At 56.4% G+C, this 57,498-nt stretch carries 51 protein-coding genes and 1 pseudogene (2 of these 52 only partly in view); 27 read left to right on the top strand and 25 right to left on the bottom strand.

Annotated features, from left to right (window positions below; all coding sequences use genetic code 11):
- Positions 1–240, top strand: partial view of a response regulator gene (locus ACU6HM_RS06660; RefSeq protein ID WP_009455639.1) — the final stretch only. The gene continues 468 nt to the left of window position 1, outside the view; only the last 240 of its 708 coding nucleotides appear in the window; the start codon falls outside the window, past its left edge; its stop codon occupies positions 238–240.
- Positions 241–479: 239 nt separating this feature from the next.
- On the opposite strand, the gene argF is transcribed toward ACU6HM_RS06660, so the two are convergent.
- Positions 480–1,421, bottom strand: coding sequence for an ornithine carbamoyltransferase (argF, locus tag ACU6HM_RS06655; RefSeq protein WP_021446751.1), 942 nt, complete (start codon positions 1,419–1,421; stop codon positions 480–482).
- Positions 1,422–1,673: 252 nt separating this feature from the next.
- Here argF and ACU6HM_RS06650 point away from each other — a divergent pair, with 252 nt between their 5' ends.
- Complete coding sequence (locus tag ACU6HM_RS06650; RefSeq protein WP_009455652.1) at positions 1,674–1,988, top strand: DUF3579 domain-containing protein; 315 nt, start codon at positions 1,674–1,676, stop codon at positions 1,986–1,988.
- 55 nt (positions 1,989–2,043) lie between these two features.
- Here ACU6HM_RS06650 and ACU6HM_RS06645 read toward each other — a convergent pair whose 3' ends face one another.
- From ACU6HM_RS06645 to ACU6HM_RS06600, 10 genes are all read right to left on the bottom strand, one after another.
- On the bottom strand, positions 2,044–2,985 hold the full coding sequence (locus ACU6HM_RS06645) for a 2-hydroxyacid dehydrogenase (RefSeq protein ID WP_060186010.1): 942 nt from the start codon (positions 2,983–2,985) through the stop codon (positions 2,044–2,046).
- A 157-nt stretch (positions 2,986–3,142) separates the two neighbouring features.
- Positions 3,143–3,406 (bottom strand): 30S ribosomal protein S20, encoded by a 264-nt coding sequence (rpsT, locus tag ACU6HM_RS06640; protein WP_009455654.1) that lies wholly within the window; start codon positions 3,404–3,406, stop codon positions 3,143–3,145.
- Positions 3,407–3,462: 56 nt separating this feature from the next.
- Entirely contained in the window at positions 3,463–5,016 is a 1,554-nt protein-coding gene (murJ, locus tag ACU6HM_RS06635; RefSeq protein ID WP_009455656.1) for a murein biosynthesis integral membrane protein MurJ, read from the bottom strand.
- An 18-nt stretch (positions 5,017–5,034) separates the two neighbouring features.
- Positions 5,035–5,799, bottom strand: a complete 765-nt coding sequence (locus ACU6HM_RS06630) for a 3-hydroxyacyl-CoA dehydrogenase (RefSeq protein WP_336972199.1) — start codon at positions 5,797–5,799, stop codon at positions 5,035–5,037.
- A 63-nt stretch (positions 5,800–5,862) separates the two neighbouring features.
- Entirely contained in the window at positions 5,863–6,519 is a 657-nt protein-coding gene (adk, locus tag ACU6HM_RS06625; RefSeq protein WP_009455661.1) for an adenylate kinase, read from the bottom strand.
- 102 nt (positions 6,520–6,621) lie between these two features.
- Entirely contained in the window at positions 6,622–7,386 is a 765-nt protein-coding gene (kdsB, locus tag ACU6HM_RS06620; RefSeq protein WP_083053772.1) for a 3-deoxy-manno-octulosonate cytidylyltransferase, read from the bottom strand.
- A gap of 1 nt (position 7,387) precedes the next feature.
- Positions 7,388–7,573, bottom strand: a complete 186-nt coding sequence (locus tag ACU6HM_RS06615; protein WP_009455665.1) for a Trm112 family protein — start codon at positions 7,571–7,573, stop codon at positions 7,388–7,390.
- Complete coding sequence (lpxK, locus tag ACU6HM_RS06610; protein ID WP_009455667.1) at positions 7,573–8,652, bottom strand: tetraacyldisaccharide 4'-kinase; 1,080 nt, start codon at positions 8,650–8,652, stop codon at positions 7,573–7,575. Before lpxK ends, ACU6HM_RS06615 begins: the two co-directional genes overlap by 1 nt.
- Positions 8,649–9,053 (bottom strand): ExbD/TolR family protein, encoded by a 405-nt coding sequence (locus ACU6HM_RS06605; RefSeq protein ID WP_009455679.1) that lies wholly within the window; start codon positions 9,051–9,053, stop codon positions 8,649–8,651. The genes lpxK and ACU6HM_RS06605 overlap by 4 nt, the downstream gene beginning before the upstream one ends.
- Positions 9,053–9,658 carry a MotA/TolQ/ExbB proton channel family protein gene (locus tag ACU6HM_RS06600; protein WP_009455681.1) on the bottom strand — a complete coding sequence of 202 codons (606 nt, stop codon included), beginning with the start codon at positions 9,656–9,658 and terminating at the stop codon, positions 9,053–9,055. The genes ACU6HM_RS06605 and ACU6HM_RS06600 overlap by 1 nt, the downstream gene beginning before the upstream one ends.
- A gap of 425 nt (positions 9,659–10,083) precedes the next feature.
- Between ACU6HM_RS06600 and xseA the strand changes: the two genes are divergently transcribed.
- Positions 10,084–11,430: an exodeoxyribonuclease VII large subunit gene (gene xseA, locus ACU6HM_RS06595; protein WP_446763540.1), complete on the top strand. Its 1,347-nt coding sequence runs from the start codon at positions 10,084–10,086 to the stop codon at positions 11,428–11,430.
- A 54-nt stretch (positions 11,431–11,484) separates the two neighbouring features.
- A complete protein-coding gene (sodB, locus tag ACU6HM_RS06590; RefSeq protein ID WP_009455685.1) occupies positions 11,485–12,063 on the top strand; it encodes a superoxide dismutase [Fe] in 579 nt (192 codons plus the stop codon).
- A gap of 138 nt (positions 12,064–12,201) precedes the next feature.
- Here the strand turns inward: sodB and bfr are convergent, their stop codons facing one another.
- Positions 12,202–12,666 (bottom strand): bacterioferritin, encoded by a 465-nt coding sequence (bfr, locus tag ACU6HM_RS06585; RefSeq protein WP_035268187.1) that lies wholly within the window; start codon positions 12,664–12,666, stop codon positions 12,202–12,204.
- A 254-nt stretch (positions 12,667–12,920) separates the two neighbouring features.
- Here bfr and ACU6HM_RS06580 point away from each other — a divergent pair, with 254 nt between their 5' ends.
- Both ACU6HM_RS06580 and pcaF read left to right on the top strand, forming a co-directional pair.
- Entirely contained in the window at positions 12,921–13,742 is an 822-nt protein-coding gene (locus tag ACU6HM_RS06580) for an acid phosphatase (protein ID WP_446763539.1), read from the top strand.
- A 383-nt stretch (positions 13,743–14,125) separates the two neighbouring features.
- Positions 14,126–15,331, top strand: a complete 1,206-nt coding sequence (gene pcaF, locus ACU6HM_RS06575) for a 3-oxoadipyl-CoA thiolase (protein WP_042487885.1) — start codon at positions 14,126–14,128, stop codon at positions 15,329–15,331.
- On the opposite strand, the gene ACU6HM_RS06570 is transcribed toward pcaF, so the two are convergent.
- On the bottom strand, positions 15,332–15,802 hold the full coding sequence (locus ACU6HM_RS06570; RefSeq protein ID WP_446763538.1) for a DUF192 domain-containing protein: 471 nt from the start codon (positions 15,800–15,802) through the stop codon (positions 15,332–15,334).
- Positions 15,803–15,848: 46 nt separating this feature from the next.
- The gene (locus tag ACU6HM_RS06565) at positions 15,849–16,094 is read right to left on the bottom strand and encodes a cold-shock protein (protein ID WP_003801483.1); all 246 of its coding nucleotides are present in this window, start codon (positions 16,092–16,094) and stop codon (positions 15,849–15,851) included.
- A 166-nt stretch (positions 16,095–16,260) separates the two neighbouring features.
- Here ACU6HM_RS06565 and clpS point away from each other — a divergent pair, with 166 nt between their 5' ends.
- From clpS to ACU6HM_RS06510, 11 genes are all read left to right on the top strand, one after another.
- Entirely contained in the window at positions 16,261–16,584 is a 324-nt protein-coding gene (gene clpS / locus ACU6HM_RS06560; RefSeq protein WP_026482895.1) for an ATP-dependent Clp protease adapter ClpS, read from the top strand.
- A gap of 93 nt (positions 16,585–16,677) precedes the next feature.
- Entirely contained in the window at positions 16,678–18,999 is a 2,322-nt protein-coding gene (gene clpA / locus ACU6HM_RS06555) for an ATP-dependent Clp protease ATP-binding subunit ClpA (RefSeq protein WP_035268183.1), read from the top strand.
- Between the two features lie 3 nt (positions 19,000–19,002).
- The gene (locus ACU6HM_RS06550) at positions 19,003–20,292 is read left to right on the top strand and encodes a paraquat-inducible protein A (RefSeq protein ID WP_031232230.1); all 1,290 of its coding nucleotides are present in this window, start codon (positions 19,003–19,005) and stop codon (positions 20,290–20,292) included.
- A 10-nt stretch (positions 20,293–20,302) separates the two neighbouring features.
- Positions 20,303–21,955: a PqiB family protein gene (locus tag ACU6HM_RS06545; protein ID WP_009455704.1), complete on the top strand. Its 1,653-nt coding sequence runs from the start codon at positions 20,303–20,305 to the stop codon at positions 21,953–21,955.
- Positions 21,952–22,566, top strand: coding sequence for a PqiC family protein (locus ACU6HM_RS06540; protein WP_009455706.1), 615 nt, complete (start codon positions 21,952–21,954; stop codon positions 22,564–22,566). The genes ACU6HM_RS06545 and ACU6HM_RS06540 overlap by 4 nt, the downstream gene beginning before the upstream one ends.
- A gap of 111 nt (positions 22,567–22,677) precedes the next feature.
- Complete coding sequence (gene putA, locus ACU6HM_RS06535; RefSeq protein ID WP_446763537.1) at positions 22,678–26,451, top strand: trifunctional transcriptional regulator/proline dehydrogenase/L-glutamate gamma-semialdehyde dehydrogenase; 3,774 nt, start codon at positions 22,678–22,680, stop codon at positions 26,449–26,451.
- Between the two features lie 129 nt (positions 26,452–26,580).
- A complete protein-coding gene (locus ACU6HM_RS06530) occupies positions 26,581–27,738 on the top strand; it encodes a branched-chain amino acid ABC transporter substrate-binding protein (RefSeq protein ID WP_063693130.1) in 1,158 nt (385 codons plus the stop codon).
- 128 nt (positions 27,739–27,866) lie between these two features.
- Complete coding sequence (locus tag ACU6HM_RS06525) at positions 27,867–28,799, top strand: branched-chain amino acid ABC transporter permease (protein ID WP_021446749.1); 933 nt, start codon at positions 27,867–27,869, stop codon at positions 28,797–28,799.
- Positions 28,796–29,902 (top strand): ABC transporter permease subunit, encoded by a 1,107-nt coding sequence (locus ACU6HM_RS06520; RefSeq protein WP_021446748.1) that lies wholly within the window; start codon positions 28,796–28,798, stop codon positions 29,900–29,902. The genes ACU6HM_RS06525 and ACU6HM_RS06520 overlap by 4 nt, the downstream gene beginning before the upstream one ends.
- Entirely contained in the window at positions 29,899–30,735 is an 837-nt protein-coding gene (locus tag ACU6HM_RS06515) for an ABC transporter ATP-binding protein (RefSeq protein WP_250757042.1), read from the top strand. Before ACU6HM_RS06520 ends, ACU6HM_RS06515 begins: the two co-directional genes overlap by 4 nt.
- A complete protein-coding gene (locus ACU6HM_RS06510; protein ID WP_021446747.1) occupies positions 30,732–31,469 on the top strand; it encodes an ABC transporter ATP-binding protein in 738 nt (245 codons plus the stop codon). The genes ACU6HM_RS06515 and ACU6HM_RS06510 overlap by 4 nt, the downstream gene beginning before the upstream one ends.
- A 575-nt stretch (positions 31,470–32,044) precedes the next feature.
- On the opposite strand, the gene ACU6HM_RS06505 is transcribed toward ACU6HM_RS06510, so the two are convergent.
- Both ACU6HM_RS06505 and ACU6HM_RS06500 read right to left on the bottom strand, forming a co-directional pair.
- Positions 32,045–32,902 (bottom strand): HNH endonuclease, encoded by an 858-nt coding sequence (locus ACU6HM_RS06505; RefSeq protein ID WP_446763536.1) that lies wholly within the window; start codon positions 32,900–32,902, stop codon positions 32,045–32,047.
- Positions 32,899–34,473 carry an AAA family ATPase gene (locus ACU6HM_RS06500; RefSeq protein WP_446763535.1) on the bottom strand — a complete coding sequence of 525 codons (1,575 nt, stop codon included), beginning with the start codon at positions 34,471–34,473 and terminating at the stop codon, positions 32,899–32,901. The genes ACU6HM_RS06505 and ACU6HM_RS06500 overlap by 4 nt, the downstream gene beginning before the upstream one ends.
- Positions 34,474–35,522: 1,049 nt before the next feature.
- Here ACU6HM_RS06500 and ACU6HM_RS06495 point away from each other — a divergent pair.
- Together ACU6HM_RS06495 and ACU6HM_RS06490 are read left to right on the top strand one after the other, a co-directional pair.
- Positions 35,523–36,199, top strand: a pseudogene (locus tag ACU6HM_RS06495) (SDR family oxidoreductase).
- A 32-nt stretch (positions 36,200–36,231) separates the two neighbouring features.
- Complete coding sequence (locus tag ACU6HM_RS06490) at positions 36,232–36,876, top strand: DJ-1/PfpI family protein (protein ID WP_446763534.1); 645 nt, start codon at positions 36,232–36,234, stop codon at positions 36,874–36,876.
- A 118-nt stretch (positions 36,877–36,994) separates the two neighbouring features.
- On the opposite strand, the gene rlmF is transcribed toward ACU6HM_RS06490, so the two are convergent.
- The 6 genes from rlmF to ACU6HM_RS06460 form a co-directional block, all read right to left on the bottom strand.
- The gene (rlmF, locus tag ACU6HM_RS06485) at positions 36,995–37,990 is read right to left on the bottom strand and encodes a 23S rRNA (adenine(1618)-N(6))-methyltransferase RlmF (RefSeq protein WP_009455715.1); all 996 of its coding nucleotides are present in this window, start codon (positions 37,988–37,990) and stop codon (positions 36,995–36,997) included.
- A gap of 136 nt (positions 37,991–38,126) precedes the next feature.
- Positions 38,127–38,588, bottom strand: a complete 462-nt coding sequence (gene dut, locus ACU6HM_RS06480) for a dUTP diphosphatase (RefSeq protein WP_035268160.1) — start codon at positions 38,586–38,588, stop codon at positions 38,127–38,129.
- A gap of 74 nt (positions 38,589–38,662) precedes the next feature.
- Positions 38,663–39,847, bottom strand: coding sequence for a bifunctional phosphopantothenoylcysteine decarboxylase/phosphopantothenate--cysteine ligase CoaBC (gene coaBC, locus ACU6HM_RS06475; RefSeq protein ID WP_404832005.1), 1,185 nt, complete (start codon positions 39,845–39,847; stop codon positions 38,663–38,665).
- A 20-nt stretch (positions 39,848–39,867) separates the two neighbouring features.
- Positions 39,868–40,401 carry a signal peptidase II gene (lspA, locus tag ACU6HM_RS06470; RefSeq protein WP_373568173.1) on the bottom strand — a complete coding sequence of 178 codons (534 nt, stop codon included), beginning with the start codon at positions 40,399–40,401 and terminating at the stop codon, positions 39,868–39,870.
- A complete protein-coding gene (gene ileS, locus ACU6HM_RS06465; RefSeq protein WP_321386545.1) occupies positions 40,394–43,234 on the bottom strand; it encodes an isoleucine--tRNA ligase in 2,841 nt (946 codons plus the stop codon). Before ileS ends, lspA begins: the two co-directional genes overlap by 8 nt.
- Entirely contained in the window at positions 43,224–44,189 is a 966-nt protein-coding gene (locus ACU6HM_RS06460) for a bifunctional riboflavin kinase/FAD synthetase (protein ID WP_446763533.1), read from the bottom strand. Before ACU6HM_RS06460 ends, ileS begins: the two co-directional genes overlap by 11 nt.
- Positions 44,190–44,238: 49 nt before the next feature.
- Here ACU6HM_RS06460 and purN point away from each other — a divergent pair, with 49 nt between their 5' ends.
- The 6 genes from purN (at position 44,239) to sorU (ending at position 51,928) form a co-directional block, all read left to right on the top strand.
- Complete coding sequence (purN, locus tag ACU6HM_RS06455; protein WP_009455720.1) at positions 44,239–44,895, top strand: phosphoribosylglycinamide formyltransferase; 657 nt, start codon at positions 44,239–44,241, stop codon at positions 44,893–44,895.
- A gap of 173 nt (positions 44,896–45,068) precedes the next feature.
- Positions 45,069–46,334 carry an RsmB/NOP family class I SAM-dependent RNA methyltransferase gene (locus tag ACU6HM_RS06450; RefSeq protein WP_045931823.1) on the top strand — a complete coding sequence of 422 codons (1,266 nt, stop codon included), beginning with the start codon at positions 45,069–45,071 and terminating at the stop codon, positions 46,332–46,334.
- Positions 46,335–46,435: 101 nt separating this feature from the next.
- Positions 46,436–47,662, top strand: coding sequence for a DesA family fatty acid desaturase (locus ACU6HM_RS06445; RefSeq protein ID WP_026482877.1), 1,227 nt, complete (start codon positions 46,436–46,438; stop codon positions 47,660–47,662).
- Complete coding sequence (locus tag ACU6HM_RS06440; RefSeq protein WP_022983186.1) at positions 47,659–49,953, top strand: UvrD-helicase domain-containing protein; 2,295 nt, start codon at positions 47,659–47,661, stop codon at positions 49,951–49,953. Before ACU6HM_RS06445 ends, ACU6HM_RS06440 begins: the two co-directional genes overlap by 4 nt.
- A gap of 392 nt (positions 49,954–50,345) precedes the next feature.
- The gene (gene sorT, locus ACU6HM_RS06435) at positions 50,346–51,566 is read left to right on the top strand and encodes a SorT family sulfite dehydrogenase catalytic subunit (RefSeq protein ID WP_250757049.1); all 1,221 of its coding nucleotides are present in this window, start codon (positions 50,346–50,348) and stop codon (positions 51,564–51,566) included.
- 53 nt (positions 51,567–51,619) lie between these two features.
- Entirely contained in the window at positions 51,620–51,928 is a 309-nt protein-coding gene (sorU, locus tag ACU6HM_RS06430) for a SorU family sulfite dehydrogenase c-type cytochrome subunit (RefSeq protein ID WP_250757050.1), read from the top strand.
- Positions 51,929–51,960: 32 nt separating this feature from the next.
- On the opposite strand, the gene ACU6HM_RS06425 is transcribed toward sorU, so the two are convergent.
- From ACU6HM_RS06425 to ACU6HM_RS06415, 3 genes are all read right to left on the bottom strand, one after another.
- On the bottom strand, positions 51,961–53,853 hold the full coding sequence (locus ACU6HM_RS06425; RefSeq protein ID WP_250757051.1) for an alkaline phosphatase D family protein: 1,893 nt from the start codon (positions 53,851–53,853) through the stop codon (positions 51,961–51,963).
- A gap of 123 nt (positions 53,854–53,976) precedes the next feature.
- Positions 53,977–54,354, bottom strand: coding sequence for a hypothetical protein (locus ACU6HM_RS06420; RefSeq protein WP_446763532.1), 378 nt, complete (start codon positions 54,352–54,354; stop codon positions 53,977–53,979).
- A gap of 23 nt (positions 54,355–54,377) precedes the next feature.
- The gene (locus ACU6HM_RS06415; protein WP_446763531.1) at positions 54,378–55,025 is read right to left on the bottom strand and encodes a TetR/AcrR family transcriptional regulator C-terminal domain-containing protein; all 648 of its coding nucleotides are present in this window, start codon (positions 55,023–55,025) and stop codon (positions 54,378–54,380) included.
- A 98-nt stretch (positions 55,026–55,123) separates the two neighbouring features.
- Between ACU6HM_RS06415 and ACU6HM_RS06410 the strand changes: the two genes are divergently transcribed.
- Positions 55,124–56,266: an HlyD family secretion protein gene (locus ACU6HM_RS06410; protein ID WP_060185989.1), complete on the top strand. Its 1,143-nt coding sequence runs from the start codon at positions 55,124–55,126 to the stop codon at positions 56,264–56,266.
- 2 nt (positions 56,267–56,268) lie between these two features.
- Positions 56,269–57,498 carry the 5' portion of an MFS transporter gene (locus tag ACU6HM_RS06405; protein WP_137430895.1) on the top strand. It continues 297 nt past the right edge of the window, so only the first 1,230 of its 1,527 coding nucleotides appear in the window; its start codon is at positions 56,269–56,271; its stop codon lies beyond the right edge, outside the window.

The raw sequence follows: 57,498 nt of genomic DNA, 5'->3' as shown, positions 1-57,498 counted from the left end.
TTGACACCGATCGAGTTTCGCTTGCTGACGGCCTTGATCCGGGGACATGGCAAGGTGCTGACGCACCAACATTTGCTGCATGAAACTTGGGGAGCGGCGTATTCCGATCGGCCTCATTACCTGCGGGTGTACATGATGCAGCTGCGCCAAAAGCTGGAAGAGGATGCGGCACAACCCAAGTATTTACTGACTGAGTTGCAGGTTGGCTATCGCTTGGCGGGTTTGGAAATCCAGGAGTAAAGCGAATCTGGTGTTGATGTTGGCGGTGTTGCTTGAGATCGCTTATCGCATTGCCTGACGCTTTCAGGACTTGAGTTTGGCGGTTAAAGGATCAGCAGTACGCCAGTTTAGAACGTATATTCAAAGGGATTATTTGAATCCCGTTTGAATAGGCGTGTGAAGCGATCCGGTATTAAAAAGGGGATACGACGTATCCCCTTTTTATGTCATTGAGCAAAGTCTGCTCCGGGTAGAAGCACTCAGGCTTCCAGACGACCCAGAATCAGGAACTCCATCAACGCTTTCTGTACGTGCAAGCGGTTCTCGGCTTCGTCCCAGACCACGCTTTGTGGGCCGTCAATGACTTCGCCGGTTACTTCCTCGCCACGGTGAGCGGGCAGGCAGTGCATGAAGATGGCTTCTGGGTCGGCCACATCCATCATTTCCTGATCCACACACCAGTCAGCAAAGGCTTTGCGACGCTCTTCGTTTTCGTCTTCGTAACCCATGCTGGTCCACACGTCGGTGGTGACCAGGTGCGCGCCCTTGCAGGCTTCCAGTGGGTCGTCGAATTCACGCAGAATGCTGGAATCCGGGTTGCCGGTGCGATCGGATTCCAGGTGGTAGCCGTTAGGGGCCGACACATGCAGGGTGAAGCCCAGGATTTCCGCCGCTTGCAGCCAGGTGTAGGCCATATTGTTGGCGTCACCAATCCAGGCCACGGTCTTGCCCTTGATATCGCCACGGTGTTCGATAAAGGTGAAGATGTCGGCCAGAATCTGGCAAGGATGAAATTCGTTGGTCAGGCCATTGATGACCGGCACACGCGAGTGGGAGGCAAAGCGCTCCAGACGGGTTTGCTCGAAGGTACGAATCATGACGATATCGACCATGCGTGAAACCACGCGGGCGGTATCTTCGATAGGTTCGGAGCGGCCCAGCTGCGAGTCGGTGGTGGTCAGGTGAATGACCGAACCGCCCAACTGATACATACCGGCTTCAAACGAAACACGGGTACGGGTGCTGGCTTTTTCAAAAACCATCGCCAGGGTGCGGTCGTGCAATGTGTGGTGCGGCTGATAGCGTTTGAACTTGTCTTTGATCAGGCGTGCGCGTTCCAGCACATATAAAATTTCGTCGTGAGAAAAGTCGCGAAATTGCAGAAAGTGCCGAAGCGGTCCTGCTTGCACGATGGCATCCATAAAAAAATCCTGCGGATAAAGAAAGCCATCTTAACCTGTCCGGCTATTAAGAGCAAAGCCGGTCTGTGGCGGGGAAGGGGAAACCGTTTGGTTTTGGAATAAAGCGAGAGGGCAAAGTAATGATTAGCAATAAATTGTCAAGCGGCTAATTTATTGAATCCCGGGCTTTGCGTGGCCGCGATCGGATACAATGCGTGGCGAGAAAGGAAAAGGTGCAGCATACCTGAACTGCACGATGAGCGATTAATTGTTATGACAGAGCCAGTGAAGCAACTTGTAATCCATGGTGTGACCCGGCAGGATCAGCGCTTTCGTCCCAGTGATTGGGCAGAACGCTTGGCCGGTGTAATGTCCCAGTTTCGTCCCGCTGGGGCGATGGGTGGTCATCTGACCTATTCGCCCTATGTGGTGCCGCGATTGATTGACGGCGTGCGATGTGTAGTGGTGGATGCTCGCCTGCGAGAGCTTGAACCTTTGGCCTGGAAATTCGTCTGTGGCTTTGCCGATGATAATAATTTAAAAACCAGCGGCATTGACCCCGACAATATGGACCCTGTCGATTCCTGATTCAGACAGCGCATTCAATAAGTCGCCACCGCGAAAACGGTAGGCGACTTGTTTTTTATACGGTAAGCGGCGTGAGCACTTTGCCGGTTTTTTGATACTGCAATACATTTTCCAGCGTCAGCGAGAGCATGGCTTCGCGTGTCTCGTGCGTTGCACTGGCCGTGTGCGGTGCCAGAACGACCTGGTTCAGATCGCGCAAGGCCTGGGGCACCTGGGGTTCATTCTCGAACACATCCAGCCCGGCAGAGCCCAGTCGTCCTTCCTGCAGGGCGGCAATCAGTGCGCTTTCATCGACCACGCTGCCGCGGGCAATATTGACCAGAATCCCTTTGGGACCCAAGGCGTTCAGCACGTCTATATTGATCAGCCCCCGTGTCTCATCGCCACCGACGGCAGCAATCACCATGATGTCTGCCCAATGGGCCAGTTCGATCAGGGAAGGCTCGTAGTGCCAGGGCACATCGTGACGTGGACGGCGGTTGTGATAGCGCAGTTCCATATCAAAGCCACTGGCGCGGCGGGCAATGGTCTGGCCAATGCGTCCCAGGCCCACAATGCCCAGCTTCTTGCCGCTGACCCGCGTCCCCAGCCCGAAACCATTGGGTCTGTCCCACAGACCGGCACGCACGTAGCGATCCGATTCCGTCACACGGCGAGCCGCATCCAGCATCAAGGCCCAGGCCATATCGGCCACGCAATCGTTCAGAACATCAGGAGTGGTACTGACCTGAATACCGCGCTGTTTGGCGGCCTGTACGTCGATGGAGTCGTAGCCTACCCCTACGCTGCAAATCGCTTTCAAAGCGGGCAGGCGGTCCATCAAGGAAGCGGGGGTAGCAGTGACAGCGCTGGTCAGGAGTACCTGTACGCGTTCGATCTGCTGGGCAGAGAGCTGGTTCAGGTCCTGGAGGACAATGCGCTCGAAATGACGGTCGATTTCGTCAAAAGAAGGGTGCTGGGCCAAAGATGCCAGTTGCAGCACGATGGGACGTGTCATGGGGACTCGCTAATGAAAAAGCAAATCCATAACTTAGCATGATTGGCCTGCATGTTCAGGCAATGGTTTTGTGGCTAATAAAAAAGGGGTGCTAAGCACCCCCTTTCTAACTGGTTTTTAGGCCAGAGCCGATTAAACCATTAAAAATCTTCAGCAATCAGGCCAGGGCCTTGATAGCAGCAGACAGGCGGCTCTTGTGGCGGGCAGCCTTGTTCTTGTGAATGATGTTCTTGTCGGCAACGCGATCAATGATGCTGGTCGCTTTGCGGAATACTTCGTTAGCAGCGGTTTTGTCACCGGCTTCGATAGCCTGGCGAACGCGCTTGATAGCGGTACGCAGCATGGAACGGATGCTGGCGTTGTGTTTGTTGCGAGCCACTGCTTGGCGGGCGCGCTTGCGTGCTTGTGCGGAATTAGCCATTTTTAATAAAGCCTAAGTTTTAAAGTTTAATCGGCAAAGACAATTATTCTAGGATACTAAGCCCGCTTTGTAAAGTAAGAGGGGCGAATGCCTACGATAAACAACATGCCGAAATAGGAAATGCCGCTGGCAAGCAACACGCCGCCCAGATACAGCACACGCAGCAGGGGCGTGGCTCCCAGGCTGATCCAGTCGATATAACGGTCAGCCAGCAAGAGGACGGTGGCCAGAGCAGCCAGGGCGGGAATAATCTTCAGGAAAAAACGTAACCAGTCATGATTGGGCTGGTAAATCCCGCGCTTTCGCAGCATGACCAGCAAGGTCAGCGCATTGACGGTGGCACCCAGGCCAATCGACAAGGCCAGCCCGGCATGGGCAAAGGTAGGCACCAGTACCAGGTTAAAGAGCTGGGTAATGATCAGGACGGCAATGGCGATGCGTACGGGAGTGCGGATATCCTGGCGGGCGTAAAAGCCGGGGGCCAGAATCTTGATGGCCAGCAGGCCCACCAGGCCAACCGAATAGGCACCGACTGCCAATTTGGTCTGGGCAACATCAGCGGCAGCAAACGCACCGTAGTGAAACAGGGTGGCGACCAGGCCGTCGGACAGTAAGGCCATGCCCAGGGCGGCAGGCAGGCCCAGCAGCAGGACCAGGCGCAGGCCCCAGTCCAGCAAGCCGCTGTAGTTCTTGTCGTCCTTGCCGGCATGGGCGGCCGACAGCTTGGGCAGCAAGACCGTGCCCAGTGCCACACCTAGCAGGGCAGTGGGGAACTCCATCAGACGGTCGGCAAAGGACAGCCAGGTCACGCTGCCGGACTGCAGCCAAGTGGCGATATTGGTATTGATCAGCAGGGAAATCTGCGCAACAGAAACGCCCAGAATAGCGGGCAGCATCTGTTTAAGAATGCGCTGCACGATAGGGTCGCGGCGCGCTTCACCCAGTCGTAGCGAGAATCGTGGCAACAGGCCCAGACGGGCCAATGCGCTCCATTGCACCAGCAATTGGGCCAGACCGCCCACCATCACCCCAACGGCCAGGGCGTAAATGGGTGTTTCCATATGCTGGGCCAGAAACAGGCTGGCGCCAATCATGGACAGATTCAGCAGGATAGGAGTGAAAGCCGGAACCGCAAAGCGGCTCCAGGTGTTCAGTACCGCAGAGGCAAAAGCCACCAGCGACATGCAGATGATGTAGGGGAACATCATGCGCGTCATGGTGATGGCGGCACCAAATTCGGTTTGTCGCTCGGGGGCGGTCAGGCCACTGGCCATGGCACTGACGACCCAGGGGGCCGCAACAATGCCAATGGCAGTGACCAGCATGACAGCAAAGGTCAGCAGCAGGGCGACGCGGTCCAGCAATTGCTGGACCTTGTCCTGCTCGTGCTCCTTGCGCACCTGCCCCAGGATGGGGACAAAGGCTTGTGAAAACGCTCCTTCTGCAAACAGGCGTCGCAGCAGATTGGGAATGCGAAATGCCACCCAGAAAGCGTCGGTGAGCGGGCCCGCCCCAAAGGCGCGGGCAATCAGAATATCGCGTGCCAGTCCGGTGATACGAGACAGCAGCGTCAGGCCACTAATTGTGGCCGCTGAGCGAAACAAACCCATTGGAGCCGATACAGAAAGTTATTTTGGTGCCATACGAATAGCGCCATCCAGACGGATGGTTTCGCCATTGAGCATTTCATTATTGATGATGCTCTGCACCAGTTGGGAGAAATCTTCAGGGCGACCCAGGCGCGATGGGAAAGGAATGCTGGCCGCCAGGGAGTCCTGAACTTCCTGAGGCATGGCAAACATCATGGGGGTGCCGAAGATGCCGGGAGCAATCGTCATGACACGGATGCCGGTCTGGGCCAGATCGCGGGCCAGAGGCAGGGTCAAACCGACCACACCGGCTTTGGAAGCACCGTAAGCGGCTTGGCCAATCTGGCCATCATAGGCGGCTACCGAAGCGGTGTTGATCAGCACGCCACGCTCGCCCGAGGCTTCTGGGGTATTGCTGCCCATGGCCGCGGCCGCCAGACGACACATATTAAAGGTGCCGACCAGGTTGATCATGACAGTTTTCTGGAACAGGTCCAGCGTGTGCGGGCCATTGCGTCCTACCGTGCGCGAGGCAGGAGCCACGCCGGCACAGTTGATCAGTCCGAAGAGGGGGCGGGCGCTGTCCTGGCAAGCCAGATCCACGACGGCCTGGGCATCTTGTTCGGAAGTAACATCACAGTGCTGATAAAGTTGGCCCAGCTCTTTGGCCAGAGCCTCACCGGCCTCGTCCTGAATATCGGCGATCACCACGCGGGCGCCATTTTCAACCAGCATACGTACGGTGCCTGCGCCCAGACCCGATGCGCCGCCGGTGACAATAAAAGTCTTGTTATTGATTTGCATGAGCTTGTCTCCCTTGGATAATAAACAACCGGCCCTTTTGGGGCCGGCTGAATCTTGACTTACTTAGCTTGCCAGGGCGTCCACAATGCGCTGGCGGATCTCATCGACGCTGCCCACGCCGGAAATCTTGCGATAGGCCGGAGCTTCTGGGTCGCCGGTGGCTGACCATTGCGAGTAGTAATCGACCAGAGGGCGGGTCTGCTCGCGATAGACAGACAAGCGGTGGCGTACGGTTTCCTCGCGGTCATCGTCGCGCTGGAGCAAGGGTTCGCCCGTCACATCGTCCACACCTGGGGTTTTGGGTGGATTGAAGGTGACGTGGTAGCTACGACCGCTGGCAGCGTGGATACGGCGGCCGCTCATGCGTTCGATGATGCTTTCTTCCGGTACGTCGATTTCGATCACGAAGTCCAGTTTGACCTGGGCATCCTTCAAGGCATCAGCCTGGGGAATCGTGCGTGGGAAACCGTCGAACAGGTAGCCGGGCTCACAGTCGGCTGCTTGCAGGCGATCGCGTACCAGGCCGATGATCAGGTCATCCGAAACCAGGCCGCCGGCGTCCATGATTTTTTTGGCTTCTACACCCAGCGGGGTTTGGGCTTTGACAGCGGCACGCAACATATCGCCCGTGGAAATTTGTGGAATACCAAATTTCTCGGTGATGAAAGCAGCTTGAGTGCCTTTGCCGGCACCAGGGGGCCCGAGCAGTATGAGTCGCATGAATTCCTCCAGGAAATGCGTCGATCCGATTCTCGCTTCAGTATGATGCGTTGCAGCATATTTAGCGCATTTTTTATTCGGATAGAGCAGAAAAAAGATCTTTTATAACCGATTTGCGAAGTGAGCGCGTACTCTTTCCAAGTCTTGTTCGGTGTCTACCCCGGCAGCAGGAATCTCCTGGAGGCGGTGAACCATAATCTGGAAGCCGTTTTCCATGGCTCGCAGTTGCTCTAGAGACTCGAAGTGTTCCAGTGGCCCACGAGGTAGCTGGGCGTACTGCTGCAGGAAGCGATTTCGGTAGGCATAAAGGCCAATATGGTGCAATGCGGGAAGCCCGTCGGCCAGTACCTGTTCGCCACCGGCCAGCGCGTCGCGGGCCCAGGGCATGGGAGCGCGGGAAAAGTACAGGGCGCGGCCTTGCAGGTCGCAAACCACTTTGACGGCATTGGGGTTAAAGAGTGTCTCGGCGTTCTTGATGGGCGCGGCCAGCGTGGCAATGTCGGCCTGTTCGCTGCGCGCCAGCAGCTCGGCGGCGGCATTGATGTGTTCGGGCTGAATCAGGGGTTCGTCACCTTGCACATTGACCACGATCTCGTCCTCGGGTAGCTCCAGCAGGCGAGCGGCCTGGGCCAGACGGTCGGTGCCGGTCGGGTGTTCTGCATCGGTCAGCAAGGCATTGAAACCATGTGCCTGGACAGCCTCCAGCACTTGCGGTGAGTCCGTCGCCACCCAGACCTGACGCGCCCCGCTTTGCGCGGCTTGTTGAGCGCAACGCACGATCATGGGTTGGCCTGCAATGTCGGCCAGCGGTTTGTTGGGCAGACGGGTGGAACCCAGGCGGGCAGGGATGATGACGGAAAAAGTCATATCAATTGCTGGAAGGTTCCTGCGCGTCCAGTTGACGTGCTTCGTTGATCAGCATGGTAGGGATGCCGTCCACAATGGGGAAGGCCAGTTTGTCGGCCTTGCAGACCAATTCTTGCTGTTCGCGGTCGTGGCGCAGCGGGCCTTTGCACAAGGGGCAGACCAGCACTTCGAGTAGGCGAGCTTCCATTATTGAACTCCGGGTAATGTGGGTAAGGTTGAGCGCCGTTCGCGCAGCAGGCTATCCAGTTCAGCAATCCAGTCCGGGCGTGAAAACACGGGCTGGACATCCACAACCCACAGGCGTGGGTCGTTCAGGTGCTGGCATTTTACGGCGTCTTTACGGGTAATGAGTACCGGCCCCTCATGCAGGACCTGAAAGTCCTGAGCTTGCAAGGCGGCATGGTCGGGCAGGGGGAAAGTCTGGCTCAGATGCAGACCACAAGCGCGCAGCATCGTGAAAAAACGGGCGGGCTGGCCAATGGCGGCCAGCGCCTGCAGTTCTTGCTGGCCGTATTCCTGATACCAGTCCGACCAGCTCAGGCGACGGCCTGAACTCAGGTGCTCCAGCTGATAAGGACGCAGGCTCATGCTCAGGGCGCGGCCAGGCTCGGCGGGTTGAGGGGTGGAAGGCGGCGTTTGGTCGGCCACAATCTGGCTGATCAGCCAGTCCACGCGACGCAGGCGTTCTGGGCTTTCACGCAATGGTCCCGCTGGCAGCAGCAAGCCATTTCCTACACCGCGAGCATCCTGTACCACGACTTCCATATCGCGTTGCAAGGCCAGATGTTGAAGGCCGTCATCCGAAATAATCAGGTCGACTGCCGGATATTTCTCGAGCAAAGCCTGGGCCGCCAGCGCACGGCGAGGGTGAACGGCGATGGGGGCCCGGGTTTGGGCGGCAATCAGGGCGGGTTCATCGCCAAATTGTTCGGCGGCTAATTGGCCCTGGCCTACGCGCGGGCTGGGGCCGATCTCTACCCCGTAACCTCGGCTGACAATGCCGGGTGTCCATCCCAGGGCGCGCAATTGCTCGGTCAGAGCCAGGACGACGGGGGTTTTGCCTGCGCCACCCACGATGATATTGCCCACCACGATCACCGGCACCGGGCTGCGGTAGGATGCGGCGGGATCTTGCTCGTAGCGTTGCTGCTTGCGCTGTACGAAGAGCGCAGCCAGCGCTGAAAGCGGGCGCATCACAAGGCTGAACCAGCCTTTTTTCTGCCACTGCTGGTGAAGCCAATGAGTCAGGCGGACGCGCGCACTCATGGGGCCTGGGTCGCAAAGTGAATGCGATGAATGCCAACCTGACGGGCGGCCTCCATAGCCTGGACCACCGCAAAGTGGGGGGCTTGGGCATCGGCCAGAATCAGCAGGCTGCTGTTTTCGTCAGTCTTTTCGCTCGACAAGGCGTGGCTAAGGGGAGAACCACTGCTGGCATCCAGCCACATGCCGTTCAAGGCGTAGCGCCCGTCCTGGCTGATGGCCAAAAGCAGTTCCGTGGTCTGGGCGGCCTGGGCCTGAGCCTGGGGCAAGGAAACATCCAACTGGCGATAGCGCACGAAGGTGCTGCTGGCAGCCAGGAAAATCAGCACCACCAGCAAAACATCAATCAAGGGCACCAGATTCAGTTCCAGCGTGTCCTGGTCTTGGGCTCGGCGAAAGCGCATTAGACGGCCCTCTGCGCCAACAGACGATCCAGCGCACCCGCTTCCGTTTCCAGGCAGTGCAGCAGGTAGTCTGCACGGCTGCGAAAGTAGCGGTGAAAGATCATGGCCGGGACAGCAATCAGAATCCCCAGGGCGGTGTTGTACAGGGCCACGGAAATGCCACGGGCAATCAGGCTGGGGTCGCCACCGGCGGGGTCGTAGGCAGCAAAGATGTCGATCATGCCAATAACCGTACCAAACAGGCCCAGCAAAGGGGCTATCACGGCAATGGTGCCCAGTGCCGGAATGTACTTGTTCAATTGGTAGCTGATGTCTTTGCCTTCTGCTTCGACCGCGGACTCACGCACGGCGGAAGCTTGGTGGCGGTTTTTCAGTACGGTAGCTAATACTCGACCCAAAGGGGAGTTATCGTACAGGCGGGGCAGGGACTCGTCCTGAATCCGATTCTGGGCCGTCAGCTCGCTGATCTGGCGTGCCAGTCCGGCCGGTAGAATTCGTTTGCTGCGCAGAGCCAAAAGACGCTCCAGGATCAAACCCAGGGCAAGAATGGAGCAGGCCAGCAGGAACCAGACAGGCCAGCCAGCGGCATGGATCAAAGTAAGCACGAGTCTATTATCCGGTCACGAAATAAATCAGCGCTTATTGTAGAGCCCCTGTCCGCATTGCGGGAATGTTCCGGCGCGAGCGCGGTACACTTTACGGTCTTTTCCCACAAAGCACGGCCAAACCCCTGATGTATTTGAAGTAATAGGTGTAGTGCTAAAACTATCCACAAAAACTGTGGATAATTCTGTGTATAAAACATCCCATAGTGGCTCGGGCGGTGGTTTAGAGGTTCTCTGGCTAATTTTCGACCATCTTGGTGTTTTTATAAATAGTCTTTAATTTCAATGGCTTATCCGGTTTCGGTAAAGTGCTGCATCAGGTGTTCAACGGAAGCCATTGTCTTGGCGTCTATTTGACAAAAGCATGACAGTTGTGGATACGGAGCGGTGGAAAACTAGTTCGGGGCGAGTAAAAAACAAAGAATATGATGCATTATCAAGAATCTAGAGCACCTGCGGTATGGACCGTGGCACAGTTGAATCGCCGTGTCAGCCAGTTGCTGGACGAGCACATGCCCGTCGTTTGGGTTAGCGGTGAAGTGTCCAACTTTACCCAGGCCGCTTCCGGGCATTGGTACTTTTCCATCAAGGATGACAAGGCGGCTGTTCGTGCTGTGATGTTTCGGGGGCGAGCCCAGGCCGTGGGATTTGTGCCGCGTGCGGGCGAGCGCTTCGAGTTTCGTTGCTCGGTTACCTTGTACGAGGCACGCGGAGACTTCCAGGTTCAGGTGGAAGGCATGCGCCGCGCCGGGCTGGGGGATTTGCACGAAGCGTTTCTGCGTCTGAAGGGGCAGTTGCAAAGCGAAGGCCTGTTCGAGCCGGAACGCAAGCGTCCTATTGCCACCTTGCCGCGCAGCATAGGTATTATCACTTCCCTGGCAGCCGCGGCCTTGCGGGATGTCCTGACTGCGATGGAGCGTCGTGCTCCGCACGTGCGCATCATTATTTATCCTGCTCCGGTCCAAGGAGCAGAAGCACCGCCGCGATTGCGGCAAGCTCTGGAAACCGCGATTGAGCGGGCCGAGGTTGATACGCTCTTGCTGGTACGTGGGGGCGGTAGCCTGGAAGATCTCTGGGCTTTTAACGACGAAGGTCTGGCGCGTCTGATCGCGGCCAGTCCTATCCCTATTATTAGTGGGGTGGGGCACGAGACAGACTTCACCATTGCTGATTTTGTAGCTGACTTGCGCGCACCCACGCCAACCGCCGCCGCCGAACTGGCCTGTCTGGGGCGCGATCAGTTACTGGAACAGGTGTTTGCGCGCATGGGCGCGCTGAGCCACGGTGTGCAGCGTCATCTGGATCGGGCCTCTCTGCGTCTGGATCGGACGGTAGCCAAATTGGTCTCTCCGCATCAACGCCTGGCCCAGCAGCAGCAACGTCTGGATCATCTGACCCAAAGGCTGCAACGTGTGGCTCGCAGCGTCCCCGATACTGCTGCGTTGCGCCTGACTACCTTGAGGGCGCGTTTGGAGCGCAGCATTCCTCAGCTGACGTCAAGACAGCAAAATCTGAATATGCTTTTCCAACGGCTGGAAAAAGGTCTGGATCATGCGCTGGTTTTGCGTCGCCAGCGCCTGGCCGCGGCCCAGCAAACGCTGCAAGCCTTGTCCCCGCGCCTTATCATCAATCGTGGATATGCCATAGTCAGGGATAGCGAGGGGAAAGTTGTAAAAAATGCGTTAGACTTAAAGATTGGTGAACGACTCGATGTCGAGTTGAGTCGCGGTCATGTGTCGGTGGATGTGGTGCGCACGCACGATCTGCTCTAGGCTGCGTCGTCCTTGTTGGATACCAAACACGGTTTTTTTTTAGAAGGAATTGAAATGGCATTCACTCTTCCAGCTCTTCCATACGAACTCAACGCCCTTGAGCCACATATCTCCAAGGAAACTTTGGAGTTTCACTACGGTAAGCATCACCAGGCTTACGTCACCAACCTGAACAATCTGGTTGCTGGCACCGAATTTGAAAACGCTTCCCTGGAAGATGTGGTCAAGAAATCCTCCGGTGGCGTGTTCAACAACGCTGCTCAGGTTTGGAACCACACTTTCTACTGGAACAGCCTGTCCCCTAACGGCGGCGGCGCTCCTACCGGCAAAGTGGCTGATGCCATCAACGCCAAATGGGGCAGCTTTGACGCCTTCAAAGAAGCCTTCACCAAGTCTGCCGTTGGCAACTTCGGTTCGGGCTGGACCTGGTTGGTCAAAAAGGCCGACGGTTCCCTGGACATCGTCAACACCAGCAACGCTGGCACGACGCTGACTTCCGACGACGTCGCCCTGATCACCTGTGATGTGTGGGAACACGCCTACTACATCGACTACCGCAATGCCCGTCCCAAGTACCTGGAAATTTTCTGGAACCTGGTGAACTGGGACTTTGCCGCCAAGAACCTGGGTTAATCGTCCTGGTTGAGGGTAGCGCTCATCGGAGGGCTACCCGGCAATAAAAAAACCGCCATGCGCATGCTGGCGGTTTTTTTTGGCTTCAATGAAAACAAGTCATAGGGCGTGTGCTGCCGTGCCTTGTTTTTGAAGACCTTACATCTGGGATTGCTGGTAGTTTTCCAGGCCCACTTTTTCGATCAGGCCCAATTGCTTCTCCAGCCAGTAGGTGTGGTCTTCTTCCGTGTCGCGCAACTGGGCCAGAATGATGTCGCGTGTCACGAAATCGCTGGCGGATTCTGCCAGTGCTATGCCTTTTTGCAGAGCCGCGCGAACTTCATATTCCAGTTCCAGATCCTTGCGCAACATGCCGACCACGTCCTTGCCGGGTTCAAACGCATTGGGGCGCATGTCGGGAATACCGTCGAGCATCAGGATGCGGCGTATCAGGGCGTCAGCGTGCTGTGTTTCTTCTTCCATTTCGTGGTTCATGCGCTCGTAAAGCTGCGTGAAACCCAGATGCTCGTAAAAGCGGGAATGGATAAAGTACTGGTCGCGCGCTGCGAGTTCGCCGCGCAGCAGTTGATTCAGATAGTCGAGGACTTCGGGGTTGCCTTGCATGGTGATGAGCCTGTAGAGGATGTCAACGGGGGAAGTATGCCATGAGCAGGCCATGAGGGTGCTTGATCTGTGGCACCAAATGGCAAGCGCTCTATTCAGTTTGGCGGCTGCAATGGCAAGATCGCGGATTGTCGTCCAATCGTGCCGGGATGCAGCTTCAGTGTTTACCGGTCTCAGCCGGGTCAAGAGCTTCACACGCGGCCGTTGGTGTTTTCCGAAACCGGGGCTTTTTGCTCCTTTAGTCGAGGTCTGCTATGTCTGCTGCTTTGCGTGTTCGTCCTGTCTTGTTGGGCCTGGTGGGCGGTGTCTTGGTTTTGTCGGCGGGTCAGTTGAGCGCTCAGCCTTCTACACATTTGGAAGTCAAGGAAAGTCACTCTTCCGTCAAGCGGGTGGCTGGTTACTTGGACCAAACTGAACTGCCGGATAGTGTGATGCTCCTCGATCCGCCGCCGGCTGCAGATAGTGCGGCCTTTGCCCGGGATGAAGAAGCGCGTCGGGCTGCCGGGCAGCTAAAAGGGTCAGCTCGCTGGGCACTGGCTAAACAAGATGCAGACTTGGTATTTCCACGGCCCGCTCAGAATTATTCGTGCGCATTGGGAGTTCAAATCGACCAAGAGAGCACGCCGGTTATTTATCAGATGATGCGTCGCTTGTTGCCTGATGCGGGTCTATCCACTTACGGAGCCAAAAACAAGTATCAGCGGGTGCGTCCTTTCGATCTTCATAATGAAGATACATGCACACCAGCGGATGAGGAGTTTTTGCGTAATGATGGTTCCTATCCCTCGGGGCATGCGGCTGCTGGCTGGGCATGGGCACTAGTGTTGGCGCAGATCAGCCCCGAACGAAGTAATGAGTTGCTGGCTCGTGGCCTGTCTTTCGGTCAAAGCCGTGTCATTTGCAATGTACATTGGCAAAGTGATGTGGAGGCGGGGCGTGTGATAGGCGCCGCCGCGGTGGCTCGTGTGCAGAGTGAGGAGGCCTTCCAGGCTGACATTCTGGCCGCCCGACTAGAATTGGCACAAGCGAAAGTTGCTTCAAGTGGTCAAGCGCTTAATTGCACCGAACAGTTCTAGTGCTGCTTTGAGTGGGTCGTTCGGCTGGCGATTGTAAAAACGAGCGTCCTCATATTGGTTTGAGTGCAGGAAAGAGGGCTTCCGTCTGCTTTCCTGTGCGAGGGCGCCTTGTTTTCTTAATGCCGTGATTACCTGGCGTTGCGGGTATGAGAATTGAATAAGCTTTTCCTGCTGCGGATTCGGCTTGTCACTGTACCAGGCGCTTTGGCGCATAGACCGCCGGATCGTTCGGGACTGGACGCGCTAAACTGACCGCACTGCGGACATGCTGAATCACCAGAAAAAACCCGGCTGTACTCAAGCGCTACTATCAAAACAGTAGATTTCGAGCGCTCTTCATAGTGCTCTCGCGTGATTTTATTCAAGATATCAGGGTGAATTTCATGAGTCAGGACGCCTTTATTTGTGACGCAATTCGTACGCCTTTCGGACGTTATGGCGGTTCGCTGTCCGCTGTGAGGGCGGATGACCTGGGTGCGGTACCAATCGCAGCGCTGATGAAGCGCAATCCGCAAATCGACTGGAGCAAGCTGGACGACGTGATGTACGGTTGTGCCAACCAGGCGGGTGAAGACAACCGTAACGTGGCACGCATGTCCGCGCTGCTGGCTGGCTTGCCTGTGGATGTTCCGGGCGTGACCTTGAACCGTTTGTGCGGTTCGGGCCTGGACGCGATTGGTTCGGCTGCTCGCGCCATTCGCGCTGGCGATGCCTCCTTCATCCTGGCCGGTGGTGTGGAAAGCATGAGCCGCGCTCCCTTCGTCATGGGCAAGGCTGAAACGGCGTTCTCCCGCAGCGCAGGTATTTATGACACCACGATTGGCTGGCGCTTCATCAACAAAGCCATGAAAGAGCAGTACGGTGTGGATTCCATGCCCGAAACGGCTGAAAACGTGGCTCAGCAGTTCAATGTGTCCCGTGAAGACCAGGACGTGTTTGCCCTGAATAGCCAGCTGCGTGCGGCCGCTGCCCAGGAAGCCGGCATTCTGGCTGAAGAAATTACCCCTGTGATCATTCCCCAGCGCAAGGGCGATCCCATTGTGGTGGATAAGGACGAGCACCCACGTGCCACGACTCTGGAGTCCCTGACTCGCTTGAAGCCTGTCGTGCGTGCCGATGGCACCGTGACCGCGGGCAATGCCTCGGGTGTGAACGATGGTGCTTGCGCGCTGCTGGTTGCCAACAAGGCAACCGTCGAAGCCCAAGGCCTGACTCCGCGCGCTCGTGTGGTGGCCATGGCGTTTGCTGGTGTGGAGCCACGTATCATGGGTATTGGCCCGGCGCCTGCCAGCCAGAAGGTGCTGGCTTTGGCGGGTCTGACTCTGGATCAGATGGATGTGATCGAGCTGAACGAGGCCTTTGCCGCTCAAGGTCTGGCGGTGACTCGCATGCTGGGTCTGGCTGATAACGATCCTCGCGTGAACCCGAACGGGGGCGCGATTGCGCTGGGTCACCCTCTGGGTGCCAGTGGTGCGCGTCTGGCGATTGCGGCTATCAACCAATTGCATCGCACAGGCGGACGCTACGCCCTGTGCACCATGTGTATTGGTGTCGGCCAGGGCGTGGCTTTGATTCTTGAGCGCGTCTAACTAAGGTTGCAGGGCAGGCAGGCCGGTGATTTTCTCACCGGCCTTTTTGTCTGCTTGCTTGAACCAGCCTTGTTCCATCTCCAAGGCATAGCGCACAGGTCGCACCGGGCAGTGGGATTGAAGATCAAAGGGTTGCATGGCCTCGATATTGGTGATCGTGCCTTCTTCAGTAATGAAGGCGATATCCAGCGGCAGAGGCGTATTCTTCATCCAGAAGCAAGGCATTCCGCTTTGCTCGAATACGAATAACATGCCGTGATCGGGGGCCAGGCTTTCTCGATGCATCAAACCTTGTGCACGAGTCTCGTCGCGATCGGCCACTTCCGCCTGGATTTGTTTGGAACCCAGGGATAGTGCCAGGGTGGGAAGAGTCTCATCCGCCTGGACCGGGGCGCTAATACAAAGCGCTGCCAGAAGACAGGCAAAAAAAACAGGGCGCGCAGGCCCCGTAGTCGTAGTGCGATACTGCATGTGTGTTGCGAACCTGCTTTTGTTAGAATCGAGAGCGCAAGAGATCTTAAGGCGAAGTAATATTAAGTGCCTGCTTGCCTTTGGGGCCTTGGGCGACTTCATACAGAACTTTCTGGCCTTCTTTCAAAGTCTTGAACCCGTTCATCTGAATGGATGAAAAATGAGCGAAGAGATCTTCGCCGCCGTTATCGGGTGTAATAAACCCAAAGCCTTTGGCATCATTGAACCACTTAACGGTCCCGGATAGTTTTTGATTGTCTCCAGTGCCTGCGGTGGTGGTAGTTTCCGACATGCTTGCTGCCTCTCAACTTAGTGTATGGTTGATACTTTTTTCGGCCCCTCCCTGGGCCTGTGATCGCGGCACCTCACTTTTTTATTGTGAAGTTGACACGATCAGTCGGATGATGCTGAATTTTGTTCCCCCCAGTCAACCTATGGAAAGCACCTAGTTCTGTATTATGGCCATTGAGATCGATAAGCAAGGCGCCACAACGGTAGAGCGCCAATCCGCGCGGCTTGCCCCACCACCCATGTATCAGGTCATCTTGCTCAATGATGACTACACACCCATGGAGTTCGTGGTGAATATACTGGAGCGGGTATTTGCCAAGACCCCGGAGCAGGCCGAACAGCTTATGCTTAAAGTACATTACGAGGGTCGGGCGGTCTGTGGTGTGTATCCACGCGACATTGCCGCCACCAAGGTGGAAATTGTGCGACAACTGGCGCAGTCGCGACAGCACCCTTTGCAGTGTGTGATGGAGCCGGTGCCTGATGCTTGACCATTTAATGGTTTACCGTATTGTTCAGATCAGGCAAATTAGTCATAGAATAGCTTTAACCCCTAGTTTTACTCTTGCCGTGTAGGAGGAAGCATGATCTCCGAAGAACTTGAAGTCAGTCTACACATGGCCTTTGTCGAGGCTCGTGCCGCGCGCCATGAATTCATCACGGTAGAGCATCTGCTGTTGTCCCTGCTCGATAACGCCTCCACGCTGGAAGTGTTGAAAGCATGTGCTGCCGATATTGATGCACTGCGCCAGAATCTGCGTAAATTCATTAACGAAAATACGCCCACTTTCCCTGGTGAAGGCGAGGTCGATACCCAACCCACGCTGGGCTTTCAGCGTGTGATACAGCGTGCCATCATGCACGTATCGTCCAGCAACTCCGGTAAAAATGTCGTTTCCGGTGCCAATGTGCTGGTGGCGATGTACGGGGAAAAAGACTCGCATGCGGTGTATTACCTGCAGCAACAAGGTGTCTCGCGCCTGGATGTTGTCAATTTCCTCTCGCACGGTATCACCAAGGCCAATCCGGAACCTGCTGCCCCCGAGCCACCCAAGGCCGCCGCTGCTGCGGAAGCCGACACGCGCTCGGACGCCCAGAAGTCCCCATTGGATCTGTACGCTACAGACCTGAATACCGAAGCCAGCCTGGGTCGCATTGATCCCTTGATTGGCCGTGAAAAGGAAGTGGAGCGTGTCATCCAGGTGCTGTGCCGCCGCCGCAAGAACAACCCCTTGCTGGTCGGGGAGGCTGGCGTGGGTAAAACCGCGATTGCCGAAGGCTTGGCGCTGCGCATTCAGCGTGGTGACGTCCCGGATATTCTTAGTGAAGCGCGTGTTTACGCGCTGGATATGGGTGCCTTGCTGGCCGGTACCAAATATCGGGGTGACTTCGAGCAACGTCTGAAGGCGGTGCTCAAGCAGCTCAAGGAAACGGCACAGTCCATTTTGTTTATCGACGAAATCCACACACTGATCGGAGCCGGCTCGGCTTCGGGCGGTACTCTGGATGCGTCCAACCTGCTCAAACCTGCGCTGTCCTCCGGTCAGCTCAAGTGTCTGGGTGCGACCACCTACTCGGAATACCGCGGAATTTTCGAAAAAGACCACGCCTTGTCGCGTCGCTTTCAGAAAATTGATGTGGCTGAGCCGACAGTGGAGCAGACCATCCAGATTCTGCGTGGTTTGAAGTCCAATTTTGAAGAGCACCACGGTGTACGTTACTCGGCGGCGGCCCTGACGGCGGCAGCGGAGTTGTCCGCCCGTTATATCAACGACCGCTTTTTGCCGGACAAGGCCATCGACGTGATCGACGAGGCTGGTGCAGCGCAGCGCTTGCTGCCACGTTCCAAGCAGAAAAAGGTTATCGGCAAGGCCGACATCCAGGCAACGGTTTCGCGTATTGCACGCATTCCGCCCCAGACGGTCTCCAGTGATGATCGCAACAAGCTGGCAACCCTGGCCCGCGATCTGAAATCGGTGGTGTTTGGTCAGGATGTAGCCATTGACGCCTTGGCGGCTGCCATCAAGATGGCGCGCTCTGGCCTGGGTCTGCCTGACAAGCCTATTGGTTCCTTCCTGTTCTCCGGCCCGACCGGCGTGGGTAAAACCGAAGTGGCGCGTCAGTTGGCCTTTGTGCTGGGCGTAGAGCTGCTGCGCTTTGACATGTCCGAATACATGGAGCGTCACACCGTGTCGCGCCTGATCGGTGCTCCTCCTGGTTACGTCGGTTTCGATCAGGGTGGTTTGCTGACCGAAGCCGTTACCAAACAGCCGCACTGCGTGCTGCTGCTGGACGAAATCGAGAAAGCGCACCCGGACGTCTACAACATCCTGCTGCAGGTGATGGATCACGGCACGCTGACGGATAACAACGGTCGCAAGGCCGATTTCCGCAACGTCATCCTGATCATGACTACCAACGCCGGAGCCGAAGCGCTGAACAAGACCAGCATTGGCTTTACCCAGCCCCAGCGCTCGGGTGATGAAATGCAGGATATCAAGCGTCACTTCTCGCCAGAGTTCCGTAACCGTCTGGATGCGATCATTGGCTTCAAGCCTTTGTCGCGCGACATTATCCTGCGCGTGGTGGACAAGTTCCTGATGCAGCTGGAAAACCAGCTGCACGAGAAGCGCGTCGAAGTGTCCTTCTCGGACGCCTTGCGCGAACATCTGGCTGCCAAGGGCTTCGACCCAGCCATGGGTGCCCGCCCCATGCACAGGCTTATTCAGGACACTATTCGCCGTGCCCTGGCCGACGAGCTGCTGTTTGGTCGTCTGGTCGATGGTGGCCAGGTCGAGGTGGATCTGGACGAGAACGGCGAGGTGGTACTGGAATATCCTTCTTCAGGACCTGATGAGCCCGGTAGCAAGGCCTCTTCGCGTCCCGAGCCGGAATTAGTCGACTAAGCCGTGAGGGCATCGCGCCCCTTAATCGTCTGTACGCACTGTGACACCGTACACGAGCGAGTCCCCGTTCAAGGAGCGGGGCTCGCTCGTTGTGTGCGTTGCGATACTGAACTTTACCGCCACAGCCGCTTTTCACCACGTGAATGGCAAGCGCTGGTCTTGGCGGTTTTTATCCTTTTTCTGATTGCCAATCTGTTTCCCGTCGTCTATCTGAGCATGGCGGGTAAAACAGTGTCGCCCACGTTTCCCAAAGCCCTGTTGCTGATCTGGCAGCAGGGGTATTGGGGCTTGTCCGTCATGGCGGGGTTGGTGGGATTCTGGCTGCCGTTGTTTCAACTGATTTTCCAGTTCTGGGCCTTGGGCCTGATTGCCAGGGAAAAGCCCTTGCCGGGCGATTTCGGTATTGGGCTGCGGGCCTTGAGCCATCTGGAGCATTGGTCCATGACGGCTGTGCTGTTCCTGGGCTTGATTGTGGCCATGGTGAAATTTGCCGGGATCGGGCATTTGACGATTGCGCCAGGTCTGTACGCCTTTTTTGCTCTGACCTTCCTGCTGACCGGCTTGAGCCGTATTACGGCGGGGCGCTTGTGGCGCTGGGCAGAGGATCGTGATCTGGTGCCGGTTTCGACCCGGCAGGTCTTGAAAGAGCATCCAACCTGGAGTGCCTGTACCCACTGTGGCTTCGTGCAGTCCAGTCAGAAACCGGACTGTGACCGTTGTGGTGCAACTGTGCATAAACGCAAGCCCAATAGCCGCACACGGGTGGCCGCTCTGGTGTTGACGGCCTGCGTGTTCTATATTCCCGCCAATGTCCTGCCTGTCATGGAGCTGCGCAGCATTTTAGGCAGTAGCGCGCATACGATTCTGGGTGGGGTCATTGAACTCTGGCAACTGGGCTCCTGGGACTTGGCATTGATCGTGTTCATCGCCAGTATTGTGGTCCCCATCACCAAACTGCTGGCTTTGATGATTCTTTTGTTGGGGCGTCGTTGGCATGGCAATGCTGTACAGCGTCAACGCAATCGCATTTACGACATGGTCGAGCTGATTGGGCAATGGTCCATGCTGGACGTATTCGTGGTGGTCCTGATGGCAGCACTGGCCAACTTCCCCGGCTTGTCGCAGATTATTCCTGGGGCGGGGGCCTTGAGCTTTGGCATGGTGGTGGTTTTGACCATGCTGGCCGCGCTTAGCTACGACCCTCGCCAAGGCTGGGACCAGGATACCCACGAAGAACCAATAATAGAACCGCAAACTACGCCGTCTCCGCCTGCCTCACAGGCGACTTCCTGAAGGAAACAAGGTGCACGATCCTACAACTAATCAGCCTGACGGTCAGACCGAGCCCGCACAGCCTAGACTGATTCCTGCCAAGCGATCCCGATTCTCCTGGATCTGGATTTTGCCCATAGCTGCCGCCTTGGTGGGGGCGTCTTTGGTGCTGCGAAACTGGATGTTGACCGGACCGCGTATCACGATCAGCTTTGATTCAGCCGAGGGTTTGGCTGTGGATCAAACCAAGCTACGTTATCGCGAAGTGGATGTGGGTACGATTTCGGACATTCAGGTGTCTCCGGATCGAAAAGGGGTTTTGGTGACGGCGCAGCTCGAGCGTGATGGCTCCGAGTTCATTACCCAAAAAGACACGCGGTTCTGGGTGGTGCGCCCGCGTTTGGGTTTAAGTGGGGTCTCCGGTCTGGGCACCTTGTTGTCGGGTGTTTATATCGGTGTGGACGCGCCTTTTGAAGTGAATAAAAAAGGCGAGCAACTGGACTTTGTGGGCCTGGAAAGTCCGCCGGAAGTAACCAGTGGCCGTGCTGGTAAGCGTTACGTGTTGACTGCGCCCGAATTGGGCTCGCTGGATCTGGGTTCGCCCTTGTATTACAAGGGCATACAGGTTGGGCAAGTCAGCAGTTATGAGCTGAATGAAGAAGGCAATGGCGTGCGTGTGCAGGTGTTTGTCGATGCTCCTAACGACAAATTCGTGACGCAGGGCTCGCGCTTCTGGAACGTCAGCGGCGTCAATATGTCGCTGGATTCCACTGGCTTTAATGTGCGTACGCATTCTTTGGTCTCTGCCTTGGCAGGAGGTCTGGCCTTTGATCAGATGGAAGGCGAGCCTACGGATATTGCTCAGGCTGATTCGCAATACGAACTGTTCCCCACACAAGAGCGCGCGATGGCTGAGCCGGATGGTCCCGCGGTTGAATTGCGCTTCCATTTCCATCAGTCCGTGCGTGGCCTGGTGCCGGGCTCCAAGGTGGAGTTCCGGGGCCTGGAGTTGGGGCAGGTCTACGATGTGGATCTGGAGTTCGATTTTGAGCGTAAGCGCTTCTTTGCCCTGGTGAAGGCACGTATCTATCCGCAGCGTTTTGGCCGCCTGTACGAGCGGGTGGTGGAGGCTAGACCGGACGAGAAAGATCCAATGAGCGCCTTGTTCAAACCGATGGTTGAGCGTGGTCTGCGTGGTCAATTGCGTCCTGCCAGCCTGATTACGGGCCAGCAGTACATTGCCCTGGAGTTCTTCGACAAAGCGCCTGAAGCGGACTTCGATGAAAACGCCAAGCCATTGGTGGTGCCCGTCATTGCGGGCGACTTCGACCGTTTGCAGGAGCAGGTCAGCGATATCGTTACCAAGATTGCTGCTATCCCGTTCGATCAGATCGGCAAGAATCTGCAAAGCGGGCTCACGGAGCTAGGTCAGGTGCTCAAGCAACTGGACAAGACGACGGTGCCGCAGCTCAATGGCGCTCTCAAGTCCATGGATGCCGCTGTTCAGAAACTGGGTGCCATGCTGGATTCGGATTCTTCCTTCAATACTTCTGTGGATCAAACCTTGAGCGAGCTGAAGCGCTCCTTGCGATCCCTGCGTGATTTAAGCGATACCTTGCAAAGCCAGCCCTCGGCGGTCCTGCGAGGTCGTTCCCCTGACGTGCTGCCGGAGCCTGCGCCATGATGTCTCGTTTTCTGATTCCCGTGGCGTTCGCCGGTTTGCTGACGGCTTGCGCTTCGACCACGCCTACTTACTACACCTTGCAAGCGTCCAATGCCGCTCCGGCGGCTGCGGCTCCTTCCACGCAAGTGTGGAAGGGCTTTCAGTTGCGACGCATGGATGTGCCTGCTCAATTGGATCGTCGATCCTTTGTGCTGACGCAGACCGCGGGCGGGCAGGTCAACCTGCTCAACGATAGCCAGTGGGCCTCACCTTTACCTGATGAAATGTCCCTGGCTTTGGCGTCTGGTTTGCAGGATCGCCTGGGCGTTCCCCAGTTGGCCAGCGCTGCTCCGAAAACACCGCTGTGGCAGATCGATGTGCTGGTACAGCGCTTCGAATCTGTCTATGGCGAACGCGCTACCTTGGAGTTGAGCTGGACACTGACGCCAGTTGGCTTTGAGGGGAAGGTCCAGCAATGCCGCTGGCTGGACTCCGAGCCTGCGTCCTCTGTGCCAGAACTGGTGCAGGCGCATCGCCAATTGCAGCAGCGCTGGGCGGATGCACTGGCCGCACAAATGCAAGGTAAACCTGTCCCGGTTAACCTGAGCAAAGCCATGCTCTGCGTTAGTTAACCTTGTTGGTTAACTTTTTTATGTGCGGGTTAACCTGAATACGAATTTGGGTTAACCATCAGTATTATTTCGGCTTATCGCAGTCAACAAAGCGTAACCGGGATAAGAAGCATGGCGAGCACAACCTTAGGGATTAAAGTCGATATAGAACTGCGCGAGCGCCTGCGGCGTGCGGCGGATCAGTTGCAGTGCACCCCTCATTGGCTGCATAAGCAGGCCTTGCTGTCTTATATCGAAGGAATCGAGCGCGGTGTGCTGCCCAGCGAATTGGCGCTGCTAAGCGGGGGGGACTCCGAAGCCGCCGAAGAAGGTGTACTCATGCCTTCCATCCCGTTTTACGGCTTTGCGCAGGATGTGCAACCGCAAAGTGTGTTGCGCGCTGCCATTACCGCCGCCTACCGCCGTCCAGAAACCGACTGTCTGCCCTTGCTGTTAAGTGCAGCGCGTTCTTCTCAAAGTGCGCGTGCCCAGGAGTTGGCCGCTCGTCTGGTTAAAGCCTTGCGCGCCAAGCGCCGTGGCGGTGGCGTAGAAGGCTTGATCCAGGAATTCTCCTTGTCCAGCCAGGAAGGCGTTGCCCTGATGTGTCTGGCAGAGGCCTTGCTGCGTATCCCTGACCGCGCGACACGCGATGCCTTGATTCGCGACAAAATCAGCCACGGCGACTGGCGTGCACACATGGGCGAGTCCCCCTCGTTGTTTGTGAATGCCGCCACCTGGGGCCTGATGCTGACGGGGCGCCTGGTCAGTGTAAATAGTGAAAAGAATTTGTCCTCCGCCTTGACCCGCATGATTGGCAAGGGTGGCGAGCCTTTGATCCGCAAAGGCGTGGACGTTGCCATGCGCATGATGGGCGAGCAGTTTGTGACTGGCCAAACCATTGCTTCAGCACTGGCCAATAGCCGCAAGTTTGAAGAGCAGGGCTTCCGTTATTCCTACGACATGTTGGGTGAGGCCGCGACGACAGCGGAAGACGCGCAACGTTACTACCAGGCTTACGAGCAGGCCATCCACGCGATCGGTCGTGCCAGCCAGGGTCGCGGGATTTACGAAGGCCCCGGCATTTCCATCAAGCTGTCCGCGCTGCACCCACGCTACAGCCGTTCCCAGCGCGATCGCGTCATGCGGGAGTTGTTCCCGCGCTTGTTGTCCTTGGCACAATTGGCGCATCACTACGATGTGGGCTTGAATATTGACGCCGAAGAAGCGGACCGCCTGGAAGTGTCCCTGGATCTGCTGGACAAGCTGTGTTTTGACCCGTCTTTGGCAGGTTGGAACGGCATTGGCTTTGTGGTGCAGGCTTATCAAAAGCGCGCACCCTTTGTCATCGATTACTTGATTGATCTGGCCCGCCGCAGCGGTCACCGCTTGATGTTGCGTCTGGTGAAAGGCGCCTACTGGGATTCGGAGATCAAACGCGCGCAGGTTGATGGTCTGGAAGACTATCCCGTCTACACGCGCAAAGTGCACACGGACGTGTCTTACCTGGCTTGCGCTCGCAAGCTCTTGCAGGCCCCAGAAGCCGTCTACCCGCAGTTTGCGACACACAATGCGCAAACCCTGGCCGCTATTTATGTGATGGCCGGTCAGAACTACTACACCGGTCAATATGAGTTCCAGTGCCTGCACGGCATGGGCGAGGACCTGTACGACGAGGTAGTCGGCCCGATCAAGGACGGCAAGCTGAACCGTCCTTGCCGTATCTATGCACCCGTTGGTTCTCACGAAACCTTGCTGGCGTATCTGGTGCGTCGTCTCCTGGAAAACGGTGCCAACACCTCTTTCGTGAATCAGATTGGCGATGCCGATGTGAACATGGAGCAGCTGATTGCCGACCCCGTGGCTCAGGCCCTGAGCCTGCAACCCTTGGGTCGACCACATGACAAGATTCCGTTGCCGCGCCAGTTGTACTGGGAGGCGGAGCAGCGCTTGAACTCGGCTGGCCTGGATTTAAGCAACGAGCACCGCCTGGGTTCTTTGGCCGCTACCTTGATGCAAACCGCTGCCTTGCCACGTCAGGCTCAGCCTATCCTGGGGCAGGGCAATCCGGTCTGGGACGAGTCCAAGGCAACGATTGTGCGTAATCCAGCCAATCATCAGGACGTAGTGGGGCAGGTCATGTTTGCCACTGCACAGGATGTGGAGCAGGCTTTGGACGCCGCCAGCCACTATGCACCGATCTGGCAGGCCACGCCGGTAGAAGAACGCGCCGCCGCCTTGCAGCAAGCCGCCCAACTGCTGGAAGACAATATGCAGGACTTGATGGGCCTGCTGGTGCGTGAAGCTGGCAAGTCCTATGCGAATGCGATTGCCGAAGTGCGTGAAGCCGTGGACTTCCTGCGTTACTACGCCGGACAGGTTCTGCGCGACTTTGATAATGACGAATATCGTCCCGTCGGTGTGGTGCTGTGCATCAGCCCCTGGAACTTCCCCTTGGCTATTTTCCTGGGTCAGGTCTCGGCGGCTCTGGCTGCAGGCAACGTCGTCCTGGCCAAGCCTGCTGAACAAACCTGCCTGATTGCGGCGGCCGCTGTCGAGCTGCTGCACAAGGCAGGGATTGCTCCCGGTGCCTTGCAGCTCCTGCCTGGTGATGGCCCATCCGTGGGCGCGCCTTTGGCGGCCAGTGAGAAGGTTAATGCTGTGATGTTTACCGGCTCGACCGCCGTTGCCATGGGCTTGAATCGTCAATTGGCTAAACGCCTGACGGCAGACGGTCAGGCCGTCCCGCTGATTGCAGAAACTGGTGGCTTGAATGCCATGGTGGTCGACAGCTCGGCCTTGCCTGAGCAGGTGGTGTTTGATGTGCTGAATTCTGCTTTCGACTCGGCAGGCCAGCGTTGTTCCGCCTTGCGGCTGCTGTGCATCCAGGAAGATGTGGCCGAGCGTGTGCTGAACATGCTCAACGGTGCCATGCAGGAGCTGAGCGTGGGCAATCCCGACCTGCTCAGCACGGATGTAGGTCCGGTGATTGATGAAGAAGCCCGCTCCGGTATCGAAGAGCACATCAGCGCCATGCGCGAGGCTGGTTTCCGTATCACGCAAAGTGAACAAAGCCGCAGCCTGACAGGTACCTTTGTCTTGCCGACCATTATCGAGATCGAGCAGGTCAAGGATCTGGAACGCGAAATTTTCGGTCCCGTTCTGCACGTGATGCGTTTCAAGCGTAGCGAGCTGGACAGCCTGATCAATCAGATCAACGAACGTGGTTACGGACTGACCTTTGGCGTTCACACCCGTCTGGATGAAACCGTGGAGCGTGTCGTTTCGCGCATTCACGCTGGTAACGTCTATGTGAACCGCAATATGGTGGGTGCGGTGGTGGGTGTACAGCCTTTCGGTGGTGAAGGCTTGTCGGGTACCGGCCCCAAAGCAGGCGGCCCCTTGTACTTGCGCCGACTGCTTAGCCGTTGCCCGCAGAACCTGCCTTTGCAAGCTTGGCAGGAGCAGGGCGCGGTCTTGCCTGGTCCGACGGGCGAGTCCAATATTTATCAGTTGCACCCACGAGGTCGCGTTCTGTGCATGCCTGTCAGCGTGCACGGCTGGCAAGCTCAGCGCGAGGCCTGCGCACGCAGCGGCAACCAGGCCATCTTGCTGGACCGTTTGGGTCTGGGTAGCTGGCAGGACGCGCCTGCTGAGCAAATTGCCATGTCCGATTTGGGTGAGGCAGATTATGATGCTGTTTTATTTGAAGGCGACAGCGACGAACTCCGGCAAGTATTGGGACAAGTGGCTGAACGCCGTGGCCCCATTGTTGGGGTTCAAGGGCTGTTGACGCAGGAATTGGAGGGGGGCGCGACTTACCTCGTCGAGCGTTTGTTGCGCGAAGTCTCGGTCAGTACCAATACAGCGGCAGCTGGGGGCAATGCCAGTTTGATGATGGTCGGTTGACGTCAGATGGCACCCATTTCTATGCACACGTTTGGTCGCACATTTCACCTGGAGCGGCGGCCCTGCGTTCATTCTCACGGCACGGGCCGGCATGTAGCGCGGCTATATTAAAAAACGAAGGAGAACAATATGCAGTCCATCACGAGCTTTAAATTGGCCTTGGTTTCGACCGCGGTTTTTGGTGCATTGGCAGCGAGTCCTGCTTTTGCCGCTGACAAGGTAATCAAGCTGGGTTTTTCCGCCCCCTTGACCGGCCCGCAGGCTCACTACGGCGAAGACATGCGCAATGGCCTGGTGCTGGCTCTGGAAGAAGCCAATGCCCAGAAAATTGAAATTGATGGCGCAACCGCCCGTTTTGAACTGGTGGCCAAGGATGACCAGGCTGACCCGCGTACAGCGGTCCAGGTCGCCCAGCAAATTGTGGACGACGGTGTGGATGGCGTATTGGGCCACTTCAACTCGGGCACCACGATTCCTGCTTCGCGTGTCTACAACGACGCGGGCATCCCCCAGATCGCCATGGCAACCTCGCCTGAGTACACCCAGCAAGGTTACGACAACACCTTCCGCATGATGACCAGCGACACCCAGCAAGGTGCCGCTGTGGGTCAGTTCATCGTCAAGGATCTGGCAGCCAAGAAAGTAGCCCTGATCGACGACCGTACCGCTTACGGCCAAGGTCTGACTGACCAGGTTGCCCGTGCGGTAGAAAAAGCCGGTGGTCAGATCGTGGCCCGTGAATACACCACGGACAAAGCCAATGACTTCACCTCCATTCTGACCAATATCAAGTCCAAGGCACCCGATGCCATCTTCTTTGGTGGTCTGGATGCGCAGTCCGGCCCGATGAAGCGTCAAATGCAGACGCTGGACATCAAGGCCCCGCTGGTTTCGGGCGAAATGACGCGCAGCGACACCTTCCTGCGTCTGGCCGGTAATGCTGCCAACGGCACTTACGCGTCCCTGGCTGGTGTGCCGCTGTCCACCATGGCGGCTGGCGAGAAATTCGCCAAGGACTACCAGGCCCGCTTCAAGGCTGAGCCCGGTGTTTACGCTCCGTACGCCTATGACGGCGCCTGGAACATGATCACCGCCATGAAGGAAGCCGGTTCTTCCAAGGCAGAAGACTACCTGCCCAAACTGGCCGCATTGAAACGCAACGGCGCAACCAGCAGCAACATTGCCTACGACCAGAACGGCGATCTGAAAGAAATCGCTGTCACCATCTACGAAGTTAAGGATGGCAAGTGGACGATGGTGAAAACCATGGTCAGCCAGGCTAACTAAGCGTCTCTGATCCTGCAGTTTGAGCCCTTCGGGGCTCATCTTTACCGTGGCCTGTGTTTGGCAGGCCCACGCTCCCTGTTCTATCGCCGTGCGCCGGGGCAGGGAGCAATGACCACGAGTCCCAATCTATGGAAATCCTGATACAACAACTAATAAATGGCCTGACCGTGGGCAGTGTCTACGCCTTGGTGGCGCTGGGCTACACCATGGTGTATGGAATTATTGGCCTGATTAATTTTGCGCATGGTGATGTAGTCATGGTTGGGGCGATGCTGGCCACGACAGTGGTGTTATCGCTGGTCGGCGCGGACCCGGCAGGCCTGTCCGCCTGGTTGATGGTGGGGTTGGCCCTCTTGGCCGCTATCCCCGTCTGCATGGGCATAGGCTGGACTGCCGAGCGTTATGCGTATCGCCCCTTGCGTCGTGCGCCCCGTCTGGCTGCACTGATCACCGCTATTGGTGTGTCTTTTATTGTGCAGAACCTGGCCATGATGATCTGGGGGCGCAATTACCTGAGCTTCCCGCACATTATTGAACCCATGGTGTTCCAGCTGGGTGACGCGCGCATCAGCTTGCTGCAAATTCTGATTATCGGTGGTGCCGCTGCGATCATGTCTGGCCTGATGGTACTGGTGCACCGCACCCGTCTGGGCACCGCCATGCGTGCAACCGCCCAGAACCGCGAAGTAGCTGGCTTGATGGGGGTGAATATTAATACCGTGATCTCCGCTGCCTTTGTGATCGGCTCGGCCCTGGCTGCCGTCGCAGGCGTCATGATCGTGACCTACTACGGTGTCGCTCAATACACGATGGGCTTCATGCTGGGTCTCAAAGCATTTACCGCCGCCGTTCTGGGTGGCATTGGTAATTTGGGTGGCGCCATGCTGGGTGGCTTGCTGCTGGGCTTGATCGAAGCTCTGGGCGCAGGCTACATCGGCGACCTGACCAATGGGGTCTTTGGCAGTAACTATCAGGATGTGTTCTCTTTTATCGTGCTGATCTTGGTGCTGATTTTCCGTCCCTCGGGCCTGTTGGGTGAACGTGTGGGAGATCGCGCATGAGTCTGAATCAAACATTAAGTGGCGCTGGCTCCAAACAGCGCCCCGCAACGCCCGCCAAAGTCTGGGTCGGTGCGCTGCTGATTGGTGTAGTGCTGGCCATTTTGCCCTTCGTGCTGGGCATGGCGGGGCAAAGCTGGATCCGCACCCTTAACTTTGCCTTGCTGTACGTGATGCTGGCCCTGGGCCTGAACATCGTGGTGGGTTTTGCCGGTCTGCTGGACTTGGGCTATATCGCTTTCTATGCCGTAGGGGCGTACGTCTGGGCCATGCTGGCATCGCCGCATTTTGGTCTGCACCTGCCGTTCTGGATGGTGCTGCCAGCCGGTATCGCCTTGGCCGCCGTATTCGGTGTGTTGCTGGGCTTTCCAGTTCTGCGCTTGCGGGGCGACTATCTGGCCATTGTGACCCTGGGTTTCGGTGAAATTATCCGCATCTTCATGAACAACCTGGATGCGCCGGTCAACATCACCAACGGTCCGCAAGGGATCAACCGGGTCGATACCTTCAAGATTGGCGACTTCATCTTTGGCAAGGCGGAAACCCTCTTTGGCATACGGATAACCGGGCCAGAAAAATACTATTACCTGCTCCTGCTGATCACGCTGCTGATTGTGTTCATCTGCGTGCGCTTGCAGCACTCCCGCATTGGCCGCGCCTGGGAAGCCATTCGCGAAGATGAAATCGCCGCCAAGGCCATGGGCATCAATACCCGTAACGTCAAACTGCTGGCCTTTGCCATGGGTGCAACGTTTGGTGGTGTGGCCGGTGGCTTGTTTGCCTCCATGCAAGGCTTCGTTAGCCCGGAGAGTTTCAGCCTGACCGAGTCCATTTCCGTGCTGTGCATGGTGGTGCTGGGTGGTATGGGCCATATCCCCGGCGTGATCGTTGGCGCTTTGCTGCTATCTGTCTTCCCCGAACTGCTGCGCTCCGTCGTCGTACCTCTGCAGCAAAGCGTGTTTGGTGACGTGATTCTGGACCCGGATGGCATCCGTATGCTGTTGTTCGGCTTTGCCCTGGTACTGGTCATGATCTATCGCCCCGAAGGCCTGTGGCCCTCTGCAGTGCGCCGTCGTGAACGCAAAATGAAGCAGGTGCAAGCATGAGTCTGAGCATGAACCAACAAGTAAAAAACGGCGAGGTGCTGTTGCAGGCAGAAGGCTTGTCCAAACGCTTCGGCGGTTTGCAGGCCTTGTCCGAAGTCAGCTTCAGCATTCGCAAGGGCGATATCTACGGTCTGATCGGCCCGAACGGCGCGGGTAAAACCACGCTGTTCAACGTGATGACAGGCTTGTACATCCCCGAGTCGGGCCGCTGCACCTTTGCAGGCCGCAACCTGACTGATTGCAAACCGCATCAAATCGCTGAATCCGGCTTTGCCCGTACCTTCCAGAACATCCGCTTGTTCGGCAGCCTGTCTGCCCTGGAAAACGTCATGATCGGCCGTCACGTCCGCACCCGTGCAGGCGTGTTGGGGGCGGTGTTGCGTAACCGCGCTACCCGTCAGGAAGAAGAACAGATCGAGGCCCGTGCCTACGAGCTGTTGGATTACGTAGGCATTGCCCAGCACGCTAACGAGATTGCGCGCTCATTGTCCTACGGCGACCAGCGCCGCCTGGAAATCGCCCGTGCCCTGGCAACTGATCCCATGCTGCTGGCACTGGACGAACCCGCTGCCGGCATGAACCCGTCCGAGACCGTAGTCCTGCGCCAGCTGATAGAAAAAATCCGTGGTGACGGCATTACTGTCCTGCTGATCGAACACGACATGAAGCTGGTCATGGGCCTGTGTGATCGAGTTCTGGTGCTGGAATACGGCAAAGTCCTGGCCGAAGGCAAACCCGCCGAAGTCCAACATAACCCACGCGTGATCGAAGCCTATCTGGGCGCAGGTGCAGCCAAAGAGCTGGGCATTACCGTTGAAGAGGAAAAGGCATGAGCACAGAACCGTTGATGCTGGATATTCGGGGTCTGGATGTAGCTTATGGCGGCATCCGGGCGGTACGTGGCCTGGACCTGCGGGTGGGTAAGGGTGAATTGGTTTGCTTGATCGGTGCAAACGGCGCCGGTAAAAGCACCACACTGCGAGCCATTACAGGACTGGTGCCTGCGGCTGCGGGGCAGATTGAACATCAAGGCGAAAGCATCGTCGGCTTGCCGTCGCATCAGTTGGTGAGACGTGGCGTGGTCATGGTGCCGGAAGGGCGGGGGATTTTTCCGCAACTGACGATTGAAGAAAACCTGGCCATGGGGGCGTATACCCGCAAGGACCACCACGAAGTCCGCCAGGATATCGAGCGTATCTATACCCTGTTCCCGCGTCTGGCTGAGCGTAAGAAGCAATCGGCAGGGACTTTGTCTGGTGGGGAACAGCAGATGGTGGCAATGGGACGGGCGATGATTTCCCGGCCTTCATTGCTGTTGCTGGATGAGCCTTCAATGGGCTTGGCTCCCATCATGGTCGAACGGATTTTTGAGTTGATCCAGACGATTGCTAAGGAAGGCGTGACGATTTTACTGATTGAGCAGAATGCGCGCTTGGCGCTAGAGCTGGGAGATCGGGGATATGTGATGGAGTCAGGGCGGATTATCCTGGAAGGCCCGGCTGCGCAGTTGCTGCATGATCCGAAGGTGAGGGCGGCGTATCTGGGGGAAGAGGATTTTGCGGCGTAGGTAAGGCTCAGAGTTAGAGAAAAAGCCAATCAACTTTGGGTTGATTGGCTTTTTTGTTTTTTGTGCTGAGTCTTATTAAGTAGCAGAGATTAACGTACCGGTGTCTGCTTTCGACCCATCTCTGCCGTTCTATGTGACATGATTCCAGGGTCTCTGTTTAAGTACAAACGGTCATTCGCTCACGTACGTCATCCAGAATGTCTCGCCCATGGCCGCGGTTAGATTGGGGCCAACGTTGAATGTTGAGCAACTGACGCTAGAATTATCGCGGCACGATCATGCCTGATTCGACCGAGATTTAAGGATCACCGAACATGGAAGATGATTTTGATGGATTGGACTGGACGAAGGCCCACGATACGACGACCCGGATGGCCGCATGAGAGAAGTACTTCAATGAAGGCTAATGAAGCGATATTCTTCAGCTAGAGTTTTCTTGGCTGGCAAGAGGCTGCATAGCGTCCGTCCTATGCCTGCCAGGCTGTTTGCTACGTGAAGCCGAATCCCGCGAAATCGAGGAAATGAACATTCGGCGTCTGGGGAAGCCAAGATCGATATCTTTCGCGGAGGAGGTCCTACGGTAGATAGTCGTACAGTGCTTGGAACATCCCTCTCTGCCAATGGTTGATGAACGGTGCATTGTTGATGCCTGGAACGAGCAATACCGTACGGATCGTTGCGTTAGGGAGATTCAAATTCTTCAAGCTATCGATTTGACCCAATGTCGTTTTCAACAACTGTGCGGCTTTGACGGAGAAGCGCTTTGCTAACCCAAAATCATTGAAATGTTTTTGAACCCTATCTTTATGAACCTTTTGCCATTCTTGAGGAGGGTCGGCGTAATATTGAATTGACGCCGGTCTGTTAGAGGGGTCAAGAATGCATCTGGCAGAGATCCATTTCGACTTAAAGAATCGGTCATGATCGACATAGGGTTGTAAAAATTGGTCTTCCGCTCGTGTAGCGAAAGATTCGGCTTTGCCATCCATATTGCAATCACGGCATGACGGAACCAGATTCTGGGGGAAGGTCGAAAATTGTGGGAAATGTGCCTTCGGTAGGAAATGATCCAAATTTCTAGGCGTCCCGATTCCTCCGCAAAATGGACACTGTTCGTGTGCAGAGTTTAGTAGCTTGTCGTATGTGGTTCTCGATTCCTTTTCTTCATTACGAAAATAGTACTCGTACAAGTTCACAAGTTCAGATTTAACCAAGGTCCCGACGACAATCTGATTTTTGTCCGGGGACGGGATTGCAGGAATTTTGTAAAGTTCTCCCGAGCTACCGCACGTGATGTAGGAATCTCCAGCCTGAAGCAAGTCCGGCTTTGTTTCGATCATCTTTTGCTTGAATGCGTTGTTTCCCGTGATCCCCTTAATGCATTCGTCTAACGTCGCTTCGAAGTTGCGCTGCGGCGCATTCAAACGCATCATTTTGTAAGTCCTCCATCACGTTCTGCAATGAGAGCTGCGAGGACTGCTCTGCCTTCTAAGCCGAGTTGGTTATCATACTGCTTAAGTATCTCTTCGTGCGAAGCCCCCCCTCTGACGGAGGCCTCAAGCATCGCATGGAATCCGGATCTGGCCACTTCGAGGCTGAAGATTTCACTCGTTAACATTCCTACATTTTCTGCGAAGGTCTCAATCTTTGGTCGAGCCACTGATACGTCCTTCCGAACCCTGAAGATTTTCCAGGCGCACGAACGCGGGATTTCCTGCAAAACGACTGGTGAATGGGTGGCGATGATCGCGACACCGTTCTGGTCATGAAGCAGATCGGAGAGGGCGCGTATAAATGCCGATAGTAGCGGGGGATGCAGATGGCTTTCGGGTTCGTCGAGAAGGACCAAAGTTTTTTCTTGGACGGTTTCAACAAGACGTGTAATCGTTAGCAGCACGATTGCATGCCCTGAACTCATGCGGGAAAGATATCTGTCCACCTCTTCCGAGTATTGTTTCAAGAAAATCACCGAGTCGGATTGTTCGCTATTTATCCTTTCTCTAACGCTTAGATAGGCGGACTGAAGTTGCACCAGTTTCATGGCATCAAAGTTCTCATCGGACCCAAGTTTTTCGATCGCTTTGAGCCAACGTTTAGTCTTTCCTTCGTTCCTAAAGCATCCTGCTAGGGATTTTACGCAGTCTGCTCGAAGATCGGAGATGGTTCGATGCTGATCTGGATACGTGCGGTCCTTCAATCCAATATAAAAGTAGCAAGTCCCTTTTGATGGATCTGGTTGTTCCTCAGGAGGGGTGAACGGGTCGAACGCGCTGAACGAAACAGATACGAGACTGCTAAAATAGTCGACTCCGATTTCGCTATCGGATGCGGACTTTAGATTGATGAATTTTGATAAATTCGGGCGCTTGGTGATCGCGTCAATCATTCCATTTAACAATGTCGTTTTGCCGACACCGTTTCGGCCAATAACGGCGTGTATATTGGTGCTCGGAATCGAGCTGACCCCTACCGAGAATTCGAGAGAAATGCTGCCCATGTCTTCGGATTCGGGTCTAGTAAATCGAAAGTCAAAATTGGTAAGTTCTGCAGCTCCATTGAGGACACGCAAGTATTGACCCCTAACAAGGGAGAGGGAGACTTCGCGCAGAAGTGAAATGCTGAATACGCTTTCTTCTCGAACCTCGTCGATTATTTCGGGATGTCGCACTATGTCGCGAAGGGCCGACAGTATCCGGATACCGTAGCTATCGGGAAGACTCCCCACCCTGCGATAGAAGTCGACATCTTGACCCAACGAAAAGTATCTTTCGTCGAGGGAGGTAAACTCGGAAGATAAAGTCGAGTGGGTGGATGTTTCGGTTGTTTGTCCTTTGAAGCCAATCTTCACCGCGCCGAGTTCGACTCTTGTGCCGGTGTTGTCGCGGTAATACATATGGAACATCGTGACAAACGAGTAGTCGTTCCAGTTATCTATCTCGAGATATACGATGTCGTTATCCGACTGATCCGACCACGACGAACGAGAAATGACTTTGAATTTCATATTCTATAAATGCTCTTTTGGTTGTCTCATGAACCTTGGCGGGGCCACTACCGCTACTGTGATGATTGTCGTTGCATTTAGGTGAATTTTGTCGTCGCATCGCCTCGCTGGACGTGATTGCTAACCTTGCAAGGTCCGTCGGATATTGAGCCACCGTCTTGCATGGATTTCCTCCCTGTTTTTACGGTGGGGCGTTAGAAAACTTAAGTTGTTTGCAGAGGTGCAAACCTCGAGCGTTCCCTGTCTCTCTTGCGGCTATCACTGTCGTCAGTGCGGCGACCTTCGGACTAGAGGGCACACGACGGCTTTCGGGCGTGCTTGCATCTTGGTTTGCCCGACCGTCGACTGTCGGCCACGTTGCTTTCCACTGTGTCGCGCAGGGCGAATCAGCCGCGAAAAGATGTCGATTGGATGATTAGGTCTTCCGGCGTAATCTTTATGCGCGGAGCACGTCGATCGCGCTTGCGGAGGGCTGTAATCGTCATGCGGGAACCAACAGGGAGCGTCCGTGCTTTGACTGACGAGCGGCCGCCAGACATACGTCGTGTAGCGATCATTTCCAAAAAGCAGGTCTCGAATGTCCGCAAATCGACATGGAGCAGTCGCCCGTGTGGCCGCTACACGGCTCGGTCCAATGGCGGCAATTGGCCGAAAGCAGCCAGAATAATAACTAAAAAAAAGAAATGTGTCTCTACATCGAATAAATAGAAAACTGGATCGTTCGCTAGTTTTTTATTTAAAGTGTCAGTAATTGCAGAGAAGTTTTAAAAGCCTTTAAAGAGAGCAATTTAATGCTTCGATAGCAATGAATAATGTTTTATTTTTGTAGAGATAGCTACTAGTTGGTGGATTTATGCGGTGCGAATAGCAGTTAAGAGTTTTGAGCGGGCTCTGGGAGGCTGCAAACCTTTACCATAGCAACTCCAGGATGTAGCCGACAGATCGCTATGTAGATAAAGGTAGCTTGTGCCATCCAAAAAAGCAGCGGGTTCAGAGTGCATTCCTATGCGACTGACTCCTTTGTACGGACCCGCTAAAGAGAACAAAAAATGGATTTAGGAATTACCGGACGACGTGCCGTGATCTGTGGGGCATCGAGTGGTTTGGGGCTGGCATGTGCTCAGGCCCTCGCCGCTGAAGACGTGCAGGTCACCCTGGTATCTCGCAGTGAACACAAGCAGCAAGAAGCCGCCAAGCGGATTGAGGCATTGACCGGCGTTGCAGCTAAATGGATTGCTGCGGACCTTTCTCAGGCAGCTGGCAGACAAGCCGTAGCTGCAGCGTGTTCGGACATCGACATTCTGGTGACCAACGCGGGTGGGCCTCCGTCTATGCCTTTTGCTCAGTTGGATACCACTCATTGGCAAGCCGTCGCTTTGGCCGTAACGTCAATATCACTTCGGTTTCCGTTCGTTCGCCTGTGACCAACCTTGAGTTATCTACTGCTGCCCGTATGGCTTTGACTGGTTTCGTTGCCAGTGTGTCTCGCGGAGTAGCACAGCATAATGTGGCGATCAATAACCTATTGCCCGGCACCATCATGACGGACCGCTTACTGGAGCTGGGGCCTGTAGCAGAGAAAATGATTGCCTCAGTACCAGCAGGGCGAGCTGGAACGCCTGCTGAGTTTGGTGCTGCATGCGCCTTCTTGTGCAGCGAGGCCGCAGGTTTTATCGTGGGTCAGAATTTGTCTATTGATGGTGGTTTGGTACGAGCTACGATCTAAGTTATTAAGTTTCAACCATGAAGGGGCACACCATGAGCGGTAAGGCTGTATCGGCTACATCTAACAGCACAGCAGGCAGTACAACAAAAAAACAGATCGGCATTGTGCTGTTTGATCAGTTTGAAACTCTCGATGTATTCGGGCCGGTTGAAATGTGGGGCGGGATGCCGGATTACGAGATGGTCATGGTGTCTCAACAGGGTGGGCTGGTGCGTTCGTTTCAAGGGATAGAAACCCAGGCTTCCTATAGTTTCGAGACGGCTCCGCAGTTCGATATTCTGATGGTTCCCGGCGGCATGGGAACGCGTCGTGAGATCAACAACCCTGCCATGCCGGCCTTCATTCATAAGCAGGACAAGGCAACGCAGTGGACGGTGTCGGTGTGTACGGGGGCGGCCTTATTGGCCAAGGCGGGTATTTTGAAGCAGCGCCGGGCTACGTCCAACAAGCTGGCGTTTGATTTTGCGGTGGCTCAGGATGGGGATGTGCTTTGGCAAAAGCAGGCTCGCTGGGTGTTTGATGGCAAGTACGTCACATCCTCGGGCGTGTCGGCGGGGACGGATATGGCGTTGGCCCTGGTCGAGAAGCTTTATAACCGTGAGCAAGCTGAAAGCATCGCGCATTGGACCGAGTATGTCTGGAACAGTGATCCGACGATTGATCCGTTTGCGCGCTAGGGTTGGTGTTTGCTGGGTGTAGTTGTTCGGTGAAAGGTTTAGGAGTCGGGGTCTTGGCGTTGGCAGCTGATCGCAGCTAATGCCATCAGCGTATCGAGCATCCCGACTTGATACGTGCCTACTTCCAGCGTTCCTTGCGCCAGGCCTCTTGCGCTGCGGCGTCCAGAAAAGTCCAGGCGACGAAGCGGCTTTGCTTTTGTCCTTGCGTCATTTCTACGGTTTTGACTTTAACCGCCTTAGCCTTTTTTAAGGCATTCAACACACCGGGTACATTCGACGCTTTGGACACCAAGGTACTGAACCAAAGCACTTGCCCGCCTACGGTCACGCTTTCTTCGATCATGCGGCGGATGAAAAGCGCCTCGCCGCCTTCGCACCAGAGTTCCGTATTCTGTCCACCAAAGTTCAGCACGGGAGCATTCTGCTTGGGCGCGGCCTTACCCAAACCACGCCATTTACGTTGACTACCGCTTACTGCCTCTTCCTGCGACGAATGGAAGGGCGGGTTGCATAGCGTCAGGTCAAAGTAATCATTCGCGCCTAGCAGGCCTTTGAAAATATGTCTGGGGGATTTCTGCTGACGTAACTTGATTGCAGCCGACAAGCCCGGGTTCGCGTGAATAATGCTTCGTGCAGAAGTCAGCGCATCAGCGTCTATGTCGGACCCTAGAAACTGCCAGCCATATTCGGTATGACCAATCAATGGGTAGATAGCATTTGCGCCCACGCCAATATCCAGGACGCGTACTGCCTCACCACGGGGAATGGTCCCCTTATTGCTGTTGGCCAGCAAATCGGCCAGGTAGTGCACGTAGTCGGCCCGGCCCGGTATAGGAGGGCAGAGGTAATCGGCAGGAATATCCCAATGCGCTATGCCGTAAAAACTCTTCAGAAGAGCACGATTCAGGGTTTTGACGGCATTCGGATCGGCGAAGTTGATGCTTTGATCACCGTAGGGATTCACAAAAACGAATTCAGCCAGCTCGGGCGTGTCTTTGATGAGGGCATCAAAGTCGTAACGCCCCTGATGGCGGTTGCGTGGGTGGAGCTGCGCCGCCGTTTTATTTGAAGTGGGTAATTCGGCGTTGGAATTACCTTTTTTTGGAGATGGCATTGGAATCCGAAATTGGCCGGGGTAAGTCTGAGTCGTGGCGCTGCTACGTTTTTAAAGCAAAGCATCAGGGCTAAAGAAGGAGCGATGCTGACTGCGACAAGGCATTTCGCATCGCGTCCTTCTCCAGCTTTAAAGCTTAGTTCTTGCCCGTGCTGCCAAAGCCACCGGTACCGCGCTCGGTCTCGGTAGAGAATTCGTTCACAAATTGCAGTGCTACTTGCACCACAGGCTGGAACATCAGCTGGGCGATGCGCTCGCCGGGCTGGATCACGTAATCCTGATCGCTGTCATTGGCCAGAATCACGCCAATCTCGCCGTGGTAGTCGGCATCAATCACGCCAATGCCTTGGGCAACACGCACACCGTGTTTCAGGGACAGGCCCGAACGCGAGGCGACGATGGCGACCAGGCCAGGGTCCATCATATTGATGGCCAAGCCGGTTTTAACCAGCGTACGGCCGCCAGCGGGCAGGGTAACGGCTTCGCTCAGGCAGGCGCGCAGGTCCATGGCGGCGGAGCCATCCGTGGCGTAGCTGGGGGCTTCGATGCTCGTGCCCAACAAGTCATTGACGATGCGAGCTTCAATACGGCGGTGCATAGACGGTATCCTGAAAAAAAAAGAGGCAGCGCACCTGCTTTAGCGCTGCCCGTCATCATAAAAGAGAAAAGGGATTAAAGCCGCTGGGCGATGTCTTGCACCAGCTGGCGTGCGGCCAGCAGTTTATCCTGAGCTGGCCATTGCATATGACCTTGCTCGTCAAACAGCACCAGCTCGGTGTCGTCGGCGTTCATGGCGCGCTGGGCCAGGTTGGCAACCAGCAAGGGCACGTTCTTGCGTTGACGCTTGGCTTGAGCGTGCTCGATCAAGTTGTCGGTCTCGGCGGCAAAGCCTACGCAGAAAGGACCGTTCTTCAGGGCGGCAACCTCGGCCAGAATGTCGGGGTTGGGGCTGAATTGCAGGTCCGGCGTGGCTTGTTCGGACGTCTTCTTGATCTTGATGTCGCTGGCATTGCTGACGTACCAGTCCGCTACCGCTGCAACGCTGATAAAAATATCGGCATCATCCACTTGGGACATGACAGTGGCGTGCATCTGACGGGCGGTTTCTACATTGATGCGACGCACCTGATAGGGCGTCTCTAGTGCAACGGGGCCGGAGACCAGCGTCACTTGCGCACCGGCTTCTTGAGCCGCACGGGCAATCGCGTAACCCATTTTGCCGGAGGAGCGGTTGCTGATGACGCGCACTGGGTCAATCGGCTCGCTGGTCGGGCCAGCGGTGATCAGAACGCGTTTGCCTGCCAGCAGTTTCGGCTGAAAGAAGGACGTGAGCTCTGCCAGCAATTGGGCAGGCTCCAGCATGCGGCCATCGCCGGTTTCACCACAGGCTTGGTCGCCACTGCCGGGGCCAAGAATGTGCACACCGTCACGGCGCAGTTGTTCGACATTGCGTTGGGTGGCCGGGTGCAGCCACATTTCCCGGTTCATGGCTGGGGCGATCAACAGGGGGCAATGGCCACGAGCAATACACAAGGTGCTGAGCAAGTCGTCGGCCAGACCGTTGGCCAGCTTGGCCATGAAGTTGGTGCTGGCGGGGGCGATCAGGATGGCGTCCGCATCCCGGCTCAGCTGGATGTGGGCCATATTGTTGGGAACACGCGCATCCCACAGGTCGGTGTAGACGGTACGGCCAGATAAGGCCTGGAAGGTGACCGGGCTGATGAAGCGCGTGGCCGATTCGGTCATGACGACATCAATCCGTGCACCCAGGTCCTGGCTGCGACGCAAGAGTTCGGCGGTTTTATAAGCAGCGATGCCGCCGGTGATGCCAAACACCAGTTTTTTATTGCTAAGCATAGGACATGATCCTTACAGACTCAGGAGCGCTGTCGTTTGTTGCGGCGCATGCGCATGAACTCGTCCAGCACCAACAGGGCAGCGCCGCAGCTGATGGCGACGTCGGCAATATTGAAGGCCGGAAAGTAGGATTGATTCCAGTAGAACAGCAGAAAATCTACCACGTGCCCGTGCATCAGGCGATCCACCACGTTGCCGATGGCACCGCCCAGAATCAGGCTAAGCGACAGGCAAAACAAGGGTTGCTTGGCCGAGCGGCGCAGCATGGTCACGATAAAGACCGTGGCAACGGCTGCGATGCCGACAAAGAACCAGCGCTGCCAACCCTGACCACCGGCCAGAAAGCTGAACGCCGCGCCGGGGTTGTAGAGCAGGGTGAAATCAAAAAAGGGCAGGATATTCCAACGTTCCTGATAGAACAGGTTGCTGTCGAAATACTGTTTGGTCCATTGGTCCAGGCCGACAATAAAGGCGGCCAGAGCAATCCAGGCCCAGAACTGCCGCGAGGGCAGTCGGGCCTGGCCGGGAGAAGGGGCCATGTCCTTATCAGGCATGGTGACGCACTTCGCCTTCGCCAAACAGATTGTCCTCGCAACGACCACACAGGGTGGGGTGCTCGGCGCTCTGGCCTACGTCAGGGCGGTGGTGCCAGCAACGCTCGCACTTGGCCTGTTCGGTAGGGGTAACGTCGATGCGCAAGTCGCCTTCGCCTGCATGCACATCGGCACGCGAGACGATCAGCATGAAGCGCAAGTCTTCGCCCAGGGATTGCAGGAATTCCAGATCCTGACCGTTGGCATAGATGTCGATCTCGGCAGCCAGGGAGGAACCGATGGCGCCGGTGCTACGTACATCTTCAATGCGGCGCATCACGTCGGCACGGATGGCGCGCAGGCGTTGCCACTTGCTGCTCAGTGCCGATTGTTCGCCTTGCTCGGGCAGGACATGGAACAGCTCGGTGAAGATGGTGCCGCTAGGAACCGAACCACCGTGCATGTCGCGCCAGGCTTCTTCTGCCGTGAAAGACAGGATAGGAGCCATCAGCTTGAGCAGGGTCTGTGTCAGGTGATACAACGCCGTTTGAGCCGAGCGACGTGGCTGGCCATCTTTAGCCGTGGTGTACAGACGGTCTTTCAGAATATCCAGATAGAACGCGCCCAGGTCTTCGGAGCAGAAGGTCTGCAAGCGAGCCACGATGGGGTGGAACTCGTAGCGCTTGTAGTTCTCCAGCAACTCGGCCTGCATGTCGGCGGTCATTTGCAGGGCGTAGCGGTCGATTTCGGTCAGTTGATCAACAGGCACAGCATGTTGGGTGACATCGAAGTCGGCCAGGTTACCCAGCAGGAACTTCAAGGTATTGCGGATACGGCGGTAGCCTTCCACAACACGCTTCAGAATTTCGTCGGAGATGGACAGCTCGCCCGAGTAATCGGTAGAGGCGGCCCACAGGCGCATGATCTCGGCACCCATCTTGTCGGCAATTTCTTGCGGCTTGATGATGTTGCCCAGCGATTTGCTCATCTTGCGGCCATTGCCGTCCACCACGAAACCGTGGGTCAGCAGGGCTTTGTAGGGTGCGCGGCCATACAGCATGCAGCCCGTCAGCAAGGACGAGTGGAACCAGCCACGGTGTTGGTCCGAGCCTTCCAGGTACAGGTCGGCAGGCCATTGCAGCTTGTCAGCGTGCGAGCCGTGGGTGGTGTGATCCTTGCCGCCCAGCACGGTAGCGTGTGTGGTGCCCGAGTCAAACCACACGTCCAGCGTGTCGCGGTTTTTCTCGTACAGATCGGCTTCGTCACCCAGCAGGTCGCGTGGGTCCAGGTTCTGCCAGGCTTCGATACCGCTCTTTTCGATACGCTCGGCTACTTGTTCCATCAGCTCGGGCGTGCGGGGGTGCAGTTCACCCGTTTCCTTGTGCACAAAGAAAGCCATGGGCACACCCCATTGGCGCTGACGCGACAAAGTCCAGTCCGGGCGGTTGGCGATCATGGCGTGCAGGCGGGCACGACCCCAGGAGGGGTAGAACTCGGTGTTATCAATGGCTTCCAGCGCCATTTCACGCAGGGTACGGCCGCTGCTGTTTTCCTTATCCATACCGGCAAACCATTGGCTGGTGGCACGGTAGATGATGGGCGTCTTGTGACGCCAGCAGTGCATGTAGCTGTGCGGGTGCTGTTCGGTTTTCAGCAAGGTGCCGGCGTTCTGCAGGGCTTCCACGATTTGCGGATTGGCCTTCCAGATCATCTGGCCGCCAAACAGGGGCAGATTCTCGGCGTAATGCCCATTGCCCATCACGGGCGTGAGCATGTCGTCGTCCTTCATGCCGTGGGCTTTGCAGGAGATAAAGTCTTCAATACCGTAGGCCGGGGCCGAGTGCACCACGCCCGTACCGCTGTCCAGGGTGACATAGTCGCCCAGGTACACGGGGGAGCGGCGTTGGTAGCCTGCGTCCACGTGAGCCAGAGGGTGGTTGAATTCGATCAGGTTCAGGGCTTCGCCGGTAGCGGTGGCCACGACCTGGCCGCTCAGACCCCATTGCTCCAGGCAGGACTTCACCAGCTCTTCGGCCACGATCAGCATGGAGCCGGTGGCGCGTGGGCTGTCCAGCTTGACCAGGGCGTAGCTGATTTCAGGGTGTACGTTCAGTGCCTGGTTGGCAGGGATGGTCCAGGGGGTGGTGGTCCAGATAACGATGGCGCCATCGTCCACGCTGTCCACGCCAAAGGCGGCGGCCAGCTTGTCCTTTTGCGCGAAGGGGAAGGCCACGTGCACGGACGGGTCGGTGCGATCCGCGTATTCAACCTCGGCTTCTGCCAGAGCGGAACCACAGTCAAAACACCAGTTCACGGGCTTCAGGCCGCGGAATACGAAACCCTTTTGCATGATCTTGGACAGTACGCGCAGCTCGTCGGCTTCGTTACTGAAGTTCATGGTCAGGTAAGGGTTCTCCCAGTCGGCCAGCACGCCCAGGCGTTTGAAGTCCTTGCGCTGGCTGTCGATCTGTTCCAGAGCGTAGGCGCGCGCCTTGGCCTGAACTTCCGCCACAGGCAGGTTCTTGCCGTATTTCTTTTCGATCTGGACTTCAATGGGCATGCCGTGGCAGTCCCAGCCGGGCACGTATTGCGCGTCAAAGCCGGCCATATTGCGGCTTTTGACGATGATGTCTTTCAGAACCTTGTTGACCGCGTGGCCAATGTGAATGTCGCCGTTCGCATAGGGAGGGCCGTCGTGCAAAATAAATTTGGGACGACCGGCACTGGCTTGCCGAATTGCTGCATAGACTTTGTTTTCTTCCCACTGGCTAATCCAGCCCGGCTCACGTTTGGCGAGGTCACCACGCATGGGAAAGGGAGTGTCGGGCAAATTGAGAGAGTTTTTATAGTCCATTTGAAGCAAAGTAGTCGCGAGCGCGTTGTGCATCGTTGTCGATGGCGGCGATCATTGTGATGAGGTCCGGGAATTTTTCCTCGTCCCTGACAAATTCCAGAAATTCTATACGGGCAAGTTTACCGTAAGCATCCAGGCGTTGGTCCAGTAAATGCACCTCTAACAGCAGCCGTCCCTGGTCTATGACGGTTGGGCGTACCCCCAAGGAGGCAATGCCGGGCAGAGCCTGTCCGGTCAGTCCGTGCACCCGGACCACGTACACGCCGGAGCGGGCGGCACAGTGTTCGGGGACACGCACGTTCAGGGTCGGGTAGCCAATGTCCCGGCCCAGTTTCTGGCCATGAATGACATGACCACTAATATGAAAGGGCTTGCCCAGCAGGGCACGGGCGCGGTCCAGCTGGCCCACGGCCAGGGCGGTGCGCACTTCCGAGCTGGAGATGCGGCGGCCATCGGCATCGGCCACATCGTGCAGAGTCTCGACGCTAAAGCCATGGCGCTTGCCCGCTTCGCGCAACATTTCAATGTCGCCGGCCCGTTTGTGGCCGTAGCGGAAATCCTCGCCCACCAGCAGCCAGCCAGTGTTCAGACCCTGGACCAGAATCTCGTCAATAAAGGTGGCTGCCGACATATCGGCCATGGCCTGATTGAAGCGGGCCAGATAAATTTGTTCAATGCCACATTGATGCAGGGCTTCGACCTTGTCGCGCAGGCCGCTGATCTGCGTGGGGATCAGTTCGGGCCGTTGGCCGCGCTGCGCAAAAAAGGCGCGCGGGTGGGGCGTAAAGGTCATTACACAGGAGCTCAGGTTCTGCTGGCGCGCCATTTCATTGACGCGATGCAAGATGGCCTGATGGCCCAGATGGACCCCGTCAAAATTGCCAATGGTGACAGCGCTGCGGGCCGTGCTGTTGCGCCGCGGCAGAGAGCGATAGAGTTTTAGATCAGATTTCACAAGCGAGAGTTTACAATTTTGGATTCGTTATTTCTCGGGAAACAGGATTTTGACCGATTCCACCCTACCTTGTCGCCTTGTTGTGCTTATTTCAGGCCGGGGCTCCAACTTGCAGGCCATAGGCGAACTGATCAAGACAGCGGGCTTAAATGGCCGTATCGAGGCGGTCATCTCTAACAAGGGCGATGCGCCCGGACTGGAATGGGCGCAGCGTCAAGGGCTGCCTACCGAGACGGTTTCGCATCGCGAATTTGCAACACGTGAAGCTTTTGACCAGGCTTTGGCACGCGTGATCGACCGCTACCAGCCAGATTATGTTCTACTTGCGGGATTCATGCGCATCCTGAGCACCGATTTTGTTCAGCACTATGCAGGCAAGCTCATCAATATACACCCATCCTTGCTTCCTAGCTTTCCCGGTTTGAATACCCATCAACAGGCACTTGACGCGGGCGTGCAGTTTCACGGCTGCTCGGTGCACTTTGTGACCCCTGTGCTCGATGATGGTCCCATCATTGCTCAAAGTATCGTGCCCGTCCTGCACGACGATGATGCACAGACTCTGGCAGAGCGCGTTTTGGCAACCGAACACCACGTCTATACCGAGGCCGTACGCTGGCTGATCGAGGGACGGGTGCGTTTGCTGGCTGATGGCCGTGTCGAGGTTGCTGGACTTGCGCATCGCGGCTTTTATTTCCCCGCCTGATTGAGCGGGCTATTTGGAATTTTTGAATATTCATGTCTGATCACCACCAATCCCGCGGCCGCTCGGACCGCAAGCGCCCGTCCTCGTCTGCCCAACGTAACGAGTCTGGAGCGCGTGGTCGCCCTTATGCAGCACGCCGCGACAAACCCTCGGGTCCACCCGAGCCGGGCGCGATGGCACAGCGCCGTCTGGAGCAGGTCTCCAGCGCCCTGGGTGAAGTTTTGCAGTGGAAGCACCCCGCCGACCTGGCCTTGACACGCTGGGCGCGTACACGCCCCAAAATGGGCTCGCGTGACCGTGCCGAGATCCGTGAGGCCGTGTTTGATGTGCTGCGCCACCTGCGTCAGTACCGTAACTGGGCGGAAAGCGGCGTAGGCCCATCTACCCGTCGTCTGGCCATTCTGGGCCTGTCTACGGCTATTGGACAGGAATCCCTGTCTTTGGGGCTGACGGAAGAAGAGCGCCAGTGGCTGGGCCATATCCGTGCCCTGAATGTGGACGGTCTGCCGGTTGGCGTGCGCCTGAGCCTGCCCGAGTGGCTGGAAGAGCGTCTGAAAGAGATTCCCGATTCCTACAAGCTGATGGCCGCCATGAACGAGCAGGCCTTGCTGGATCTGCGCGTCAACCCCATGAAAGCTGAGCGTGACACGGTGTTGCGTCAGCTGCAAAACGGCCCCATGGCTCGTTTCAAGCCGGTTGCCATGCCGTTTTCGCCCTGGGGTATCCGTATTGAAGGCCGCCCATCTGTCGCAGTATGGCCACAGTATGAGAAAGGCGAGCTGGAAATTCAGGAAGAGGGCAGCCAGTTGCTGACCGCCTTGCTGGAGCCTCGCCGTGGCGAGATGGTTATTGACTACTGCGCCGGTGCCGGTGGCAAATCCCTGCTGCTGGGCGCCTTGATGCGCTCTACAGGCCGTTTGTACGCCTTTGACGTGTCGGCAACCCGCTTGAACAAGGCCAAACCGCGCTTTGCCCGTGCCGGTCTGTCCAATGTGGTGCCTGTCGTGATTCAGGAGGCGGGCGACCAGCGTGTTCGCCGCCTGCATGGCAAGGCACAGCGTGTATTGGTAGACGCTCCGTGCAGTGGATTGGGAACTTTGCGTCGAAATCCTGATCTTAAGTGGCGTCAACACCCCCAAGCTCTGGAGCAGTACACTCAGATGCAGGCCGACATTCTGGAGCAAGCCGCTGCTTGTGTCGCACCAGGAGGTCGTTTGGTTTATGCAACATGTAGTTTCTTGCCTGAAGAAAACGAGCAGCAAGTGCAGGCATTCTTGGACAAACATCCCGAATTCAAACTGCTGGACGCCCGGGAAATCTTGAAGGACAAATGTCCGGCCCTCGCGCTAGAGGGGCCTTATTTGAATCTGCGCACGGACCGTCACCAAACCGACTGTTTCTTTGGTGCGGCACTTGAACGAATCACGGAAAGTGCTTGATTTAAAGCAAGTTCGTCCTTAAATAGTGTTATTGTTAACTGGTTAGGTGGGCTACACTTTTCCGGTTTCCCTTAACACAAAGATCAGGTCTAAAAGGGTCTATGCAATCGTTTCTTTCTTTTCTTGCTGACGGATGGCTGCAACTGTCTTGGTGGCAGCTTACTCTCGTCATTCTGGCGGTGACGCATGTCACTATTGTGTCAGTTACCGTATTTCTCCACCGCAGTCAGGCGCACCGCGGGCTGGACCTGCACCCTGCGCTGATGCATTTCTTCCGTTTCTGGCTCTGGATGACCACCGGTATGGTCACAAAAGAATGGGTTGCGATTCACCGCAAGCACCACGCCAAATGCGAACGTGAAGGCGATCCCCATTCCCCTGTGGTCTTTGGTCTGGGCCAGGTGTTCTTCCGTGGTGCAGAACTGTACCGTCAGGAAGCCACCAACCCTGAAACCTTGAAGCGTTTCGGTCACGGCACGCCCGATGACTGGCTCGAGCGCAACCTGTACAGCAAGTACAGCATGTTGGGTATTACCATCATGTTGGGTATTGATCTGTTCCTGTTCGGTCTGCTGGGTCTGACTGTCTGGGCTATCCAGATGGCCTGGATTCCTTTCTGGGCAGCCGGTGTGGTGAACGGTCTGGGTCACGCTATCGGTTACCGCAACTTTGCCAGCCCTGATACCAGCACCAACGTGTTCCCTTGGGGCATCATCATTGGTGGTGAAGAGCTGCACAACAACCACCACGCTTACGGTACGTCCGCCAAGTTCTCCAGCAAATGGTACGAATTTGACTTGGGCTGGTGCTATATCTCGGTGTTCAAGGCACTGGGTCTGGCCAAGGTCAAGAAGGTCGCTCCCAAGCTGCGTCTGGAGCCTAGCGTGCCTTCGAATGCTCCGCTGGAAGGCATTAGCCTGGCAACCTTGCAGGGCGTGATTACTCACCGCTACGAAATTCTGGCCCGCTATGCGGACATCATCAAAACCACCGCTTCGGAAGAAATCGCTCGTCTGAAGCCACAAGTGAACAAGGACAACCCGAATTGCTCCTGGTCCCTGCTGGAAAGCTGCAACGACTGGATCGGTCGCGGCGACGACGTTCTGGCTCCCGAGCAGCGCGCTGAACTGGAAACCGTAGCGGCTGGCGATTCCCGCCTGTCCATCCTGGTTCGCATGCAGCGTGAACTGGCTGGTATCTGGGAAAGCTCCAGTGCCTCCAGCGAGCAGTTGCTGTCCGACCTGCGCACCTGGTGCCAGCGCGCTCAGCAAAGTGGTATTGAAAGTCTTGAGCAGTTCGCCTTGCGTCTGCGCCGCTACGCGGCATGATGGATCGCTTAAACCCGGAACAGCGAGCCGCCGTTACTTTACCCTCTGGCCATGCCCTGGTGCTGGCCGGAGCGGGTAGCGGAAAAACCAGTGTACTGACCTCCCGAATGGCCTGGTTAATCCAGACCGGGCAGGTCAGCCCACATGGCCTTGCTGCTGTTACCTTCACCAATAAAGCCGCGCGCGAAATGCTGACGCGGCTTACTTCTTTATTGCCTATCGATACCCGCGGAATGTGGGTCGGGACCTTTCACGGCCTGTGCAATCGCCTGCTGCGCATGCATTACCGTGATGCCGGTCTGGTGCAGACGTTCCAGATTCTGGATACGGCAGATCAGTTGGCCTCCATCAAGCGTATGGTCAAGGCCAATAATGTGGATGACGAGAAATTTCCGCCCAAGGAAATTCAGAAGTTCATCAACGCCTGTAAAGAAGATGGCCAACGTCCTGGCGACCTGGAAGCGCACGACCCTCACCGCCGCCGCCTGATCGAGCTTTATCAGCTTTATCAAGAGCAGTGCGAACGTGAAGGAGTAGTGGACTTTGGCGAGCTGCTGCTGCGTGCCTACGAGCTGTTGTCCCGCAATGCCCCGATTCGCGAGCATTATCAGCGCCGTTTCAAACACATTCTGGTCGACGAGTTCCAGGACACCAATGTGCTGCAGTATCGCTGGTTGCGTCTTTTGGCCGGTGATCAGGCCTGCATGTTTGCCGTGGGCGACGATGACCAGTCCATCTACGCATTCCGTGGCGCGAACGTGGGCAATATGGCCGACTTCGAGCGCGACTATGCCCGTGGCAATGTGATACGCCTGGAGCAGAACTACCGTTCCTGCGGCCATATTCTGGATTCGGCCAACGCGCTGATCGAGAACAATAGCGGCCGTCTGGGCAAGAATTTATGGACCGATAGTGGCGAAGGCGAGCTGGTACGCATCAGCGAACTGGCCTCGGATGCCCTGGAGGCTCAGTGGATTGTGGACGAAGTCCGCGCCCTGATCGCCGAAGGCAAGCCACGCCGTGAAATTGCCATCCTGTATCGCAGCAACGCCCAGTCCCGAGTGATTGAGCACAGACTGTTTTCCCAAGGCTTGCCCTACAAAGTGTATGGCGGCCACCGCTTTTTCGAGCGTCAGGAAATCAAGCACGTACTGGCTTACTTGCGGTTGATGGATAACGCGGACGATGACACCGCTTTCTTGCGCGTCGTGAACTTCCCGACTCGTGGGATTGGCGCTCGCTCCGTGGAGCAACTGGCTGATCTGGCGCGTGAGCGTGGTACCAGCTTGCTGCGTGCCATTCCTTACCTGCAAGGACGTGCGGCTGCCAGCCTGATGCGTTTCTCGAACCTGATTCAGGATATGGCCAGCCAGGCACAGATCCTGTCCTTGCCCGAGCTGATTGAGCACGTTGTCCACGACAGTACCTTGCTGGCCCATTACCAGGCCGACCGCGAAGGTGCCGAACGGCTGGAAAACTTGCAGGAGTTGGTCAACGCGGCTACGGTTTTTGTGGGTGAAGAAGGCTTTGCCGAACTGCCCGCAGGTCGAGTCCCCGAAGCAGTGGCGGGCGAGTCCGAGCAGGCCATGCAGAACCCGGATCAACCGGCTGCCTCCGTGCTGGCTCCCATGTCGCCTTTGGGCTCTTTCTTGACTCATGCTTCTCTGGAAGCAGGGGACAATCAGGCCCAGGCAGGCCAGGACGCCATTCAGTTGATGACGATCCACGCAGCCAAAGGTCTGGAGTTCGATGCCGTCTTCATTACTGGTTTGGAAGAGGGCTTGTTCCCGCATGAGAACAGCTTGTTCGACCCCGGTGGGATCGAGGAAGAGCGTCGTTTGATGTACGTGGCGATTACGCGGGCGCGTCAGCGTTTGTACATCACTCTGGCGCAAAGCCGCATGTTGCACGGCCAGACGCGTTACGCCATGCGTTCGCGCTTTCTGGAAGAGCTGCCGGAGCAACACATCAAATGGTTGTCGGCCCGCTATACCAGTACACCCATGCAGTCAGAGGCCAGTTCGGGTGCCTTCCGTCGTGGTCAAAGCTGGGAGTCCAAGGACAAGAGCTATTCGGCCCAGCCTTACGGCGGTCGCAGTCACACCAGCGTGCTGGAAGTGAATGGCCAGACTTTCCGGGTGGGGCAGGGGGTGCATCACAACCGCTTTGGTGAAGGCACCATTATTAATCTGACGGGTCAGGGCGACGATGCCCAAGCCTTGATTCAGTTCCGTGAAGTCGGCAGCAAGACTTTGGCCTTGGCCATTGCCAAACTGGATCCTGTTAGCTAAAAAGTGAAGCAACTACTGAATCAGTCAATCGCCGTTTGAAGGCCCCCGGAAACTCCGGGGGCTTTTTTTTATGGCCGCACAAAGCGATGGGAATTTTCAAACAGACTTGTTTTTGGCCTGGTTCTTGCATCAAGCAGTTCAATTCTCCAGTTCCTCATTCTTGGTTTCGTAGCCTCCCAAGAAAAGATTCATGTTTTATTTCCTGTTTTTGACAGAAGGATGGTGTGTTCGGAATCCCTTGCTGTATGCGGGTTTCCTGTTTTTAGTATTCTTCTTTTAGCTGCTATATGAGCGTTATATATAAGGGTTATAGATTCTAGTTATAAAGATGGTGCCCCCATAAAATCGAAGCCTAAATTAATTACAAATAACAAACACACATGGAGGCGATCATGGAACCTAGCAATCTCTCGCGCCGGCGCATGCTTTTGTCCACGGGCGGAGTCATGGCTTTGGCGGGAACGGCAAGCCTGACACCCTTGTCAGCGGCACTGGCTCAGGAAAAGGCAAAAACGCAGGCCAAAACCTTGCCAGCCTATGCATCCTGGAAACATGCCGACAGCTTGATCGTGCACAGTGCCAACACTATTGAAACCAAACGCAGCGCTTTTGGCTCGGGTTTGATCACGCCGCTGGATCGCTTGTTCGTGCGTAATAACGTCGCTCCCCCGTCCGAACAGATCGTTGCTGATCCGGACGCCTGGGTGCTGTCGATCAAGGGTGTGAAGAAACCGAAAGACATGAGCGTCGCCGAGCTGAAACGCCTGGGTTTGGTGGCTGTGCCCATGGTGCTGCAGTGTTCGGGTAATGGTCGTGCTTTTTTCCCTGAAAAACCCAGTGGTACTCAGTGGACGGTAGGTGCAGCTGGCTGTGTGGTCTTTACCGGCGTGCCGATCAAGGCCGTGCTGGAGGCTGTGGGCGGCATGGAGGAGGGCGCCAAGTACATGACCGGTCAGGGCGGCGAGGAAATTCCTCAGGGGCTGGACCCGAACACCATTATGGTAGAGCGTTCGATTCCCCTGGAAGCCATTGATGACGCTATCTTGGCCTGGGAAATCAATGGTCAACCCATCCCCTTGGCTCACGGCGGCCCCTTGCGCTTGATCGTGCCGGGTTACACCGGGGTCAATAACGTCAAGTACATCAAGCAACTGGCGTTTACCAAGGAGCAGTCTGCTGCCAACATTCAGCAAAACAGCTACCGTTTGGCGCCTGTGGGTGAAAAGTCCAACCCCAATCAGGAGTCGGTTTGGGAAATGCCCGTCAAGTCCTGGGTGACCAGTCCTAGTGGTGAGCCTGGCGAAGAACTCAAGGCCGGCAAGGTGCAGATCCAGGGCTTGGCTTTTGGAGGCATGTCGGCAGCCAAAGAAGTGGAAGTGTCCGTGGATGGTGGCAAGAACTGGGTGAAAGCGACGTTTGTAGGCCCTGATCTGGGCAAGTATGCGTGGCGTCAGTTCGTTGCAGGCGTGGATTTGAAACCAGGCAAGTACGAGATTGCCAGTCGCGCTACCAGTGAGGCAGGCACGGTACAGCCTGAAGAGCGCGTACCTAATAACCGCGGCTATTTGAATAACAGCTGGCGCGACCACATGTTGGCTGTCACGGTCGTTTAAGTCTTGAATGTTGTACCCGCCCCGTCAGCTCGGGGCGGCTATGGAAGGGAATCATGAAGAAATATCTAGTTGCTGCAGTATCTGTATTTGTTTTTAGTACTCAAGCCTACGCTCAGGAGCAAGGCAGGGAACTGTTTCTGACAGGTGCCAAACCTATTGCCTGTGCGGTCTGTCATGCCTTGGCTGATGCTGGTTCAGCCGGGGCAATTGGTCCGGATCTGGATGAACTCAAGCCAGGCAAGGAACAGATCCTGAAGGTCATGAAAGAAGGCATGGGCGCCATGCCTTCTTTTGCACAAACCATGAGTGACGAAGAGCGTGATGCTGTCGCCACCTATGTCAGCTCTGTAGCGGGTCAGTAAGTTCCACCTGCTGTAGCCAGACGCTAGCCGCCTTACCCTTTCTTCTCCTGATCCGGAGGCAGAAATTCGGTAGGCGGCTTTTTATTGGCATTGTGATGCAGGATGCGGGCGGGGCGACCTTCCTCATCCAGCCAGATCTGGCCGATTCCGGAACCATTCCATACCCGTTCCCCCTGTTTGCGCTGATCCGGCAGACGCGGGCTGATGCTCAGGTCACGGCGTTGCGTAAACCAGTTCAGAGGGGATCGCGGCGAGTAGAGCCAGCGGTTCAGCCGATCCAGCCAGTTCAATAAAGCTTCCGGAAATTCGTTCTTGATGCCGCTGCTGGTGACTTGCCAGATATGTGGAATGTGCCCGCTATGGCGTACCTGTACATCGTAGACAAAGGAATAGTGCACATCGCCGGACAGAATCACATAGTTTCCGGGCGTGCGTGAATGCCTGAAGATGTTCAGCATGGTGTTGGCAGCCCCTCGGTGGGCCATCCAGTTCTCGGCGTCTACCGTCAGAGCAAAACCCGCGTACGTGCAGATGCTTTGTATGACTTCGATCAGCTTGACGCCAAACATGGGCGTGGGCGACACAATGATGGCGGCACGTTCATCCAGCAGTTCGTGCTGGAGCTCGGTCAAAGACTCCCAATCCATCAGTCCGGACGGGCGACTGGGCAAACGGCGCTTATGCCAGCGGCGTGTGCGTGTATCCAGCACGATCAGGGTAGGCTGGGTGCGCAGCACATAGTCCCATTGGCGAAACTCCAGCAGTTCCTTGATCAGCGCATCTTGAGTCTCATGTTCAAGACGCTGATATTCATCCGGCTGGCTGGTCCAGGCGGTCACCGTGTCCAATACCGACTCAAACACCTCGGGCCGGTTGCCCCAACCCTGACACAACATATAGGCGATCAGGGCATTGCCTACGATCTGCCGTGAAAAAGGATGGCCATAGGCGACGCTTTCCCATTTGGCGGACAGATTCCAGTCATCGGTGATGTCGTGGTCGTCGAAAATCATCAAGGTTTGCACGTGGGCCAAAAGGCGTGCTGCTTGGGGCAGGTCCTGACGGAAACCTTCCAATGCCAGTGACTCGCGTTGCCAGCGTTGCTGATGCTTGGGCTCCAATTGAGGAGGCTCAGGCTCGGGAATGATTTGCCATGGGATGGGGGACCAAACCAGCAAATACATGGCCATGACTTCGGCCAGCGTGACCAAGTGATTGTGTGCGTTGGCAGTGGTGAAAATCGGTTTTTCCACACCACCAAAAAAGCGCTCGCGCAGATCTTCGTTGGATTTGAAGGCAGGCAGCAAATCCGCACGTCGGTAGTAGCTGGCGGGGTGCCGGTAAAGCGATTCACTATCCGAGACGACGGCGCCTTCCAGATATTCCCCATACAAGCCTAGCCGCTCAATCAAGGCATGAATGGCCGCCAGCATGGGGCCGGCCACATCGTCGGCGTAAACCTGGTCTCCGGACAGCATCAGCAAGGCAGGCCGGGCATGGGCTTGGGTAATGTGCTCACTCAAGACTGTGTCGGCCTGAGCCAAACCATCGCGCGAGGCGTGATGAGGCTTGCGGCACGAGCCAAACATCAGATTGTCAGCGCGGCTGGCCAGCACAAAGCTGGGCCGGGTTTGACCCTGGTGCAGCAGATGGGGAGCCCAATCAGCAATCCCTTGCTCCGGTCCACCTTCGATTGAGGCGAGCAAATCGTAGTGAACAAGCGTGTCTTGGGGCAGGGCTGTAGTTAGTGGTACATCCAGAAAGTGGATAAAGGCCTGCTTGCCCAACTGTACGATGCGACAGTGCTCGCTACTGAGCGAAATACGCTGGGGAGCGGCACCCTCTGCTTGCAGGACCAGGTCCAGGCTCAAGGCCGAGCTGCCAACCAGCCATAGCACCAGGCGCTGGGAATCGAGGCGACGCAAAATAGGGCCTGCCAGTACAGGCGGTAGTGTGGGGAGATGTGGGGAGAGACTCAAACGGGTGACAGTCAAAATCAGAAAAGATAATGGACAGTGTAGGGCCTATAAAGTTGCAACTCGTACTGCTTAGCTGTCTGCCACTTCCGGGCTGGCAGCCAGAAAAGCGGTAATTTGCGCGTCCAGATCGTCCTCATGCACCACGCGGACTGGAAAGCCGAATTTTTCGCTCAAAGGGGCGACAAAGGCATTCAAGGAAAAGGCCATCAAGGCATTGCTGACAACTACCAGGCTGGCGGCACAGGACACGCTCAGACGGCTGCGGTTGGCCTTGATCCATTGCGAGAACTCCTCCTTGTCCGTGCCTTCCTCTGCACCAGGCAGCTCGCGGGTCAGCAAGACAAAGCGTTGTCCTTGCTCCAGCAAGGCTTCCAGTTCCGCTTTCCAATTGGATGGGGCGCTGTTCGAGATCCAGATACGGGGGAATTCCTGTGTAGCAACGTGCATGTGCGGGTCCTGAGAATGTCTGTTTATGATTTGTTTTGAATGCGCTGCTTTGTACCATCAATCAACAGGTTCAGGCCAGTGATAAAACGGCCCGTAAAGTCATCGGAAAAAATCGCCTCACGTGCCTGCCAGTTGCTGGGGTACTTTTCTTGAGCCAATTCTAAAAAAGCCTGTTTGCGTAAAGACAGGTCCAATGTGCTGCCAGGCCCCAGAGCCTGTTCTTCCATGACAAAACCCAGAATGTAGTAAATCAGGCTAAAGCTGGCCTCGGCAGCAAATTGGCTGTCTGCGCCTGCCTGCATGAAAGCGGACAAAAAGGCTTCGCTGGTGCGCAGCACATTGTCGGTGACTACATAGGTACCCGCAAAGACTCGAGCGCCGTCTCGTCTTTGCAACAGGGCCTGCCGGAACTCCAGACCCAGATGCCGAACTTGTTCATCCCAGGCTTGGTTGCTTGGGCTGTGTCGCGCCACGTTTTCTACCAACGCGTCAGCCATGCCATCAATCAAGGCTTGCTTGGCATTGAAATGCCAATACAGCGAGGGGGCCTGGATATTCAGGGCCTGAGCCAGTTTGCGCAAAGTCAGGCCTTCCAGCCCCTCCTGGTCCAGCAAGTCCAGCGCTGTCTGGATGATGTATTCACGTTGAATACGGGGCGCTTTTGTTGCCATGTTCTCTCCGATATTTGCAACCTAACGATGTTAGTGTATCATTCGCTCATAGACTAACAGTGTTAGTTTGTGATTTTTGATTGAGCAGGGATACGGTTATGAGCACCTCAACAACTTCAACGGAACGCAAAGCGCTGGGCCTGCGGCTGGCTCCTTGGCTGGGCTGCCTGGCCATGATTGGGCTGCTGATTCTGGCGACCACGCAGTGGAACGAGTGGACCAGTAGCCGCCGTATACAGAGCACTCAGAATGCTTACGTGAAATCCGACTTTGCGGTGCTCAGTGCCAAGGTTTCGGGCTACGTGAAAGCCTTGCCCTTGGGGGATTATGAGCAGGTCAAGGCGGGGGATCTGATTGCGCAGATTGATCCGGCCGATTACGAGCTTGCCGTGGCGGCAGCGCGGGCGGAACAGTCCAAGGCGCAGGCCCATCTGGACAATCTGGACGGTGAAATTGCACAGCAACAGGCGCGTATTAAAGAGGCGCAAGCCAAGCTGCGCTCCGTGCAGGTGCGCGTGCGGCAATATCGTAATAATCCTTCGCGTCAGGCAAGGCTGGTCAAGGAAGGTGCCTTGTCACGGCAAGGCTATGAAAACGCCCAGGCCGATCTGGATGAGGCAATCAGCCAAGGGGAGGCCGCTACCGCACAAGTGGAGCTGGCGAAAAACTCCCTGAAGGTTCTGCAGGGGCAGCGTGCGATTCGTACCGCTGATTTGAAATCGGCTGAAGCTGCCTTGGAGTCTGCTCGTCGCAATTTGGGCTATACGCGGATTGTGGCCCCTTTTGACGGGGTCTTGAACAAGCGTCATGTGCAAGTAGGCAGCTTGTTGAACCAGGGCACGCAGATTGTTTCCATCGTCCCCCTGGAGCAGGCCTACGTCATTGCAAACTACAAGGAAACGCAGCTTGCGCATGTGCAGCCTGGGCAGCCGGTGGAGTTGACCGTGGATGGCTTGCCCGGTGGCAGTTGGCGGGGGCGCGTAGTAGAGATTGCACCCATGAGCGGGGCCGAGTCTTCCTTATTGCCTGCCGATAACGCCTCCGGGAATTTCACCAAAGTGGTGCAGCGCATACCGGTGCGTATTGAGCTGGAGCCGGGCCAGGCACAGTTGGAGCGTCTGCGCCCCGGTATGTCGGCACAGGCCAGAATCGACACGGCGGGTTCCCACGTCGCGGCATATGACATGCCGGGTTTGAAACAGACTCGTCAACTGGCCGTCGTTCGGGCTCAGGAGGGCTGACCATGCCGTTCTCCAGGCTGATGGCTAATACGCAAACCGCACGCCCCATCCTGACCGTGATGGCGATCTTCCTGGGCGCGGTCTTGACCACCGTGCAAGGGCGTCTGTTTTCCGCTGCCTTGCCGGACTTGCGCGGCCAGTTTGGCTTGGATGTGCTGGAGGCGGCCTGGTTGGGAACGGCCTTGAATGCGGCGCAGTTGATCTCCATGCCGATTGCGCCCTGGCTGGCAACCGTAATCGGGCCGACCCGGGTACTGCTGGTGCCCAGCCTGCTGTTGGGCTTGGCCGCCTTTTTGATCCCTTTCTTTGCCCATCATTACCCCGTCTTGTTGAGCCTGCACGGACTGGCCGGACTTTGTCTGGGGATTTACCTGCCACTGACGATGTCCCTGGCTTTGCGCAGTGTGCACCCTCGGCTTTGGCTGGCTGTTATGGCAGCGTACAGCTTGCGTGTTTCAACCGGCATGGATGCGGGCTATGGCACATCCGGTTTTTTACTGGAGGAGTTCAGTTGGCATTGGGTGTATTGGCCCACTGCTTTTGTGGGGCCAGTGATTGCGTTTCTGGCCTGGAAAGCCATGCCGTTGACGCCTATAGATCGCGACCAATTGCAAAACGCCGATTGGGGCGGGATGGCCTTGTTTTGTACGGGTTTGGTGCTGGCCTTTGTCGGGATAGAGTCCGCGGAACGGCTGGGCTGGACTGATTCCGGTCTGGTTGTTTCTGCTCTGCTCGGTGGCGTGGTGCTTGTGGTGGCCGCCATAGGACGTGGCATGCGCAGGCAGAACTCCTTTGCCAGCCTGATGGCTTTGAGCAATCGAAATATCCGTGTGTGCCTGATTATTGCCTGCCTGTTCGGCGTGCTGATGACACCGACGTCTTTGCTGATTCCCAGCTTTCTGACCCAGATGGGGGACTTGAAACCCCTGCAAGCGGGTGCTGCCACCTGGATTGCGTTTGGGGCTTACCTGGCCTCGACTCCGCTGGCGATCTATCTGGCTCGACGTCTTGAGCCACGCCTGATGATGATTCTCGGTCTAAGCATCATCGCCTTCACCGCCTGGCTGGGAACTCATATTAGCCACGACTGGCGTGTGGAGCAGTTTGTTTCGATCCTGATTTTGCAGTCTGTGGGCGAGAGCACCATGTTGATCGGGTTGATTGCTGCTTTTGTGACCAATCTGAATCCTCAACATGGAGTGGCTTTGGGTGTGTATGTCCCCATTGCTCGT

It is taken from the genome of Alcaligenes sp. RM2 (genome assembly GCF_052931795.1).
Note: the sequence above shows the minus strand (reverse complement) of the source record. Positions and strands in the feature narration are given on the sequence as shown.

Bases quoted from the DNA above. Each gene is read 5' to 3' on its own strand.
- argF (WP_021446751.1), bottom strand. From the start codon at position 1,421: ATGGATGCCATCGTGCAAGCAGGACCGCTTCGGCACTTTCTGCAATTT.
- ACU6HM_RS06650 (WP_009455652.1), top strand. From the start codon at position 1,674: ATGACAGAGCCAGTGAAGCAACTTGTAATCCATGGTGTGACCCGGCAG.
- ACU6HM_RS06645 (WP_060186010.1), bottom strand. From the start codon at position 2,985: ATGACACGTCCCATCGTGCTGCAACTGGCATCTTTGGCCCAGCACCCT.
- rpsT (WP_009455654.1), bottom strand. From the start codon at position 3,406: ATGGCTAATTCCGCACAAGCACGCAAGCGCGCCCGCCAAGCAGTGGCT.
- murJ (WP_009455656.1), bottom strand. From the start codon at position 5,016: ATGGGTTTGTTTCGCTCAGCGGCCACAATTAGTGGCCTGACGCTGCTG.
- ACU6HM_RS06630 (WP_336972199.1), bottom strand. From the start codon at position 5,799: ATGCAAATCAATAACAAGACTTTTATTGTCACCGGCGGCGCATCGGGT.
- adk (WP_009455661.1), bottom strand. From the start codon at position 6,519: ATGCGACTCATACTGCTCGGGCCCCCTGGTGCCGGCAAAGGCACTCAA.
- kdsB (WP_083053772.1), bottom strand. From the start codon at position 7,386: ATGACTTTTTCCGTCATCATCCCTGCCCGCCTGGGTTCCACCCGTCTG.
- ACU6HM_RS06615 (WP_009455665.1), bottom strand. From the start codon at position 7,573: ATGGAAGCTCGCCTACTCGAAGTGCTGGTCTGCCCCTTGTGCAAAGGC.
- lpxK (WP_009455667.1), bottom strand. From the start codon at position 8,652: ATGAGTGCGCGCGTCCGCCTGACTCATTGGCTTCACCAGCAGTGGCAG.
- ACU6HM_RS06605 (WP_009455679.1), bottom strand. From the start codon at position 9,053: ATGCGCTTTCGCCGAGCCCAAGACCAGGACACGCTGGAACTGAATCTG.
- xseA (WP_446763540.1), top strand. From the start codon at position 10,084: ATGATGCATTATCAAGAATCTAGAGCACCTGCGGTATGGACCGTGGCA.
- sodB (WP_009455685.1), top strand. From the start codon at position 11,485: ATGGCATTCACTCTTCCAGCTCTTCCATACGAACTCAACGCCCTTGAG.
- bfr (WP_035268187.1), bottom strand. From the start codon at position 12,666: ATGCAAGGCAACCCCGAAGTCCTCGACTATCTGAATCAACTGCTGCGC.
- ACU6HM_RS06580 (WP_446763539.1), top strand. From the start codon at position 12,921: ATGTCTGCTGCTTTGCGTGTTCGTCCTGTCTTGTTGGGCCTGGTGGGC.
- pcaF (WP_042487885.1), top strand. From the start codon at position 14,126: ATGAGTCAGGACGCCTTTATTTGTGACGCAATTCGTACGCCTTTCGGA.
- ACU6HM_RS06570 (WP_446763538.1), bottom strand. From the start codon at position 15,802: ATGCAGTATCGCACTACGACTACGGGGCCTGCGCGCCCTGTTTTTTTT.
- ACU6HM_RS06565 (WP_003801483.1), bottom strand. From the start codon at position 16,094: ATGTCGGAAACTACCACCACCGCAGGCACTGGAGACAATCAAAAACTA.
- clpS (WP_026482895.1), top strand. From the start codon at position 16,261: ATGGCCATTGAGATCGATAAGCAAGGCGCCACAACGGTAGAGCGCCAA.
- clpA (WP_035268183.1), top strand. From the start codon at position 16,678: ATGATCTCCGAAGAACTTGAAGTCAGTCTACACATGGCCTTTGTCGAG.
- ACU6HM_RS06540 (WP_009455706.1), top strand. From the start codon at position 21,952: ATGATGTCTCGTTTTCTGATTCCCGTGGCGTTCGCCGGTTTGCTGACG.
- putA (WP_446763537.1), top strand. From the start codon at position 22,678: ATGGCGAGCACAACCTTAGGGATTAAAGTCGATATAGAACTGCGCGAG.
- ACU6HM_RS06530 (WP_063693130.1), top strand. From the start codon at position 26,581: ATGCAGTCCATCACGAGCTTTAAATTGGCCTTGGTTTCGACCGCGGTT.
- ACU6HM_RS06525 (WP_021446749.1), top strand. From the start codon at position 27,867: ATGGAAATCCTGATACAACAACTAATAAATGGCCTGACCGTGGGCAGT.
- ACU6HM_RS06520 (WP_021446748.1), top strand. From the start codon at position 28,796: ATGAGTCTGAATCAAACATTAAGTGGCGCTGGCTCCAAACAGCGCCCC.
- ACU6HM_RS06515 (WP_250757042.1), top strand. From the start codon at position 29,899: ATGAGTCTGAGCATGAACCAACAAGTAAAAAACGGCGAGGTGCTGTTG.
- ACU6HM_RS06510 (WP_021446747.1), top strand. From the start codon at position 30,732: ATGAGCACAGAACCGTTGATGCTGGATATTCGGGGTCTGGATGTAGCT.
- ACU6HM_RS06505 (WP_446763536.1), bottom strand. From the start codon at position 32,902: ATGATGCGTTTGAATGCGCCGCAGCGCAACTTCGAAGCGACGTTAGAC.
- ACU6HM_RS06500 (WP_446763535.1), bottom strand. From the start codon at position 34,473: ATGAAATTCAAAGTCATTTCTCGTTCGTCGTGGTCGGATCAGTCGGAT.
- ACU6HM_RS06490 (WP_446763534.1), top strand. From the start codon at position 36,232: ATGAGCGGTAAGGCTGTATCGGCTACATCTAACAGCACAGCAGGCAGT.
- rlmF (WP_009455715.1), bottom strand. From the start codon at position 37,990: ATGCCATCTCCAAAAAAAGGTAATTCCAACGCCGAATTACCCACTTCA.
- dut (WP_035268160.1), bottom strand. From the start codon at position 38,588: ATGCACCGCCGTATTGAAGCTCGCATCGTCAATGACTTGTTGGGCACG.
- coaBC (WP_404832005.1), bottom strand. From the start codon at position 39,847: ATGCTTAGCAATAAAAAACTGGTGTTTGGCATCACCGGCGGCATCGCT.
- lspA (WP_373568173.1), bottom strand. From the start codon at position 40,401: ATGCCTGATAAGGACATGGCCCCTTCTCCCGGCCAGGCCCGACTGCCC.
- ileS (WP_321386545.1), bottom strand. From the start codon at position 43,234: ATGGACTATAAAAACTCTCTCAATTTGCCCGACACTCCCTTTCCCATG.
- ACU6HM_RS06450 (WP_045931823.1), top strand. From the start codon at position 45,069: ATGGCACAGCGCCGTCTGGAGCAGGTCTCCAGCGCCCTGGGTGAAGTT.
- ACU6HM_RS06445 (WP_026482877.1), top strand. From the start codon at position 46,436: ATGCAATCGTTTCTTTCTTTTCTTGCTGACGGATGGCTGCAACTGTCT.
- ACU6HM_RS06440 (WP_022983186.1), top strand. From the start codon at position 47,659: ATGATGGATCGCTTAAACCCGGAACAGCGAGCCGCCGTTACTTTACCC.
- sorT (WP_250757049.1), top strand. From the start codon at position 50,346: ATGGAACCTAGCAATCTCTCGCGCCGGCGCATGCTTTTGTCCACGGGC.
- sorU (WP_250757050.1), top strand. From the start codon at position 51,620: ATGAAGAAATATCTAGTTGCTGCAGTATCTGTATTTGTTTTTAGTACT.
- ACU6HM_RS06420 (WP_446763532.1), bottom strand. From the start codon at position 54,354: ATGCACGTTGCTACACAGGAATTCCCCCGTATCTGGATCTCGAACAGC.
- ACU6HM_RS06415 (WP_446763531.1), bottom strand. From the start codon at position 55,025: ATGGCAACAAAAGCGCCCCGTATTCAACGTGAATACATCATCCAGACA.
- ACU6HM_RS06410 (WP_060185989.1), top strand. From the start codon at position 55,124: ATGAGCACCTCAACAACTTCAACGGAACGCAAAGCGCTGGGCCTGCGG.